Here is a 55,240-nt window from a genome sequence, read left to right on the forward strand (position 1 = left end):
CCAGTGATCCGCGGCGGGGCTTCTCCGCCGCTACATTCCTGTCCGGGGCGGATGCCTCAACGGGTCCGAACCGGAAAACCGCCTAGAGCTAGAGGGTTTTGAACATGGCTAAAGTAATCGGCATCGACCTCGGGACCACCAACTCCTGCGTCGCGATCATGGACGGCTCGCAGCCCCGTGTGATCGAGAACTCGGAAGGCGCCCGCACCACCCCGTCGATCGTCGCCTTCACCGATGACGAGCGTCTGGTCGGCCAGCCCGCCAAGCGGCAGGCCGTCACCAACCCGTCCAACACCATCCACGCGGTCAAGCGCCTGATCGGTCGCCGCATGTCCGACGCCGCGGTCGAGAAGGACCGCAAGCTCGTCCCCTACAGCATCGTGGACGGCGGCAATGGCGACGCCTGGGTCGAGGTGAAGGGCGAGAAGTATTCGCCCTCGCAGATCTCCGCCTTCACCTTGCAGAAGATGAAGGAGACCGCCGAGTCCTATCTCGGCGAGGAGGTGACGCAGGCCGTCATCACGGTTCCCGCCTACTTCAACGACGCCCAGCGTCAGGCCACCAAGGACGCCGGCAAGATCGCCGGTCTCGAGGTGCTGCGCATCATCAACGAGCCGACCGCCGCGGCGCTGGCCTACGGTCTCGACAAGAAGGACTCGAAGACCATCGCCGTCTATGACCTCGGCGGCGGCACCTTCGACGTGACCATCCTCGAGATCGACGACGGCCTGTTCGAGGTGAAGTCGACCAACGGCGACACCTTCCTCGGTGGCGAAGACTTCGACATGCGCATCGTGAACTACCTCGCCGAGGAGTTCAAAAAGGAGCATGGCGTCGACCTGACCCAGGACAAGATGGCGCTGCAGCGTCTCAAGGAGGCGGCCGAAAAGGCCAAGATCGAGCTCTCCTCGAGCCAGCAGACCGAGATCAACCAGCCCTTCATCTCGATGGACGGCAAGACCGGCACGCCGCTGCACATGGTCATGAAGCTGACCCGCGCCAAGCTGGAAAGCCTCGTGGGCGACCTGATCAAGGCTTCGATGAAGCCCTGCCAGGCGGCGCTCAAGGATGCCGGCATCTCGACCTCCGAGATCGACGAGGTGGTTCTCGTCGGCGGCATGACCCGCATGCCCAAGGTGATCGAGGAAGTGACCAAGTTCTTTGGCAAGGAGCCGCACAAGGGCGTCAACCCCGACGAGGTCGTGGCGCTGGGCGCGGCGATCCAGGCCGGCGTGCTGCAGGGCGACGTCAAGGACGTGGTGCTGCTCGACGTGACGCCGCTGTCGCTTGGCATCGAGACGCTGGGTGGCGTGTTCACCCGTCTGATTGACCGCAACACCACCATCCCGACCAAGAAGAGCCAGATCTTCTCGACCGCCGAGGACAACCAGAACGCGGTGACGATCCGGGTCTTCCAGGGTGAGCGCGAGATGGCGGCCGACAACAAGATGCTCGGCCAGTTCAACCTCGAGAACATCCCGCCCGCCCCGCGCGGCATGCCGCAGATCGAGGTGACCTTCGACATCGACGCCAACGGCATCGTCTCGGTGTCGGCCAAGGACAAGGGCACCGGCAAGGAGCAGAAGATCACCATCCAGGCCTCGGGCGGTCTCACCGACGAGGACATCGAGAAGATGGTCCGCGAGGCCGAGGAGAACGCCGACGCCGACAAGAAGCGGCGCGACCTCGTCGAGGCCAAGAACCAGGCCGAGAGCCTCATCCACTCGACCGAGAAGTCGATGGAAGAGCACGCCGACAAGGTCGATCCCTCGACCATCGAGGCGATCGAGCTGGCGCTGGCCGCGCTCAAGGACGAGCTCGAGGGTGACAACCCCGACAAGATCCGTGCCGGCATCCAGAACGTCTCCGAAGCGGCGATGAAGCTGGGCGAGGCGATCTACAAGGCCAGCCAGGAAGAAGCCGGCGAGGAGGAGCCCGCCGAGGCGGACACCAAGTCGCGGGACGCTGATGACGACGGCATCGTCGACGCCGACTTCGAGGATCTGGACGACGACAAGCGGGGCCGCTGAGCGGTCCCCGAGCTCCCAGTCCGAGGGGCCGGCCCGGGACCGGGTCGGCCCTTTCCCGTTCGATAGATGGATGATCCCATGGCAAAACGCGACTACTACGAAACGCTCGGGGTCTCGAAGGGCGCGTCCGCCGACGAGATCAAGAAGGCCTATCGCCGCAAGGCCAAGGAGCTGCATCCCGACCGCAATTCCGACAACCCCAATGCCGAGGAGCAGTTCAAGGCCGCCAACGAGGCCTATGACGTTCTCAAGGATGCCGACAAGAAGGCCGCCTATGACCGCTACGGTCACGCCGCCTTCGAAGGCGGCATGGGCGGGCGGCCCGGCGGCGGGGCAGGCGGCTTCAGGGGCCAGGGCGATTTCGCCTCGGCCTTCTCGGACGTGTTCGACGACCTGTTCGGCGACTTCATGGGCCAGCGCGGTGGCGCCGGCCAAGGCCGCTCGCGCGCCGCGCGCGGCAACGATCTGCGCTACAACCTGCGCATCAATCTCGAGGACGCCTTCTCCGGTCTGCAGAAGACCGTGACCGTGCCGACCTCGGTCACCTGCGGCAAATGCCACGGCTCCGGCGCCTCCGACGGCTCCGAGCCCGCCACCTGCCCGACCTGTTCGGGCATGGGCAAGGTGCGCGCCCAGCAGGGCTTCTTCACCGTCGAGCGGACCTGCCCGACCTGCAACGGCATCGGCCAGATCATCAAGGATCCCTGCCGTGCCTGCCAGGGCGCCGGACGGGTCGAGAAGGAGAAGTCGCTCTCGGTCAACATCCCGGCGGGCGTCGAGACCGGCACCCGCATTCGCCTCGCCGGCGAGGGCGAGGCCGGGCTTAGGGGTGGGCCTTCGGGCGACCTCTACATCTTCATCGACGTGGCCGAGCACCAGCTGTTCAAGCGCGACGGCACCGATCTCTACTGCCGGGTGCCGGTCTCTATGGCAGCGGCGGCGCTCGGTGGCGACATTGAGGTGCCGACCATCGATGGCGGCAAGAGCCGGGTAAAGATCCCTGAGGGCAGCCAGTCGGGCCGGCAGATGCGCCTGCGCGGTAAGGGCATGCCCGCCCTGCGCGGCGGCCAGCGCGGCGACATGTTCATCGAGCTCGCCGTCGAGACGCCGGTCAACCTGACCGCGCGCCAGCGCGAGCTGCTACGCGAGTTCGACGAGCTCGGCGAGAAGAACAACCCGCAAAGCTCGAACTTCTTCTCGGCGGTGAAGGGGTTCTGGGACTCGATGAAGGGCTGAGGTTAAGCTCGCGTTAACCATGCCCGCGAGACAGTCGCGGGCATGGTGCCGTCATTCGCCGAACGCCCGCTGCCCTTCGACTCCGACGAGGTGGCCGAGGTAGCGCCCCTGCCCGAGGGCCGCGTGCCGTCCTACATGGCCGATCACCGCCGCCGCCTGCGCGAGAGGTTCCTCGCCGGCGGGGCCGAGGCCATGCCCGACTACGAGCTCCTGGAACTGCTGCTCTTTCTCGCCGTGCCGCGGCAGGACATGAAGCCGCTCGCCCGGCGGCTGATCGACGCCTTCGGCGATCTCAACCGGGTGCTCGCCGCGCCAATCCCCCGCCTGTCCGAGATCGAGGGGGCGGGGCCGGCGGTGGTCGGCGCGCTCAAGGTTGTCGAGGCGGTGGCGCATCGCATGGCGCGGGCGCGGGTCATCGCGCGCCCGGTTCTGTCGGGTTGGGAGCCGCTGCTCGACTATTGCCGCACGGTGATGGCGCATCGCGACACCGAGATGTTCCGCGTGCTGTTCCTCGACCGGCGCAACGTGCTGATCGCCGACGAGGCGCAGGCGCGCGGCACGGTCGACCACGTCCCGGTCTATCCGCGCGAGGTGGTGAAGCGGGCGCTGGAGCTCAACGCCTCGGCGCTGATCCTCGTGCACAATCACCCTTCCGGCGACCCCACCCCCTCCGAGGCCGACATCGCCATGACCGCGCGGATCGAGGCGGCGGCGGCGGCGCTCGACATCATGCTGCACGACCATCTGGTCATCGGCAAATCACGCGAGACCAGCTTTCGCGCCGAAGGGCTGATCTAGCGCAGCGGCGCCACCCAGAGTTCGACCCGGCGATTGATCCCGCGCCCAGTCTCGCTGTCGTCGCAGCCCATGGGAAGCGCCTCGCCGAAGGCCGCGACCTCCAGCTCCACCCCCGGCGGCAGCGTGCCCCCCAGCAGCGACAGCACCGCGGCGCGCACCGCCTCGGCCCGCTCGAGCGACAGGTCGTGATTGGCGATCGGCCCGCCCTGCCCGTCCGAGAACCCGGCGAGCAGCAGCGACTCGCCGTTGTGGCGACCGTCCCGGATCGACTGCGCCAGCTGCACGACGCGCGAGCGCGACACCGCGTCGAGCGCGGTCTCCCCCGTCTCGAAGCGGAAGGTCGTCGACAGCCGCTCTCGCGGACGCAGCACCCGCAACATGCGCTGCAGCTCCTCGAGCCCGGTATCCTCTCCCGCCGACAGCACGGCGCCGGCAATCCGGTCCCCCTGCGCGGTGATCGAAATGGGGATCGGCGCGAGACCCGTTACCCCGGCTCGGCGCAGCACCAGCTGGGCCTCGGCAGTGGCGATCCAGCCCAGGAATGCCTCGGCCGCGTCCGGCAGGCGCCGCATCGGACGGTAGAGCACCAGCGGCAGGGTCAGCGGGTAATCCCCCGTGGCAACCGTTTCGGCCCGCGCCGCGCCGCGCAGCCCGCACGGCCCGGTCAGGGCGAGCGGCTGGGTCGCGCCGGTCCGGCCGAAGGGCAGCATGCCGATCGCCCCCGGATCGGCCGCGACCGCCTCGGCGAGCGCCTCCGCGTCCGGGTGCCGGATCACCGCCTCCGACAGCGTCCTGCCCGCGCGCGCCAGCACCAAGGCCTCGAACCCCTGCGTCTGGCCGCTGGTCTCGGGTCCCAGATGCAGCGTCACCGGCCCCGCCTTCGCCTCGAGCCGCGACCAGTCGGTGATCTCTCCGGCAAAGAGCCGTGACAGCTGCGACAGCGACAGCGCCGCGATCCGCCGCCCCGGCGCCACCACCGGCACCAGCGCGTCGAGCCCGATCAGCTGCAGCCGTCCCGGCGCGTCGAGCCGGCCGAGCCCTGCGTCGCGCGCCAGCGTCAGCTCCCCGGCATCGAGCAGCCGCTCGGCCATGGCGAGATCGGCCTCGTCGGCGAGCAGGTCGGCAAAGCCATCCTCGGTGGAGGTGAGCCGGAACGACACCTGCAGCAGCGGCTTGCCGCCCTCGGGCGACACGAGGCTGTAATGCGCGTGGCTGGCGTCGCCCGGCGCGGTCTCGAGCACGAGGCCCCGCGCCCGCGCATATCCGTCGATCAGCGCCGGCAACACCAGATCACCCAGCCGGGCCGCGCCCGAGAGCCGCAGCGCGGGCACCCAGCTTTCCGGATCGGGACAAGCAGCGCCCGTGCAGTCCACCCCTGCCAGGGGCAGCGTCAATTCACCATGCTCGGAGGCGATCCGCAGAAACCGTCCGTCAAAACCCAAGAGGCTTCCGGTGATGGTCAGGGAGCCGCTGCGCGAGGTCAGCGTCACCTCGCGGTCGTCCGGCTGCGCGGCGAGGCCGGTGGCCGACATGCACAGCGCGGCCCATAGGGCCGCGCGACGCAGGATCGGGACGAGGGAAAGGGCAGCGGGGGCGTGACGCGTCATCTCGACGCGACTGTCATCCCCGGCTCCGGATTTTGCAAGACGAGAAGCTCGCCCACCGCGTCGCAGCCCGGCAGGATGAGTTCGATGCCGGTGCCGGCGGGTCCGCGATCACCGCTTTGCAGCAGCTCGGCCGCGACCGGGCGGCCGCAATTGGCCTCGGTCACCTCGATCTCGACGCTGACGGCGGCGCGCTCCCCGGTCGGGGCGCTGTAGATCTCGACCAGCCGCGGCAGCGGGGCCGCCGGATCGCCCAGCACGATCACCGCCGCGCCGCTGGCGCTGGCCGGCATGTCGCGGCTCAGATGGCCCTCGCCGCCATGTCGCGCGCCGGGCGCCAGGGCATGGAGCGACAGCCCCTCGCCGCCGTCCGACTGCAGCGCGACCCGTCGCCATTCGGCGAGGTCGGCGATATCCGCGGCGGCGACGGCCGACGCGCCGTTGGCCTCCGCCATGAACACCGCCCGCTTGGCGAGCGCCGGGAACAGCGTCTTGGCCCGGCCCTCGTCATCGGTGAGCAGCGTCACGGTCAGCCCTTGATGGCGCAGCGTCAGCCGCGCGTCGCGGGCGCAGGGCGCGGCAACCTGCAGCAGCGCCATGGCGCCCGGGCGTGGTTCGGCCGAAAGCGAGAGGCCGCAATCGCGCGCCACGCGCGGCGCCGCGATCCCGGCCAGCCGGGCCGGATCGCGCGGTGCTTGGGGGCGGTCGAAGACGATGTTCGGGACCGGCGGGGCCTCGACCCGGGCGGCGACCAGCACCGGCGCTTCGGGAAAGGTCTCGGGGAGGTCGACCGGCGTGGCTTGGGCGCGCGAAACGCCGTTCTCCATGAACTGGCCGATCGCGAAGGCAGCGGCGGCGCAACCGGCGGCGGTAGCGAGAAATCTCAAGACGGCCATGACCCGCTCCTCTGTTGGGACGGGTCGAGACTAGGCCGGCGACAAGGCCCCAGCGCGACCGCAAACCGGCCGCATGAGGGTGTCATCCGGGCATCTTTGCGGCAGATGCCCGGATCTGGTCGGGTCTCAGAGCTTGCCGTGGCAGTGCTTGAACTTCTCGCCCGAGCCGCAGGGGCAGGGTTCGTTGCGGGACGGATTGCCCCAGCTCGCCGGGTCGTTTTCGTCGAAATCCGCCGCCGACCGGGCGGGCGCGGCCTCGGCCCCTGCCCCGGCCATTTCCGGGGCTTCGCGCCGCGGTGCCGGCTGCGCCGGGGCACCAGTGGCCGCGCCGGCACCCGCCGCCGCTGCACCAGTACCGGCGGCAGCGGCACCTGCACCCGCCGCACCGCCCGTGGCCTGCGCCCGGGCCGCCTGCGCCTGCATTGCGCGCTGCAGCATCGCCTGCTGCTCTTCCTTGGTGATCGGACGGACCTGGGCCAGCTTCTCGGTGACCTCGGCCCGCAGCCCGTCGAGCAGACCCTCGAACAGCTGGAAGGCCTCGGTCTTGTACTCGTTGAGCGGGTCGCGCTGCGCATAGCCGCGGAAACCCACCACCGAGCGCAGATGCTCGAGCATCAGCAGGTGCTCGCGCCACTTGCCGTCGATGGTCTGCAGCAGCACCTGCTTCTCGATGCTGCGCATGGTCTCGGGGCCGAAGGCCTCGGCCTTCTCGGCCATCAGCTTGTCGGAGGCCTCTTCGAGCCGCTCGCGGATCACCGCGTCGTCGACCCCTTCCTCGTCGGCCCATTTCACCACCGGCACGTCGACGCCGAGCGTCTGGATCGCCTTGGCATAGAGCCCCTCGGCGTCCCACTGATCGGCATAGGCACGCTGCGGGATATGGGTGGCGACCATGTCCTCGATCACCTGGTGACGCATGTCGGCGACGATCTCGGAGAGATCCTTGGCCTCCATGATCTCGCGGCGCTGGGAGAAGATCACCTTGCGCTGCTCGTTCATCACGTCGTCATATTTCAGCAGCTGCTTGCGGATGTCGAAGTTGCGCCCCTCGACCTTGGCCTGCGCGCGCTCGAGCGACTTGTTCACCCAAGGGTGCACGATCGCCTCACCTTCCTTCATGCCCAGACCCGACAGCACCTTCTCGAGGCGCTCGGAGCCGAAGATCCGCATCAGGTCGTCTTCGAGCGACAGGAAGAAGGACGACCGCCCCGGGTCACCCTGCCGGCCCGAACGGCCGCGCAGCTGGTTGTCGATGCGCCGGCTCTCGTGCCGCTCGGTGGCGAGCACGAAGAGACCGCCGGCTTCCAGCACCGCCTTCTTCTCGTCGGCATGCTCGGCCTCGATCCGGGCGCGGATCTCGTCGGGATGCGCCTCCGGATCGGCGGCCAGCGCCTCGATCACCTTCAGCTCGACATTGCCGCCGAGCTGGATGTCGGTGCCGCGGCCGGCCATGTTGGTGGCGATGGTCACCGCGCCGAGCTTGCCGGCATCGGCGATGATCTGCGCCTCCTGCTCGTGCTGGCGGGCGTTGAGCACGTTGTGCTTGATGCCTTCCTTCTCGAGCAGCTTGGACAGGAATTCCGATTTCTCGATCGAAGTCGTGCCGACCAGGATCGGTTGGCGCTTTTCATGCGCCTCCTTGATCGCCTTGACCACGCCATCGAATTTCTCGCGGGCGGTGCGGTAGACCTGGTCGTGCTCGTCGATCCGCTGGATCGGGCGGTTGGTCGGCACCTCGACCACGCCGAGACGGTAGATCTCGTAGAATTCGTCGGCCTCGGTCAGCGCCGTGCCGGTCATGCCGGCCAGCTTGTCGTAGAGGCGGAAGTAGTTCTGGAAGGTCACCGAGGCCAGCGTCACGTTCTCGGGCTGGATGTCGAGATCTTCCTTGGCCTCGATCGCCTGGTGCAGACCGTCCGACAGCCGGCGACCATGCATCATCCGGCCGGTGAACTCGTCGATCAGCACGGCCTGGCCGTCGCGGATGATGTAGTCCTTGTCGCGCTGGAACAGCTTGTGCGCGCGCAGGCCCTGGTTGACGTGGTGCACGATGGTCGTGCTCTCGGGATCGTAGAGCGTCTGCCCCTCGGGCAGGATGCCGAGCGCCTGCAGCCGCGCCTCGAGGAACTCGTTGCCCTCGTCGGTATAGGTGACCGAGCGGGTCTTCTCGTCGAGGGTGTAGTGCTCCTCGGTCAGGTCGGGGATCACCCGGTCGATCTGGCGGTAGAGCTCGGAGCGGTCCTGGCTCGGGCCGGAGATGATTAGCGGCGTGCGCGCCTCGTCGATCAGGATCGAGTCGGTCTCATCGACGATCGCGAAGTTATGGCCGCGCTGGTTCATCTGCGACAGCTCGGACTTCATGTTGTCGCGCAGGTAGTCGAAGCCCAGCTCGTTGTTCGTCGCATAAGTGACGTCGGCGGCGTAGGCGCCCTTCTTCTCGGACTCGGGCTGCTGCGGATAGACCACGCCGGTGGTCAGGCCGAGCGCGCCGTAGACCTTGCTCATCCATTCGGCGTCGCGCTTGGCAAGGTAGTCGTTCACGGTGACGACGTGCACGCCCTTGCCCGACAGGCCGTTGAGATAGGCCGGGAAGGTCGCGACCAGGGTCTTGCCCTCGCCGGTCTTCATCTCGGCGATGTTGCCCTGATGCAGGAAGATCCCGCCCATCAGCTGCGTGTCGAAGGCCCGCAGGCCGAGCGCGCGGCGCGCCGCCTCGCGGCAGTTGGCGAAGGCCTCCGGCAGCAGGTGATCGAGGCTCTCGCCGTTTTCGATCCGCTCCTTGAACTCGGCGGTCTTGGCCTTGAGGCCCGCGTCGTCCAGCGCCTGGAACTCGGGCTCGAGCGCGTTGATCTTTTCGATCAGCGGTCGCGTGGACTTGATCTTGCGGTCGTTCGGCGTGCCGAAGACCTTCTTGGCCAGCGATCCGATACCCAGCATTGGCGATTGTCTCCTGCCGTCGTGACTTGATCTGCAAGGAGGTCGCTTGTCGCCCCCGCATGTGGGGCATAGATAGGGCGCAAGTGCCGCCCTTTGCCAGCCCATCCGGCGATGTAAGGAGCGGGAGACCGAGTGTCAACGTCGCGCCCGGGACGCGTTCCCCGCGCGGCTGAGGGAAGGAAACCGCATGATCCGCACGTTGCCCGCCGCCGCCCTGATGGCCGGCCTGTCCACCATGGCCGCCGCGCAGCAGGCCTCGGACGTCGTCGCCACCGTCAACGGCACCGAGATCACGCTGGGCGAAATGATCATCACCCGCAGCCAGCTGCCGCAGCAATACCAGCAGCTTCCGCCCGAGACCCTGTTCCAGGGCATCCTCGACCAGCTGGTGCAGCAGCAGGTGCTGGCCGACACGGTCGAAGGCGTCCCCGCCCGGGTCGAACTGGCCCTCGCCAACCAGCGCCGCTCGCTGCTCGCCGGCGAGGCGATCACCGAGATGATGGGCGAGGAGGTCTCCGACGAGGAGCTCCAGGCCGCCTATGACGAAGCCTTCGCCGACGCCGAGGCCACCAACGAGTACAACGCCAGCCACATCCTCGTGGAGACCGAGGAAGAGGCGCAGGCCGTGCTCGAGCGGCTCGAGGCGGGCGAGGAGTTCGCCGAGATCGCCAAGGAAGTCTCGACCGATCCCGGTTCGGGCGCGCAGGGCGGCAGCCTCGGCTGGTTCGCCGACGGCATGATGGTGCAGCCGTTCCAGGACGCCGTGGCCGCGCTCGAGAAGGGCGAGACCACCGAAACGCCGGTCGAGACGCAGTTCGGCTTCCACGTGATCCGGCTCGACGACACCCGCACCCAGGAGCCGCCGACGCTCGACGAGGTGCGCGAGGATCTCGCCAGCCAGATCCAGCAGCAGAAGATCGAGGCCCGGCTCGAGGAGCTCGAGGCCGAAGCCGAGGTCACCCGTCCCGAGGAGGGCGCCTTCGACCCCTCCGTGCTGACCAATCTCGACTTGCTCGAAGAGGGCAACTGATCATGGCCGGTCCGGTCTCGCCGCTGGCACCCGCCAGCTTCCCCGCCCTGCCCGAGATCGCGGGCGTGCGTTTCGCCTCCGTGGCCGCCGGCGTGCGATACGCGAACCGGACCGACGTGATGCTCGCGGAGCTGGCCGAGGGCTCGGCGGTGGCGGGGGTGTTCACGCGCTCCTCCACGCGCTCTGCCCCGGTCCGCGACTGCGAAGCGAAGATCGGCGCGGACACGTCCCGCGCCGCCTTCCTCGTCAATTCGGGAAACTCCAACGCCTTCACCGGTCAGGCCGGCGAACGCTCGGTGGCCGAGATCTGCACCGCCGTGGCCGCGGCCACCGGCATCGACGCCTCCCGGGTCTTCACCTCCTCCACCGGCGTGATCGGCGAGCCGCTGCCGCATGAGCGGATCGTGACGAAGCTCGACGCGCTGAACGCCGCGCTGGAGCCCGCGGGCATCGAAGGCGCGGCCCGCGCCATCATGACCACCGACACCTTTCCCAAGGGGGCGACCGAGACGGTCGAGATCGACGGGAAGAGCGTGAAGATCGCCGGCATCGCCAAGGGATCGGGCATGATCGCGCCCGACATGGCGACCATGCTGGTCTACATCTTCACCGACGCGAAATTCGAACAGCCGGCGCTGCAGGCCCTGCTGCGCCAGATCACCGACCGGACCTTCAACTGCATCACCGTCGACAGCGACACCTCGACCTCGGACACGCTGCTGATGGCCGCGACCGGTGCCTCGGGTGCGGATGCCACGGGCAATGCCGGCTTCGCCGAGGCGCTGGAGCGGGTGATGCTCGACCTCGCGCATCAGGTCGTCCGCGACGGCGAAGGCGCGACCAAGTTCGTCGAGATCCGCGTCTCCGGGGCTGCCTCCGACGCCGATGCCCGCAAGGTCGCCATGGCCACCGCCAACTCGCCGCTGGTCAAGACCGCGATCGCCGGCGAGGACCCCAACTGGGGCCGCGTCGTCATGGCGGTGGGCAAGTCCGGGGCCGAGGCCGATCGCGACCGGCTCTCGATCCGCTTCGGCGACATTCTCGTGGCCGAGAAGGGCTGGGTCAGCCCGTCCTACAGCGAGGAGAAGGCCGCTGCCTACATGAAGGGGCAGGAGATCGTGATCGACGTCGATCTCGGGCTGGGCCAGGGCACGGCCGTGGCCTGGACCTGCGACCTCACGCATCGCTACATCGAGATCAACGCCGACTACCGCTCGTGAAGATCGTCCTCGTCTCTGCCGTCGCGCTGATCGACGCCGATGGAAGGGTGCTGCTCGCGCAGCGCCCCGAGGGCAAGTCGATGGCCGGGCTGTGGGAGTTTCCCGGCGGCAAGGTCGAACCGGGCGAGACGCCGGAGGCGGCGCTGATCCGCGAGCTGCACGAGGAGCTCGGCATCGACACGCAGGAGAGCTGTCTCGCGCCCCTGACCTTTGCCAGCCACGCCTATGAGAGCTTTCACCTGCTGATGCCGCTTTTCGCCTGCCGCCGCTGGCAGGGCGTGGTCAGGGGGCGGGAGAATCAGGCGCTGGAATGGGTGCGGCCGAACCGGCTGCGCGAGTACCCGATGCCGCCCGCCGACCTCCCGTTGATTCCCGTCCTGCGGGACTGGCTCTGAGGATCGGTCGCCCGAACCCTGCGTCAGAACCCGCCGATTGGGGCCAAATGCGGTCAAAAATCCGTCACGCCGGTGTTTTTCGTAACGAAAACGCCTTATGATGGAACCAGTGCATCACCGCTGGAGTTGACCATGCTGCAAACAATCCTGATCGGAAGCTGCATCTCGGTGCAGGGCCTGCTCGTCAAGCAACTCGCCAATGGCCGCATGCTGGTGCGGGTCGGCGAGCGTCTCTACGAAGGCCGTCCTGCCAACGCGGCGCCGCAAGTCGCCTGATGGCCCCTTTCGCGTAACCTTTTTCCACGTAGCCCACGCGAAGGGGACGGCGCTGGCCGTCCCTTTTTTCGTGTGCCTCATCGGTGCGGCAGGCCCAGATCGCCGCGTGCCATGGCCGCCGTGATCGCGCGCAGATAGGCCTCGACCTCGCGGCCGGAGCGCAGGTGATGCCGGTTCTTGCCTTCGGGGATCTGGGCATAGAACCAGTTCAGCCGCCGCCGCATCGAGGCGCGCGTGCGCCAGACCCAGCGAAAGAACTCCCGGTCGAAGCGCTCCGGGCAGCCCGGCGGCATGTCGGGCCGGGTCCGACCCCAATGGCGCAGGGTGCGCCACAGCAGCCGGGGCAGCCGGATCCAGAGCGGCAGATCGAGCCAGATCACCGTGTCCGCGCGCGCCAGCCGCTCGCTCCAGGTGCTGGAATGGCCGCCCTCGAAGATCCATTCGGGCTTGGCGTGGATCTCGGCGCAGAGCCGGTCCTTTTCGTCCCGCGTGCGCTCGGTCCAGCCCGGCGCCCAATGCACCCAGTCGATATGCTCCACGGGCAGGTGGGTGATCGCCCCCATCCGACGCGCCAGCGTCGACTTTCCGGAACCCGGCTGGCCGATGATCATCACGCGCCGCATGGCCAATGGATCGCCGGCCCCTCCCCGGTCGTCAAGCACGACCTTGGACGCAAAAGGGGCGGCCCGAAGGCCGCCCCCTGCAATCTCGTTTCGGCGAGTGATCAGAGCGTGCGCTCGACCGACTCCCGCTCGAAGATCTCGATGACATCGCCGGGGCGGATGTCCTCGTAGTTCTCGAAGGCCATGCCGCATTCCTGGCCCGACTGGACCTCTGCGACCTCGTCCTTGAAGCGCTTGAGCGTCTTCAGCGTGCCCTCGTGGATCACCACGTTGTCGCGCAGCAGGCGGACACCGGCGGAGCGGCGTGCCACGCCCTCGGTGACGAGGCAGCCCGCGACCTTGCCCACGTTGGAGACCTTGAAGACCTCCTTGATGTTGGCATAGCCGATGAACTTCTCGCGGATCTCGTTCGACAGAAGGCCCGAGGCCGCCTGCTTCACGTCGTCCACGAGGTCGTAGATCACGCTGTAGTAGCGGATCTCGACGCCCTTCTGGTTCGCGGCCTGACGCGCGGGCGCGTTGGCCCGGACGTTGAAGCCGAAGACCGGCGCACCCGAAGCTTCGGCGAGGCCGATGTCGCTCTCGGTGATCGCGCCGACGCCCGAATGCAGCACCCGGACCCGGACCTCGTCGTTGCCGATCTTCTCCATCGCCTGGACGATGGCCTCGGCCGAACCCTGCACGTCGGACTTCACCACAATCGGCAGCTCGGAGACGTTCTTGTCTTCCTTGGCCTTCGCCATGAGCTGTTCCAGCGTGGTCGCGGCACCGGCGGCGGCGCGCTTCTCCTTGGCGGCGTTGGCACGGTATTCCGCGATCTCGCGAGCCTGCGCCTCGGTCTCGACGACGTTGAGCACGTCGCCCGCCTCGGGCGTGCCATTGAGACCCAGCACCTCGACGGGGACCGAGGGACCGGCCTCCTCGACGCGATCGCCCTTGTCGTCCACGAGCGCGCGGACCTTGCCCCACTGCTCGCCCACGACGAAGATGTCGCCGCGCTTGAGCGTGCCGTTCTGAACGAGGACGGTCGCGACCGGGCCACGGCCCACGTCGAGCTGCGCCTCGATCACGGCGCCCTGCGCCGGACGGTTCGGGTTGGCCTTCAGTTCGAGGATCTCGGACTGCAGCGCAATCGCCTCGAGCAGCTCGTCGAGACCCTTGCCGGTGATGGCCGAAACCTCGACGTCCTGCACGTCGCCCGACATCTTCTCGACGATCACCTCGTGCTGGAGCAGCGAGGTGCGCACCTTGTCGGGGTTGGCGTCGTGCTTGTCGACCTTGTTGATCGCCACGATCATCGGCACCTTGGCGGCCTTGGCGTGGTTGATCGCCTCGACCGTCTGCGGCATCACGGCGTCATCCGCCGCAACCACCAGCACCACGATGTCCGTCACCTGCGCGCCACGGGCCCGCATCGAGGTGAAGGCCGCGTGGCCGGGCGTGTCGAGGAAGGTCAGGCGCGTGCCGTTGGCGGCGTCGACCTGGTAGGCACCGATATGCTGGGTGATGCCACCGGCCTCGCCCGAGACGACCTTGGTCTTGCGGATCGCGTCGAGCAGCGAAGTCTTGCCGTGGTCGACGTGACCCATGACGGTGATGATCGGCGCGCGGTCCTTGAGATCCGCGGGCTTGTCCTCGACCTGCTCGATCACCTGCTCCACGTCGGCGTCCGAGACGCGCTGCACGCGGTGGCCAAACTCCTCGATGATCAGCTCGGCGGTGTCGGCGTCGATCGACTGGTTCTGGGTCGCCATGATGCCGTTGTTCATCAGCGACTTGACCACGTCGGCGACGCGCTCGGCCATGCGGTTGGCCAGCTCCCCCACGGTGATCACCTCGGGCAGCTGCACGTCGCGCGTCACCTTCTCGCGCTCGACATGACCGCCCATCGCCTTCTGGCGGGCACGCTCCTGCTTGCGCTTCATCTGCGCCATGGAGCGCTGACGGCCACCTTCGCCCGAAAGCGCCTGGTTCAGCGTCAGCTTGCCCGAGCGACGGTTGTCGCCCTTGCCGGCCGGCTTGGCCTTCTTGTCGGCGCGGGCATCGCGGTCGCGATCGCCGGTCTTGCGCGGGCCGGAACCGGGGCGCGGGCCGCCGGCGGCTTCGCCGGGCACCGGCTGCTGCGCGGGTTGTTGCTGCTGCGGCGCCGGCTGGGCGGCACGACGCGCGGCCTCCTCGGCCTCGCGCTTGGCACGCTCCTCGGCCTCGGCCTTGGCCTTGAGCGCCTCTTCGCGCTCGCGGTCCTCGCGTTCCTTGGCCTCGATCTCGGCGCGGCGACGCTCGCGCTCCTCGGCGCGGGCAGCCTCTTCGGCGGCGCGCTTCTCGGCCTCTTCGGCCTCGCGGGCACGGGCCAGCGCCAGAGCGCGCATCCGGCGCTCGAGTTCGGCCTCACTGATTCCGGCAGGCCGCTTCGAGGGATCGCCCTTCACGCCGCCGGCCGCCGAAGCGCCGGAGGCGGCACCGGGCTTGGGCACCACGACGCGCTTGCGTTTCGTCTCGACCACGACGTTCTTGGTCCGGCCATGACTAAAGCTCTGCTTGACGTTCCCCGGACGGGACCCGCGCAGACCAAGAGGTTTCTTGCCGTCGGTATCGCTCATCAGATTTACATATCCTTCCCGGAGGCCGTATCGCCGCCGTTGCTCTCTCGTAGACCGCGCAGTTTCGCGGCCTCCTCTACAACACGATCGCTGAGTCCGCCAGCGGCGAGCGCGCCGTGTATCACACTTTGACGGCCAAAGGCCAAACCCAGCTCGTTCGAGGTCAGGCAGCCGTAATATCGCGCCCCCGTGGGGGTCCATAGCTTGGTCTTGCCGCGCACGGATCCGTCCGAGGCCTGCAGCAGTACCCGCACCTGGTCGTTGGCGAGGGCCGATTTCACCTTTTCGAAGCCCGCGATGGCGAGCCCCGCCTTGCGCGCCAGCGCGATCAGATCGATCACCCGCCGCGCCTGCTGACGCTCCACCTCGGAGGCCAGCCCGTCCGGCACCGTGACCGGCGCCTTGGCGGCGCGGGCGAACTGCCCGCGCTTCGCCTTCTCTATCACCTCCCGTTCGGAGGTGACGTAAAGGCCCCGTCCCGGCAGCTTGCCGAGAATGTCGGGCACCACCTGGCCGTCGGGGCCGATCACGAAGCGGATCAGCCCGGATTTCGGCTGCACGTCACCGGTGACGATGCATTTCCGTTCCGGCCCGTCGGCCCGCTCCGCCTTCATTCCACCACGACCCATCTATGCCTCAGGCCTCTTCTTCGTTCTCGGCTTCGGCCCGGGCGGCCTCGTCGGCGGCCAGTTCCTCGGGGTCGACCCAGCCCAGCGCGACACGCGCCGTCATCACCAGCTCCTGCGCCTCCTCGAGGCTGACATCGAAGGGCTCGAGCACGCCGTCATCCTTGATGCGCTCGCCGTTCTGCACGGTCCAGCCGCCGGCCAGTTCCCAGTCGGCACAGGTGGCGAAATCCTCGAGCGTCTTGACGCCGTCCTTGGCCAGCGCCTCGACCATCTGCGGGCTCAGCCCCGGGAAGCCGATCAGGCTCTCCTCGGCACCCAGTTCACGGGCGCGCTCCAGCGCCGCCTTGTTCTGCGCGTCGAGGTAGTCGCGGGCACGCGCCTGAAGCTCGCCGGCGGTGTCCTCGTCGACACCGTCGATCACCAGAAGCTCGTCCTGATCGACATATGCGACCTCTTCGAGATTTGTGAACCCCTCGGAGACGAGAAGTTGCGCGAAGAACTCGTCGAGATCGAGCGTGTCCATGAACAGCTTGGTGCGGGTCTCGAACTCGGCCTGACGGCGCTTGCTCTCCTGCTCTTCGGTCAGGATGTCGATGTCGAGACCGGTGAGCTGGCTGGCCAGACGCACGTTCTGGCCGCGCCGGCCGATGGCGAGCGAGAGCTGCTCCTCGGGGACGACGACCTCGATGCGCTCGGCTTCCTCGTCGAACACCACCTTCGACACCTCGGCCGGCTGCAGCGCGTTGACGAGGAAGGTCGGCATGTCCTCGTTCCACGGGATGATGTCGATCTTCTCGCCCTGAAGCTCGCCGACCACGGCCTGCACGCGCGAGCCGCGCATGCCGACGCAGGCGCCGACCGGGTCGATCGAGTTGTCGTAGGAGATCACGGCGATCTTGGCGCGGCTCCCTGGGTCGCGGGCCACGGCCTTGATCTCGATGATGCCCTCGTAGATCTCGGGCACTTCCATCTTGAACAGTTCGGCCATGAACTCCGGCGCGGTGCGCGACAGGAAGATCTGCGGGCCGCGAACCTCGCGGCGCACGTCCTTGACATAGCAGCGGATCCGGTCGCCGGGGCGATAGGCCTCGCGGCCGATCTTCTCGTTGCGACGCAGCACGGCTTCGCCGGCGCCGGGAAGTTCGACGACGATGTTGCCGTATTCCTCGCGCTTGACGGTGGCGTTGATGATCGTGCCGGCGCGGTCCTTGAACTCTTCGTACTGGCGATCGCGCTCGGCTTCGCGGACCTTCTGCAGGATCACCTGCTTGGCCGATTGCGCGGCGATGCGGCCCAGCTCGACCGGCGGCACCTCTTCCTCGTAGACATCGCCGATCTTGGGATCGTCGAGATACTGCTTGGCCTGATCGACGGTCAGCTCCGCCTGGTAGTTCTCCAGCTCGTCATCGGCGACCACGGTGCGCACGCGGGTAAAGCGGGCGCGGCCGGTCTTGCGGTCGATATTGACCCGAATGTCCATCTCGGCGCCGTAGCGGCTCTTGGCAGCGCGGGCGAGGCTCTCCTCCATCGCCTCGACGACGAGGCCCGGGTCGATCATCTTCTCGCGCGCCACCGCCTCGGCGGTCTGCAGAAGCTCCAGCTGGTTTGCGGACGTGATGGCCATCAGTCGTTCTCCTCATCACCATCAATGATGGTTTCAACATCGTCGAATTGGGTCTCGTCGATCTGCCCCGCATCCTTGCGCGAGCGCAGCACCTCGCGAATGAGCTCGTCGGTCAGCACCAGCTTGGCGTCCGACAGCCATTCGAATTTCAGCCCGATCGTGCCTTCCTCGATCTCGATCAGCACCTCGTCGCCCTCGATGCCGGCCAGCTCGCCCTTGAAGCGGCGGCGGCCGTCGATCAGCTCCTCGGTCTCGATCTTGGCCTCGAAACCCTGCCACTGGTCGAAATCCTTGAGCCGGGTCAGGGGCCGGTCGATACCGGGCGAGGAAACCTCGAGCGTGTAGGCGTCGAGAATCGGGTCCTCGACGTCGAGCACCGCCGAGACGGCGGTCGAGATCCGGCCGCAATCGTCGACCTCGATCGTGCCGTCGGGCTTCTGCGCCATGATCTGCAGCGTCGTGGACTTGCCCGACATCAGACGCACGCGCACCAGCTCGAAGCCCATGTCGGTGATGACGGGCTCGATGATCTCCTGGACGCGGCGGTCGATCGCGGCCTTGGCGATGAGGTCGGACATGGGGTCCTCCAAGCACAAAAAAACGGGCCAGCGGCCCGTCGATCTTTCCCGGTGGAGCGCCGATCTCGCGACCGACGCACCGCTGTTGAAGGGGGATATAGGCGGCAGCGCCCGAGTCTGCAAGGCCGGTGTTCGCGGCCCCTTTTCAGTCGGCCGGAAAGAAGGCCTCGGGTGTGCGCGCCGCCGGCAGCGCGCGCATCCGCTCGAGCCAGCCCGCCATCACCGGGCTGGGGGTGACGCCGGCCTCCGTCAGCCACTGCGCGTAGCCCCAGACCGCGCAGTCGCCGATCCCCGGCGCCGCGCCGTGCAGGAAGTCGGCCCCGCCCAGCATCCGGTCGAAGCGCGCCCGGTCGACGGCGAAGCGTCCCTCCAGCCAGTCGACCACCGCAGGGTCGAAATGCGCCCCGCCCAGCCGCCGCGCCTCCTTGAGCTGCGGCAGGCACATGCCGATGCGGTTCGCCTCCCACAAGATCACCTCGCGGCCGCGCCGGAGCCCGGCCGGGCTCTCGCCGCCGAGGCAGCGGAAGCGGGTCGCGAGCTCGATCAGGATCGCGCCGGACTGGGCATGCGCCACGCCGTCGATCATCAGCACCGGCACCTCGGCGGCAGAGCTTGCGGCGAGAAAGGCCGCCGGGCGGGTGTCGGGCGGGGCCCAGATGTCGATGCGGGTGGCGCGCCAGGGCAGACCGGCGAGGGTCAGCGCCAACGCCACCTTGCAGGCATGGCCCGAGTCCGGGTGGCCATAGAGTTCGAGATCCGTCATGCCCTGTCCTCCGGTACTGGACCGAGCCTCCACCCGCCGCGCGGCGGGGTCAATCGCGGCGCATGAAAAAACGCGCCGCGAAGGCGGCGCGTTTCTTGGGTGGGTCCGGGGTCGGACCGGCGCCGGTCAGGCGTTGGCACCGATGAACCAGGCGTCCTTGTCGAGCGTGCGGCTCACCTCGGTGAACAGGTCGGCGGTGTCCTCGTCGCCGGCATCGCCCGCCTCTTCCATCGCCTTGCGGACCTCGCCGCCGACGAACATGTAGCGCGACTTCAGCTCCTCGACGTGCTTCTTGATGTCGCTGACCTCGACCGGGTAGGCGTCCATCTGCGACTTCTCGGCGGCGACCTCGAGGGTACCGCGGGCGAAGCCGCCGAGGATCACGGCGCGTTCGGCCATCAGGTCGGCGCCCTCGCGCAGCCGGTCGGCGGCCTGGTCGAGCAGCTCGTGCACCCCGATGAAGCCCGGCCCCTTGAGGTTCCAGTGCGCCTGCTTCACCGCCAGCGTCAGGGCGAGCATGTTGACAAGGTTCTTGTTCAGCAGGTCCACCATCTGGGTACGGACGTCCTGGGTCAGCTCTCCAGCGAAATTCTCGGGCATCGTAGTCCTCGTTCCTGACGAAAGATCATGTGTCACGCAGCCAACGCCGCCGCCGGGTGTCGGTTCCTGCGCGGCCCCCCGCACGCCGGGCAGAGCGCCGTCACCTTGCTACGGGGAAAGAGCTGTCATGGTTGCGGGATTTCCGCCTATCCTCGGCCATGCGCGTTCGACCCGAAGAACCAGAAGACGTGGATGCGGTCCGCGAGCTGACCCGCGAGGCCTTCGCGCCGATGCGCTTCAGCGACGGCACGGAGGCGGAGGCGCTGGACATGCTGCGCCGCGATGGCGATCTGACCCTGTCTCTGGTCGCGGTCGAGGCCGGCGAGATCGTCGGGCATGTCGCGTTCTCCCCCGCCAAAGTCGGGTCCGAGCGCGAGGGCTGGTTCGGGATCGGACCGGTCTCCGTGCGGCCGCGCCGGCAGCGGAGCGGCATAGGATCGAGCCTGATCAGGCAAGGCTTGGAAAAGATCGAGACGGCCGGTGCGCGGGGCTGCGTGCTGACGGGCAGCGCGCTCTATTACGGACGCTTCGGCTTTGTCGCGGACGGGGCGGTCACCTATCGCGATACCCCGGCGCGCAACGTCATGTGGCTGGCCTTCAGAGGCGGCCCGCCCGAGGGTGAGGTGCGGTTCAGCGCAGGGCTCGAGGCGTAGGTTTCGATTCCGGTTACGGCCTGGGAGCAGGCGCGCGGCGCGCCGCCCCCTCCCCGGGGACGGCGCGCCAGCGGTGCGATGGCGTCAGGCCATCCACCACCGTTCGCAGATGCGGTTGCTGTCGAGATCGAAGACGTTGCCCACCACGTCGGGATGGCCGAGCTTGGTGTTGTAGCCGTCGACGAAGTTCGCATACATCGGGATCGCCGTCGCGCCCTCCTTGGAGCACAGGCGTTGCATCTCGTGATACATCTCGCGGCGCTTGTCGCTGTCGAGCTCGGCGCGCGCGTCCTTCAGCAGGGTCTGGAAGCGCTGGTCGTCCCAATGGGTGTCGTTCCACGCCGCTCCGCTCTCGTAGCCCAGCGTGAACATCCAGTCCTCGGTGACCCGACCCGACCAGTAGGAGGCGCACCAGGGCTTCTTGATCCAGACGTTGGACCAGTAGCCATCGGCCGGCTCCTGCACGACGTTGATGTCGATGCCGCAATCCTTGGCGCTGGCCTGATACAGCAGGCCCGCGTCGATCGCCCCGGAGAAGGCGGCCTCGGAGACCGAGAGGTCGATGCTCAGCCCGTCGAGACCGGCTTCCTTCAGGAGCGATTTCGACTTCTCGGGGTCGTACTCGTTCTGCTCGAGATCGGCGAAGTAATACTGGTTCGCCGGGCCGATCGGGTGGTCGTTGGCGACCGCGCCGTGGCCGAGCAGGATCTTCTCGACCATCTCCTCGCGCCGCACCGCGTGCTTGAGCGCCTGCCGGACCTTGAGGTTGTCCATCGGCGAGAGGTCGGTGAGCATCGGGAAGGTGTAGTGCTGGTTGCCCGTCACCTCGTTGAGCGCGAGCTGCGGGTTGGCCTTCAGGAGCGGCTCGACCTGGAACTCGACATTGTTCACGGCGTCGACCTGACCCGTCATCAGCGCCGTCATCCGCGCCGAGCCGTCATTGATCGCGATCACCTCGATCTGGTCGAACCAGCCTGCCTTGCCGTCCTTGTAATGGCCGTCGACGCGGGAGAGCAGCGTGCGCACGCCCGGATCGAAGCTCTCGACCTTGTAGAGACCGGTGCCGATGCCCTTGGCGATCGCTTCCTCGACGTTCTGATGCGGGTACATCAGCAGGTGGTAATCCGACATCAGGAACGGGAAGTCGGCATTGCCAGCCTCGAGCGTGAACTGCACCTGATGCTCGCCGAGCTTCTTCATCTCGGTGATCGGCGCGACGATCGGGCGCGCGGCGGATTTCGCATCCTCGTCGAGATGCAGTTTCAGCGAGGCGATCACGTCGTCGGCGGTGAAGGGCTGGCCGTTGTGGAAGGTCACGCCCTGCCGCAGGTCGAAGGTCCAGGTCTTGGCGTCGGGCGTCGATTCCCAGCTCTCGGCCAGCTCGCCCACCAGCTCGCCATTGGCGGCGATCTCGGTCAGGCAGTCGAACACCGCGCCATGGGCGGTGACGATCATGTAGGTGTCGGAATGGGTGCGCCCGTCCCAGCTGTCGGAGGTGTTGGCGCCAGCAAGCCCGAGCTTGAGCGTGCCCCCGCGCGACTGCGCGCGCAGCGGCAGGCCGGTGACGGACAGAAGGCCCGCGGCAGCGCCGGACCGGAGCAATCCTCGGCGGCTGATCTGTGGCAGCATGTGGTTCTCCCTCTTGTTTTTCTTCGGCCTTCTCGGACCGATTCGCTTACATCCTATCAGTGGCCGCCTCGCCGAGCCCCTCAACTCCGCGTTCGGCCAGCAGCCGGTCGAGCCAGTCGGGGTCCATCTCGGGCACCGAAGAGAGCAGCAGGTCGGTGTAGGGGTGGTGCGGCGGCGTGAACATCGCGGTCTTCGCGCCCTGCTCGATCACCCGGCCCGACTGCATCACCACCACCTCGTCGGCGATCGCCTTCACCGTGGCGAGGTCGTGGGTGATGAACATGTAGCTCAACCCCAGCTCGTCCTGCAGCCGTGCCAAGAGCCGCAGGATGCCCTCGGCCACGATCTGGTCGAGCGCGCTGGTGACCTCGTCGCAGATGATTAGCCGCGGCTCGGCGGCGAGCGCGCGGGCGATGCCGACGCGCTGCTTCTGCCCGCCCGACAGCTCGCCCGGAAGCCGGTCGCGGAAGGTGGCGGGATCGAGCTCGATCTGTTCCATCAGCTCGTCGACGCGGGCGCGCAGGGCGCGCCCCCGGAGCCCGCGATAGAACCGCACCGGCCGGCCGATGATCTGCGCCACGCTCTGGCGCGGGTTCAGCGCCGTGTCGGCCATCTGGTAGATCATCTGGATCTGCCGCAGCTGGTCCTTGCCGCGCTGCCGGTAGCCGGCGGGCAGCGCCTCGCCCTCGAAGCGCACCGTGCCGGAACGGGGCGGCAGCAACCCGGTGATCACTCGCGCGGTCGTCGACTTGCCTGATCCGCTCTCGCCCACCACGGCGACGGTGCGCCCGGGATGGATATCGAAGGAGATCTCCTCGAGCACGGTCTGCCGGCCATAGGCGGCGGTGACGCCCTCGACCGAGAGGATCGGCGTGTCGCCGGACGCAGGGGCGGGCTTCTCGGGCCGGTGAAAGCCGCGCACCGCCCAGAGCGACTTGGTGTATTCCTCGCGGGGATGGGTGAGCATCTCCCGCGTCGGCGCGGTCTCGACCTCGCGGCCGGAGAGCAGCACCTTGATGCGGTCGGCCATCTGGGCCACCACCGCAAGGTCGTGGGTGATGTAGATCGCCGAGGTGCCGAACTGGTCGACGATGTCGCGGATCGCCGCCAGAACCTCGATCTGCGTCGTCACGTCGAGCGCGGTGGTCGGCTCGTCGAAGATGATCAGGTCGGGGCGGCAGGACATCGCCATCGCGGTCATCATCCGCTGCAGCTGGCCGCCCGAGACCTGGTGCGGGTAGCGAAATCCGATCCGGTCGGGATCGGGCAGGCGCAGCTTCTCGTAGAGTTCGACCGCGTCGGCGACGCTCTCCCCCCGGTCGCGGATGCCGTGCCGCACCGGCGCCTCGACATGCTGGTCGATCAGCTTGTGGGCGGGGTTGAAGCTCGCCGCCGCCGATTGCGCGACATAGGCGATGCGGCGCCCCATCAGGCTGCGTTTCTGCTCGGTCGACGCGCGGAGCAGGTCCATCCCGTCGAACCGCACCGAACCGCCGGAGATCCGCACCCCGTCGCGCGCATAGCCCATCGCGGCGAGACCGAGCGTCGACTTGCCCGCCCCGGATTCGCCGATCAGCCCCAGCACCTCGCCCCGGCCCAGCGTCAGGTCGACCCCCTCGACGATCGGGTGCCACTCCTCGTCCGAGCGCCCCTCGATCCACAGGTCGCGGATTTCCAGCAGCGGCGTCACGATTTCAGCCCCGAGGCGCGGTGCAGCATCCAGTCGACGACGAAGTTCACCCCCACCGTCAGCAGCGCGATCGCCAGCGCCGGCAGCAGCGGCGCCAGCGCCACCATCGGCGCGAAGGCCGCGAAATTGATGAACTGCGCGAGGTCGCGGACCATGGTGCCCCAATCGGCCAGCGGCGGCTGGATGCCGACCCCGAGGAAGGACAGCGAGGCGATGGTCAGGAACACGAAGCAGAACCTGAGCCCGAACTCCGCGAGCAGCGGCGCCATGGCATTGGGCAGGATCTCGCGGAACACCAGATGGCCCATGCCTTCGCCGCGCAGCTTCGCCGCCTCGACGTAATCCATCACCACGATGCCGATGCCGACCGAGCGGGCCAGCCGGAACACCCGGGTCGAATCGATCACCGCGATGATCACCACCATGTAGAAAGTGAGCCAGCCGCGCGCCCCCTCGGCCCAGACGCTGGCGATGGTCAGGAGCAGCAGCGCGAAGATGAGCGAGGGGATCGCCATCAGCACGTCGACGCCGCGGCTCAGAAGCTGGTCGAGCCAGCCGCCTACCACCGCTGCCAGAAGCCCCAGCGCGCCGCCGAGGAAGAAGGCCAGCAGCGTCGTCGCGAAGGCGAGGCCGACCGTGTTCTGAGCGCCGTAGATCAGGCGCGAGAGGATGTCGCGGCCGATCCGGTCGGTGCCGAGCGGAAAGGCCGGGTCGCCGCCCATCGCCGGATCGCCGCCGGGCACCACGTTGGCTGCGCCCAGCACCGCCTCCTGCCCATGCGGCGCGATCCAGCCCGCAAAGATCGCGACGACGGCGTAGATGATGATCACCAGAATACCGAAGGCCGCCGTCAGCGGCATCTTGCGGAACTGCTTTCTCAACCGCTCGGGCCCGAGATGGCGGCCGAGCAGGCGGAAGACGAAGGCCGCCACGGCAGAGATCGCAAAGCCGATCAGTGCCCAGCGGAAATAGACCGCGCCGGGCCGGGTCCAGAGCCAGGCCGCCCCGAGCAGTGCCGCGAGCGCCAGCGCCCAGCCGAAGGCCTCGGCAAGCGACATGTCGCGGAACCGCCGCCGCCCGCTCAGCCGTCCCAGTGCCCGCCCGGCCCAACCCAGGCCCAAGAGCGCCGCCAGCACGGCCACGATCCAGAACCAGACGGTCATTTCGGGTGCCTCAGCCGCGGGTTCGAGACGATCGACAGGATGTCGGCGGTGAGGTTCAGCAGGATGTAGGCCGCGGCGAAGATCAGGCAGCAGGCCTGCACCACCGGAATGTCACGCAGCTTCACGCTGTCGACGAAGAGCTGGCCGATGCCGGGATAGACGAAGACCACCTCGACCACGACGACGCCGGTGACCAGATAGGCGAGGTTGAGCGCGACCACGTTGACGATCGGCGCCAGCGCATTGGGCAGCGCGTGGCGCCAGATCACCCGGAAGGGGCGCATCCCCTTGAGGCGTGCCATCTCGATATAGGGCTGCGCCATCAGGTTGAGGATCGCGGCGCGGGTCATGCGCATCATGTGCGCCGTCACCACCAGCGTCAGTGTCAGCGCCGGCAGCAGCGTCCGTTCCAGCCGCTCGCCGAAGCTCATGCCGGGAAAGATGTTGGACAGCGACGGCAGCACCGGGTTCACCACCGCCAGAAGCAGGATCAGGATGTAGGCGAGAAAGAATTCCGGGCTCGAGATCGAGGACAGCGTGGCGATGTTGGCGCCCTTGTCGAAGGCGGTGTCGCGCCACAGCGCCGCGAGGATGCCCAGCCCCACCGCCAGCGGCACGGCGATCACGGCGGTGACCCCGGCGAGGAACATGGTGTTGGCGAAACGCGGCGCGATCTGCGCCAGCACCGTGGCCGAGGGATCGACCCGTCCGGTGAAGCTGGCGAAGTTGGCCTGCGCGAAGCTCACCCCCAGATCACCGCGCGCCGCGTCCCGCAGCCAGGCGACGTAGCGGATCGGCAGCGGCTGATCGAGACCGAGCTGGGTGCGGATCGCCGCCACCGCCTCTGGCGTGGCCGATTGGCCCAGCACGGCTTGCGCGAAATCGCCCGGAAGCAGGTTCACCGCGCCGAAGATCACCATCGAGACGATCAACAGCGTTAGCAGGCCGAAGCCCAGACGCTGCAACACGATCCTGATCACGCTCCCCAAACCGCCCGAGACCCCCCTGTGGCCCGAACGGGCCAGCACGGTGCATTTCCGCACCCTCTTGATTGCCTTTAGGTTAGCGATGTGGGGGTAGCTGTAAAGCCTTGCGGCCTTGACCTCACGTCGCGCGGCCGAAGACCGGCCCCTCATTGCCGCGGCCCAGCGCATCGGTGGCGCGCACCAGTTCGGCGGCGATGCCCGGCTCGGACAGGGCGTGGCCGGCGCGCGGGATCATCCTGAGCCGCGCCGCGGGCCAGAGCGCCGCCAGTCGGTGCGCCCCGGCGGGCGGGCAGATCATGTCATAGCGCCCTTGCACGATCAGGCCCGGGATCCGCGCGATCCGGTCCATCCGATCGAGGATCCCCTGCCCCGGCATGAGGAAGCCGCGATTGTGAAAGTAATGGTTCTCGAGCCGGGCGAAGGCGCGGGCATATTCGGCCGGGCCATCGCCCAGCGGCCCGTCATTGTCGATCGAGGCCAGCGCGTTCTCCCAGCCAGCCCAGAGCCGGGCGTGGCGCAGCTCCACCCCGCCATCGCCTGAGAACAGCCGCCGGTGATAGGCGGCGATCATGTCGCCACGCTCCTCTACGGGGATCGGCGCGACGAAGCGCTCCCACAGCTCGGGCCAGAACTGGCCGGCGCCGCCGCCATAGAACCATTGCAGCTCGGCCTCGGTCATCAGGAACACGCCGCGCAGCATCAGCGCCGCGGCGCGTTCGGGGTGGGTCTGGGCATAGACCAGCGCCAGCGTCGCTCCCCAGCTGCCGCCGAACAGCGCCCAGCGCCCGATCCCGAGCAGCTCGCGAATCCGCTCCATGTCCGCGACCAGGTGCCATGTGGTGTTGGCCTCGACGCTGGCATGCGGCCGCGAGCGGCCGCAGCCGCGCTGGTCGAACAGCACGATCCGCCAGATCTCGGGGTCGAAGTAGCGCCGCATCGCCGGGCTGCACCCGCCCCCCGGCCCGCCATGCACCACCACCACCGGCCGGCCCGTCGGGTTGCCGCATTGCTCGACATAGACCCGGTGCCCATCGCCCATGTCGACCATGCGCTGATCGAACGGCTCGATGGGAGGATAGAGATGCGCGAGCGCGCGGCGGTGACCTGAGACCTTGTCCATGCCCGACCTATATAGGCACAAGCGCGGAGCCGTCACCCGCCCACGACCAGGAAGGACAAGATCATGCCGCAGCCCGAGACCGCCCGCTCCAGCATCGACCCCGCCGAGGTCGCCAAGTTCGAGGCGATGGCCGCCGAATGGTGGGACGAGGGCGGCAAGTTCAAGCCGCTGCACATGCTCAACCCCTGCCGGCTAGGCTACATCACCGACCAGATCGCGGCCCAGTTCGACCGCGACCTCTCGGCGAAGAAACCCTTCGAGGGCTTGCGCATCCTCGACATCGGCTGCGGCGGCGGCCTCCTGTGCGAGCCGATGGCGCGGCTGGGGGCGACGGTGGTCGGCGCCGACGCCGCGGAGCGCAACATCCCGGTGGCGCGGCTGCATGCCGAGCAATCGGGTCTCGAGATCGATTACCGCCACACCACCGCCGAGGCGATGGCCGAAGCAGGCGAGCAGTTCGACGTAGTGCTCAACATGGAGGTGGTCGAGCATGTCGCCTCGCCGGTCGACTACCTCACCGCCTGCCACGACCTGCTAAAGCCCGGCGGGCTGCATATCTGCTCGACCCTCAACCGCAACGCCAAGAGCTTCGGCATGGCAATCATCGGCGCCGAATGGGTGATGCGCTGGCTGCCCAAGGGCACGCATGACTGGAACAAGTTCATCACCCCCGACGAGCTCTACGAACTGCTGCGGCGCGCCGGGCTGACGCCGGTGGACCGGCGCGGCATGGTGTTCAACCCGATCAGCTGGAGCTGGTCGCTGTCGGAGCGTGACCTGTCGGTGAACTACGTCACCGCCAGCCTGCGGCCCGAGCGGGTGACCCTCTGACGCCGAAATCCCGAAAGACCGCGGGGCCTATTCGACATCCGACAGCCGAAGCCGCAGCTCGCGCAGCACCGGCAGCGCGGCGCGAGCGCGCTCGGCCCCGACCCGCTCGACCACCTCGGCGACGATCGGCGTGATCGCGGCGACGGCGGCGTTGCGCGCCTCGAGCCCGGCCGGGCTGATCGCCACCATCTTGCGGCGCGCATCGTCCCAGTCGGGGCGGATATGCACCCAGCCCGCCCATTCGAGCTTGCCCAGCGTGTTGGTCATCGCGCCGCGCGTCAGGTGAAAGGTCTTGGCCAGCTGCGCCGGCGTCCGCTCGGTGCCCGAAAAGGCGAGATGGTTCAGCACCGAGAAATGCGACAGCTCCATGCCCTTGGGCAGCACCCGCGACATGGTGTTGCGCGCCAGTTGGTCGACGGCGAGGATCTCGCTGAACAGCGTGATGGCGAGATTGTCGACGGGCTGGTTCATTCGGGGCCATCATAGGGGCGGTCATGCGCGAGCGAGGGCACGCGCCGTCTCGCTTGTGCCACTTCGGCCATGTCCAAATCAACGATCGCGACGCCGGGTGCCGTTCCGGAATCCGCAATCACCGCGCCCCAGGGGTCGACGGCGAGGCTGTGACCCCAAGTCTCACGCGCCCGCCCTTCGTGTGCCGCGTGGCGCCCGGTCTGCGCCGCGGCAAGCACGTAGCAGCCGGTCTCGATGGCCCGCGCCCGCAGCAGCGTCTCCCAATGGGCGGCACCGGTGACGGGGGAAAATGCGCTGGGCACCAGCATGATCTCGGCCCCCGCCTGGGCGAGGCGGCGGTAGAGATGCGGAAACCGGACGTCGTAGCAGATGCTGAGCCCGATCCGCCCCAGCGGGGTCTCGGCCAGCACGGCGCGGTCACCGGGACGGTAGCCCGCCGATTCGCGATAGGTCTCGGTCGCGCTCACCTCGACGTCGAACATGTGGATCTTGTCGTAGCGCGCGGCGATGCCGCCACCCGGTTCGATCAGAAAGGAGCGGTTGGCGAAGCGGCCATCCGGGTCTTCGGTCTTCACCGCGATCGAGCCGAGCGACAGCCAGATACCCGCCCGCGCCGCCTCGTCGCGCATCGCGGCCAGCATCGGGTCCTCGGCCTCGCGCCGAAGCACCTCGATCTGCCGCGACCGGCTGGCCGAGACGCAGTTGGAAACCTCCGGCGTGCAGACCAGCTCCGCGTCCTGCGCCACCGCTTCCCGGACCATCCCGCGCAGCGTCTCGACGTTCTGCGCGGGATCGTCCGAGGCGGTGAGCTGCAGGAGCGCGGCGCGGGTCACTTGCCGAGCATCGGGTCGAGCCCGCCGCGACGATCCAGAAGCGCCATGTCGTCATAGCCGCCGACATGGGTGCCGCCGATGAAGATCTGCGGCACGGTGCGACCGCCATTGGCGCGCTGCATCATCTCGGCCCGACGCTCGGGCTGGGCCACCACGTTGATCTCGGTATAGCTGACGCCCTTCTGGGCCAGCAGGCGTTTGGCGGCGTGGCAGTAGCCGCAGGTCGGCGAGGTGTAGATCTCGATCTGGGGGGTCGTCTCGGCCATTCGGGTTCTCCGGAAAACAAAGGGGTTTCCCATGATCTAGGCATCCGGAGCGGCGCGGGCCAGTGCGATCACGCGGATCTCGCTTGCCGCCGCGCTCCGCGCCGCCCGCGCGCAGGCCGAAAGCGTCGCCCCGGAGGTCAGCACGTCGTCGACGATCAGCACCGGGCGCCCCGCCATCCGCGCGCCCCGGCGCGGATGCGGCACGATCGCGCCATCGAGCGTCGCGCGGCGGGTTTCGGCATCGCCCGCGAGGCTCGTGGTCGCACGGCGCCGCCACAGCGCGTCGGGACAACTCGCGAGGCCCAGCCGCCACGCGATCCGTGCCGCCAGCAGCGCCGACTGGTTGTACCGCCGGGTCCAGAGCCTTCCGCGATGCAGCGGCACCGGCACCACCAACGTATCCGGTCCGACCAGATCCACCGCCGCCCCCGCCATCCAGTCGCCCAGCGGCCGGGCGAGATCGGTGCGGTCGCCATGCTTGAGCGCCAGGGCCAGCCTTCGGCCGCCTCCCGCATAGCGCAGCACCGCGCGCCCGGCCGTCCATGGCGGCGGCGCGGCGAGGCAGGCGTCGCAGCGCAGCCCCGGCTCGACTTCGCCCGGCAGCGGCCGGGCGCAGAGCGTGCACAGCGTGTCACCCAGGAAAGGCGTGTCGCGCCAGCAGGCGCCGCACAGCGCGAAATCCGCCTCGGTCATTTCGCCGCAGGACAGGCAGGCGGGCGGGTAGATCGCCCTCAGCACGCTTTGCATTCCCATGTTCAGTCTCTATTTCGACCCCATGTCCACTACCCAGCGCCCCGCCCTGTTCGACCGCCCCGCCCTCGAAAGCCGCCGCGCCCGCGCGCGTCGCGCCCCGGCGCTGTTCCTGCAGGAGGCGGCGGCGGATGACGTCGAGGATAGGCTCGCCGAGGTTAACCGCAGCTTTCACGACCCGGCGGTGGTCACCCCCTGGCCCGAATTATGGGCCGCGCGGATGCCGGCGGCGCGGATCGTGCCCGACACGCCGACGCTCGATCTGGCCCCCGGCGCGCATGACCTGGTGGTCCACGCGCTGGCGCTGCACTGGGCCGAGGACCCGGTCGGACAACTGATCCAATGCGCCCGTGCGCTGCAGCCCGACGGGTTGCTGATCGTCACGCTGTTCGGCGGCGACACCTTGGGCGAGTTGCGCGCCGTGCTCACCGCCGCCGAAACCGCCGTCAGCGGCGGGCTGTCGCCCCGGGTCGCGCCGATGGGCGAGATCCGCGATCTCGGCGCGCTGCTGCAGCGTGCCGGGCTGGCACTGCCGGTGGCCGACGCCACGCCCTACGACGTCAGCTACGAGACCCCGTTCCACCTGATGCGCGATCTGCGCGCCATGGGCGAGACCAACGCCATGGCCGGTCGGCTTCGCCGCTTTACGCGACGGGCCGTGCTGGCCGAGGCCGCACGGCTTCTCGCCGAAAGCGCGGGCCGCCCCGACGGGCGGATCGGTGCGCGCTTCGAGGTCATCACCCTGACCGGCTGGGCGCCCTCGGCCGACCAGCCGCAACCGTTGCGCCCGGGATCGGCCAGCCACAGCCTCGAAGAGGCGCTCAGACGCGCCCGCGACGAAAACGCCGATTGACCGGGTCGCCCAACGGCTACTTTTCTGTGCAAACATGCCTAACCAAACGCAGCCCTGAGGACAGATGATGCTCGACGCGACCCGCCCGACCCACGCCCCCGCCGAGCATCCGGCGCTGCCGACATCCCGCGTCGGCATTCTCGTCGCGAATCTCGGCACGCCCGACGGCACCGATTACCGCTCGATGCGGCGCTACCTGTCGGAGTTCCTCTCCGACCGCCGGGTGGTCGATACCAACCCCATGATCTGGCAACCGATCCTGCAGGGCATCATCCTGTCGACCCGACCCCAGAAATCCGGCGCGGCCTATCGCTCGATCTGGAACGAGGAGATGAACGAAAGCCCGCTCCGGACCATCACCCGCGCCCAGACCGAGGCGCTGCGCCAGCGTTTCGCCGCGCAGCACGGCAATGCGGTGCAGGTTGAGTTCTGCATGCGCTACGGCAATCCCTCGACCGCCTCGGTGGTGCGCAAGATGGTGGAGAACGGCTGCCGCAAGATCCTGTTCTTTCCGCTCTACCCGCAATATGCGGGCGCCACCTCGGCGACTGCCAATGACGCGTTCTTCAAGGCGCTGGGCCGCGAGAAATGGCAGCCGACGGCGCGGGTGGTCGATCCCTATTTCGACCGGCCCGATTACATCCAGGCGCTCGCCAACTCGGTGCGTCGCGCCCATCCCGACCCCGAGAACCGCCCCGAGGTGCTGGTCTGCTCCTATCACGGGCTGCCCAAGCGCTACCTGCTCGAAGGCGACCCGTATCACTGCCAGTGCCAGAAGACGACGCGGCTGCTGCGCGAGGCGCTGGGCTGGGAGAACACGCGGGTGGTCACCACCTTCCAGTCGGTCTTCGGCCGCGAGGAATGGCTCAAGCCCTATACCGTCGAGGAGGTGGCCCGGCTGGCCAAGGACGAGGGCGTGCGCAAGCTGTCGATCTGCGCCCCGGCCTTCTCGGCCGACTGCATCGAGACGCTCGAGGAGATCAACGAGGAGATCCGCGAGAGCTTCGAGCATGCCGGTGGCGAGACCTTCACCTACATCCCCTGCCTCAACGACCATGCCGAGCATGTCGACATGCTGGAGCGGGTGATCCGCGAGAACCTGTCGGGCTGGCTCTGACACGAAAAAGGGGGCCGGGAGGCCCCCTTTTGTCGATCGATGCGGCGCGATCTCAGATCAGCATGACCTGCGTGCCGAGGGTCGAGAGCGAGAAAAGCTCGGCGATGTGCTCGTTGTAGAGACCGATGCAGCCATTCGACGACCGGCGGCCGATCTTGCGCGTGTCGTGGGTGCCGTGGATCCGGTAATACTGCCAGGTCAGCCACATCGCATGGGTGCCGAGCGGGCTGTCGGGACCGGCAGGGATGTATTCCGGCCATTCCGGGTTGCGCTGGCGCATCTCGGGCGTCGGGCGCCAGTCGGGGCCCTCGACCTTCTTGATGATCTCGGTCCGGCCCAGACGGGTCAAGTCGGGGGTCAGCGGCACCGAGGTCGGGTAGAGCTTGTAGACGCTCTGATCCTCGCTCCAGAAATGCAGCGCGCGGCTCTGGGTGTCGCACAGGATCGCGCCGTTGCGCAGATCCGCGAAGTAGGGCCGCCAGTCGAGCGTGCGGAAGCTCGAGACGTTGCGGCTCACCGAGCACGAGATGTCGCTCTCGATCTCGGTCGAGCCGGACAGCGCCAGCGCCGGGCTGGCGAGCGCGGCCGCGCCGAAGGCGGCAGAGGCGGCGACGAAGTGACGGCGGTTCAACGCTTTCGGGGCGTGGCCCATGCGAATCTCCAAAAGGGAATGTCGTGACGCCTCAGCACTAGATCGCGATCTCGTGAGGCGCAATTCACTCAAACGTCACCGCGGCGAAGCCCCGCCGATCCCGTTTGATCTGTCGCTCCACTGCCGCTAATCAGGCGCGGTTCGGACCCGAAAGGTGACACATGCAGCGACGCGCGCTGATTCTCGGTTTTCTCTTAACTGGCCTCACGGCCTGCGCCCGCGCGCCCCAGGGCCGGATCGGTCCGGACGGGCTGCCGTTGCCGCAGGTCTACCGCATCACGCCCGAGGACGAGGCGCAGATCCCGTACCGGATGCTCGACGGCGTCAACACGCTGCGCCGGGCGCGCGGGCTGTCCCAGCTGACGCTCGACGCGCAGCTCAACGCCGCGGCCGCGACCCATTCGCGCGACATGAGCATCCAGAACCGGCCCTGGCATTTCGGCTCCGACGGCTCCTCGCCGGTCGACCGGCTGCGGCGCGTGGGCTACATGGGGCGGCTCATCGGCGAGACGATCTCCGAGACCTACGAGACCGAGCTCGAGACGCTGGCCGCCTGGATGGAAGAGGCCGCGACCCGCGACGTCATCCTCGATCCGGCTGCCCAGCGCATGGGTCTTGCCTGGTTCCAGGAGCCCGCGGGCAAGATCTGGTGGACCATGGTGCTCGCGGCCTGACGGTATTGCATATCAGGCACGAAAAAGGGGCGCCGCGGCGCCCCTTCGCATGTCCGGGTCATGGTGCCGGTGACCGGCTCAGGCCTTGACGAAGACCGGGGTGTAGTCGCCCACCATCGCGTAGATCTCCTCGACCTCCTCATTGGTCACGGCGATGCAGCCGGCGGTCCAATCCTTCTTGCCGAGCACGTCCGACGGCGTGCCGTGGATGAAGATGTCGCCACCGGGCCGCTTGCCATGCGCCTCGGCGAAGGCACGGTCGCGGTCGTTCGGATAGGAGATGCCGACCGACAGGTGATAGGAGCTGTTCGGGTTGCGCCGATCGATGATGTAGGTTCCCTCGGGCGTCTTGCCGTCGCCCTCGAACTGCTTGTGGCCCACCGGCGTGAAGCCGAGTTGGAAGGGGTAGGATTTCAGGGCCTTGTTGCCATGCAGCAGGTACATCTTGCGCTGCTGCTTGAAGGCCATGATCGAGGTGACCTTGGGGCCGTTGTAGCTCAGGAGCTGGCGCCCTGAGCACGCCGCCAGAAGCGCCGGTGCGGCGAGGAGAAACTTGCGTCTGTCGATGGTCATACTGCCCACTGTCCCGGTCTGTGCCGTTTGGCGCGAAGCTAGCGGATTTGGGAAATGCCGCCTAGGGGCGAGCATCGGGCAGCATGATTAGCTTCGGGTGAATCGTGTCGCCAACTCCACATGCGGGGACCAGCGGAATTGGTCGACCACAGTGATCGGCCCCACCTCATACCCTTGATTAATAAGCGTTTTTGCGTCCCGTGCGAAGCTTGCCGGGTTACAGGACACCATCGCGATCACGCCGATTTGAGAGGCGGCCAGTTCGGCGATCTGGGCCTGTGCCCCGGCACGCGGCGGGTCGATCACGGCGGCGTCGAATCGCCCCAGCTCATCGGCAAGCAGCGGTCGCCGGAACAGGTCGCGCGCCTCCGTGGTCACCCGCTTGAGGCCCGGCACACCCCGCCAGCCCCGATCGAGCGCGGCGAGCATCGCGGCCTCGCCCTCGACGGCGTGAACCTCGGCCGTCTCGGCCAGCGGCAGGGTGAAGGTGCCGCAGCCGGCGAAGAGATCGACGATCCGCGCCGCGTCGCCGACGGCTTCGCGCACCGTGTCGCGCAGCGCCGCCTCGCCATGCGCCGTGGCCTGCAGGAAGGCGCCGGGCGGCGGCACGACGCGGGCCCGGCCCATCTGCTGCACCGGCGGCTCCAGCTCGGCCACGATCTCGTCGCCCCAGACTAGCCGCGACAGACCGGCCTCGCGGGCGATCTCCGGCAGCGTGATCCGCAGCTCCTCGGTCAGCGGCTTGTCGGTGTCGATATGCAGATCCGGCCCGGCCGTGCTGTCGGTGACGGTCAGGCCCGCCTCGCCCTTGCGCGAGGCCGCGAGCGCGGCGATCCGCTCCAGCGCCGGGATCAACGCGGTGAGCGCCGGCAGCATCAGCCGGCAGCCCGGCACCTCGACCACCGTGTCCGAGGCGCGGGCGTGAAACCCGACCAGCGCCCCCTTCTTGGTGCGCCGACCGGCGAGGCGGGCGCGGCGGCGGCTGTCGGGCGGAGAGGTCAGCACGCGGGCGATCTCGCCCTCGATGCCCTGCGCCCGCAGCGCGGCGCGCACGATGCCCGCCTTCCATTCCGCCACGAATCCGTCGGAGGCGTGCTGCATCGCGCAACCGCCGCAGGCCTTGAAGTGGCGGCAGGGCGGGGAGACGCGCTCCGGCGACGGGGTGACGATCTTCGCCCCTTCCCCGGTTAGCGTCACCACCTCGCCCGGCAGAACGCGTGGCACCAGCGTGCCGTCCGCCAGCCGTCCCATGCCGTGATGCGTCACCGTCTCGATCGTCACCTCGCCGCGGGGGGCGGGATCGGGCTGCGGGGTCTTCGGCGGCAGGGTCTCGGTCATGGCGTCCTCTTCTATTCGGCGGCCTCCTGCCCGAGGAACCCGCCCGATTGGCGGGCCCAGTAACGCGCATAGACCCCGCCGCGTTCGAGCAGGGCGTCATGGGTGCCTTCCTCGACGATGCGGCCGCCCTCCATGACCACGATCCGGTCCATCCGCGCAATGGTCGAAAGCCGGTGCGCGATGGCGATCACCGTCTTGCCGGCCATCGCCTGCTCCAGCGCGGTCTGGATCTGCGCCTCGACCTCCGAGTCGAGCGCCGAGGTCGCCTCGTCGAGCACCAGGATCGGGGCGTCCTTGAGCAGGGCCCGGGCGATGGCGATCCGCTGGCGCTGGCCGCCCGACAGCTTGACGCCCCGCTCGCCCAGATGGGCGTCGTAGCCGCGCCGCCCCTTGGGATCGGCGAGATCGGCGATGAAGCCATGCGCCTCGGCACGCCGGGCCGCGCGTTCCACCGCCTCCTGCCCGGCATCGGGGTGGCCGTAGCGGATGTTGTCGCGGGCCGAGCGATTGAACATCGCCGTGTCCTGCGTGACCATGCCGATCCGGCGGCGCAGGCTCTCCTGCGTGACATGGGCGATGTCCTGCCTGTCGATCAGGATGCGGCCCTGTTCCACATCGTAGAGCCTGAGCAGCGCTGCCACCAAGGTCGACTTGCCCGCCCCCGAGGCGCCGACCACACCGATCTTCTCGCCGGGGCGGATGTCGAGCGTGACGCCCCGCAGCCCGCCCGCACCGCCGCCATAGGTGAAGCGGACATCCTCGAAGCGCACCGCGCCCGCGCGCACGTCGAGCGCGGCCGCGCCAGTGCGGTCGGTCAGCCCATGCGCGGGCGACAGGGTATGGATCGCGTCCTCGATCTCGCCCAGGTTGGAATAGATCGTCATCAGCGTGAAGCTGACCCAGCCGGTCATCTGCGCCAGCCGGAGCGAAACCGCCCCCGCCGCGGCGATGTCGCCGGCGCTGGCCGCGCCGCGGCTCCAGAACCACAGGGTCGCCCCGGTGACGAGGACCGGCAGCACCCCGGCCAGCGCCATCAGCCAGAACCGGAAGCCCGCCGAGACCTTGCCGAAGCCCAGGCTGCGCTCGCGGAACTGGTGCATCGCGTCGATCGCGGCGCGGTCTTCGTGGTCGGAATGTCCGAAGAGCTTGACCGTCTTGATGTTGGTGATGGTGTCGACCACCTGCCCCGTCACCATGGCCCGCGCCGCCGCCCGCGCCGTCGAGGTGGCGCGGATCTTCGGCATGTAGAGCCTGATCAGGGCGATGTAGCCGACCAGCCAGAGCGCCAGCAGCGCCGCCGTCAGCGTGTCGATGGTCAGCAACAGCAGCACCGAGCCGACCAGCGAGGCCAGCGCGAAGAACACGGTCTGGATCGTGTCGACGGTGAGATCGGTGGTGGCCCGCGCCGCCTGCATCTGCTTTTGCGCGATGCGCCCGGCGAAGTCGTTGTCGAAGAAGCTGACCGCCTGGCCCAGCGTGTGCCGGTGCAGCCGCGACAGGACCAGCGTGTAGATCGAGGGCGACAGCACCACGCTCTGCAGCAGGCCCGACACGCCCAGCACCACCGGGCGCAGCAGCACGAAGAAGGCCGCCACCCCCAGCAACAGGGCCGCGTTGCCGGCGAAGAAGCCCTCTGCCTCTCCGGCCAGTGCGGCGTCGATCACCCAGCCCAGGATCAGCGCCGAGAGCACCTCGAGCACCCCGGCCGCGACCGAGACCAGCGCGCTCACCCCGGTGACGAGGAAGCTGCCCGACAGCGCCCAGCGCAGGAAGCGCAGCAACGTGCCCGGCGGCGGCCCCTCGGCGGCCCGGAACGGAGCGATCAAATTCTTCATTCCGCCGCCTCGGCCGCGTCGAGCCCGAGAAAGCCGCCGGACTGCCGGGCCCAGAAGCGCGCATAGATGCCGCCGCGCGCCAGCAGCTCGTCATGGGTGCCGTCCTCGACGACCCGGCCATCTTCCATCACCAGCACCCTATCCATCCGGGCGATGGTCGAGAGCCTATGCGCGATGGCGATCACGGTCTTGCCCTCCATCATCTCGTAGAGGGTCTTCTGGATCGCTGCCTCGACCTCCGAATCCAGCGCCGAGGTGGCCTCGTCGAGCACCAGGATCGGCGCGTCCTTGAGGATCACCCGCGCCAGTGCGATGCGCTGCCGCTGCCCGCCCGAAAGCTTGACGCCGCGCTCGCCGACCTGAGCGTCGTAGCCTTGCCGTCCCTCGCCATCGACGAGGCTTTCGATGAAGTCATGCGCCTCGGCCTGCCTCGCGGCGGCGATCATCTCGGCCTCGCTGGCGCCGGGACGGCCATAGAGGATGTTGTCGCGCACCGAGCGGTGCAGCAGCGCGCTGTCCTGCTGCACCATGCCGATGGCCTGGCGCAGGCTGTCCTGCGTCACGGCGGAGATATCCTGCCCGTCGATCTCGATCCGCCCCTGCTCCGCGTCGTAGAACCGCAGCAGCAGCTTCACCAGCGTCGACTTGCCGGCGCCCGAGGCCCCGACCAGTCCGACCTTCTGCCCGGCCGGGATCACCAGATCGAGCGGCCCGACCCCGCCCGCATCCTGCCCGTAGCGATGGTTGAGCCCGGTCAGCGCGATCTCGCCGCGCGTGACCGTCAGCTGGCCGGCGCGCGCATCGTCGGTGAGCGTGATCGGCTGGGCGATGGTGCGCATGCCCTCGGAGACAACGCCGAGGTTCTGGAAGAAGTTGGTCACCGCCCACATGATCCAGCCGGTCATCGCGTTGAGCCGCAGGCACAGCGCCGTGGCCGCGGCGACGACACCGACGCTGGCAAAGCCGCCGGCCCAGAGCCAGATGCCCCAGCCGACCACGCCGACGATCAGCAGGCCGTTCAGCACCGACAGCGCCACGTCCATGATCGTGTAGAGCCGCATCTCCCGCTGGAAGGTGGCACGGGCCTCCTCGATCACCTGCCTGGCGCCCTCGATCTCGCGGTCGTGGTGGGCGAACATCTTGACCGAGTGGATGTTGGTATAGGTGTCGACCACCCGGCCGGTCACCGCGCTGCGGGCGTTGGAGGAGGCCTCCGAAGCCGGGCCGATCCGGCGCACGGTCCAGCGCATCAGCGCCGCATAGAGCGCGAACCAGCCCAAGAGCGGCAGCAACAGACGCGGATCGGCGTCCCACAGCAGCACCGCCGCACCGACGACATAGGCCAGCGCGAAGGTAATCGCGTCGAAGATCTGGAACACCACCTCGCCGGCGGCGGGCGGCGTCTGCATGATCCGGTTCGCGATCCGGCCGGCGAAGTCGTTCTCGAACCAGCCGACCGACTGGCGCAGCACGTGGCGATGCGCGCGCCAACGCAGCTGCGTGCCGAAATTGGGCAGGATCGCATTGTTCAGAAGCAGCACATGCGCCGCCTGCAGCGCCGGGCGCAGCAGCAGGATGAAGGCGGCCACCGCCAAAAGCTCGGTCCCGTGCCGGGCCAGCACCTCGCCGGCTTCGCCGCTGCCGAGCATGTCGACCAGGCGGCCCATGTAGGACAGCAGCCAGATCTCCACCACCGCGACCACGACCGACAGGATCCCCGTGACCCAGAACACCCGCGCGAAGGGGCGCGCGTAATCCCTGAGGAACGGCCAGAGCCGGGTCGGCGGACGGTCGGTCTGCTCGTAGGGACCGTAAGGGTCCACGAGGTTTTCAAAGAAACGGAACATGGATGTCTCGACTACGTGTCACCGGCATATAATCCGGATCAGCCGAAAGGGAAACGCGTGCCCCTCGAGACGCAAGCAACCTAAGGGAGAAGTTCGGCCCGTTCCAACGCGAAGCCCGAGGCGATCCAGCGGGCCTCGATCTCGCGCAGCTTCTCTCCCAGCGCCGGGCCGGTGTAATCCGGCATCAAGTCGGCGGGCTTCACCGGCAGCGCCGCGCCCGCCCCGGCCTCCATGGTTTCCCGTGAAACGGGGTCGATCTCGCGGCCCGACAGCGCGGCGTTCATCGCCAGCACGTCGAGTCCCCGCTCCCGGCCCAGCCGGTAGCCCAGTTCGCCCGGACCCCAGCCCGCGCCCAGCGCCTCCTGCAGGGATTGCAGCGTGCGCGCCTGTGCCCGGCTGAGCCGCAGCCGCTCCGCCGCCGCTTCGCCACCCACAAGCGCCAGCCGGCGGATCGGATCCGGCGCGAGCCCGGCCTCCTCCTCGACATGCACCAGCACCGAGAGCGGATCCGAGGCACCGCCCGGTAGCACTCGCATCAGCACGCCGGAGATCGCCATCGACGCGACCGCGGGCGCCGGGTCGGGCGCCGCCATCAGCCGCAGCATCTCGCCGCCTACCCGCTCGCGCGAGAGGCCGGAAATGCCCTCGGCAAGCTCGGCGCAGGCGGCGAGGCCGTCGGGGTCGATGCCCCCCTGCGGGTCGCCGTACCAGGCATGAAAGCGGAAGAAGCGCAGGATCCGCAGGTAATCCTCGCGAATCCGGTCATGCGCGTCGCCGATGAAGCGCAGCCGCCGCGCCGCGAGATCGGCAAGCCCCGATCCCAGCGGGTCGGCCACATGGCCGCGCGCATCGGCATAAAGCGCGTTCATGGTGAAATCGCGCCGGGCGGCGTCCTCGGCGATATCGTCGGAGAAGGCCACGGTGGCGCGGCGCCCGTCGGTTTCCACGTCGCGGCGAAAGGTCGTGACCTCGATCGGCGTGCCATGCGCGACCACGGTGATCGTGCCGTGCTCGATCCCGGTCGGCACCGGCTTGAGCCCCGCCGCGCGGGCCAGCTCCACCACCCGTTCGGGCCGCGCATCGGTGGTCAGGTCGATATCCGAGACCGGCGCCCCGATCAGCGCGTTGCGCACGCAGCCGCCGACGAACCAGGCGGCGTGACCGCCCGCCTCCAGCATCTCCGTGACGGCGCGGGCCGCCTCGCTCGACAGCCACTCCGCCTCGATCCGCTTGCTCATCGGTTCATCCTTTCGGCCAGGCTGCGCAGCATGCGCGCGGTGGCCCCCCAGATGTAATAGGGGCCCCAAGGCACGACATAGTAGTGCCGCCGCCGCCCCTGCCAACGCCGCCCCTCGATCCGGAAGCGCGTCGGGTCGGTCACATGCGCCAAAGGCACGCAAAACGCCTCGGCCACCTCGCCCGCCTCGGGCACCGGCGCGAACGGGCCGCGCAGCAACCCCACCACCGGCGTCACCGAAAACCCCGTGACCGTCTCGTGTGCGGGCAGCGTGCCGAGGATCTCGACCCGATCCGGGTCGAGGCCGATCTCCTCATGCGCCTCGCGCAGCGCGGCCCCGACCGGGCCGTCATCGCCCCGATCGACCTTGCCGCCCGGAAAGGCGATCTGGCCGGGATGATGCCGCAGCCGGGCCGACCGCTTGGTCAGCCACAGCCGTGGCCCGTCACCGTCGCCGCCGAGATGCGCCGCGACCAGCACCCCGGCCTGCCGCAATGTCCGCCCGGTGGGCTGGGGCAGGCCGGGGTCAATGTCGTAATCCGACGAGGCGTCGCCCCGTCGGGCCAGCGCGGCCCGGAGCCGCGCCTCGATGTTGAGGTCAGCCCCGTCCACCGGCGGCCTTGCCGGCGGTCGCGCCGCTCTCATCGGCAGGCTTGGCGTCCGGCCCCTCGGTCGCCTCGAAGCCGAGCGTCTGGGGCGCGAACTCGTAATGCGCGCCGCAGAACTGGCAATCGGCGGTGACGATGCCTTCCTCGGTCGTCATGTGCGCGATGTCCTTGGCCGAATAGATCGACAGGCTCTGACGCACCTTGGCCTCCGAGCAGGTGCAGCCGAACTGCACCGGCTGCGGGTCGAAGACGCGCGGCTCTTCCTCGTGGAACAGCCGCAGCAACAGGTCCGTAGGCGCCACGCTCGGCCCGATCAACTCCATCTCCTCGACCGTATCGAGCAGGATGTTGGCGCGGCTCCAGTTCTCACCCTCGTTCTCGTCGAGGATGTCGGTCGCCTCGAGCAGCCCCTCCTCGCCCGAGCCGCCCTCGGCCTTCGCGGCGAAGGGCGAGGCCTTGGGCATCTTCTGCAGCATCACGCCGCCGGCGCGCCAGCTCTCGTCGCGGCCCGGCTCGGTCGACCGGCCGAAGCTGAGCGAGAACCGGGTCGGCAGCTGCTCGGACTGCGCGAAATAGGTCTCGGCGCAGGCGGCCAGCGACTCGCCGGTGATCGGGGTGATCCCCTGATAGGGCGTGTTGCCTTGGCCCTGGTCGATCAGGATCGCGAAATACCCCTTGCCGATCAGCGAATAGGGCTCGGCGGTCTCGCCGAGCCGGCTTTCGTCGAAGCTGGCCCAGGCCCGGATGCGAGCGGGCGCGCCCTCATGCTCGGGGGCATAGTAGTCGGTCGCGATCAGACGGGCCGGCCCGTCGCCGCGCACCTGCAGCGACAGCTTCCAGCGCAGCTTCACGGTCTGGCCGATCAGGGCGGTCAGCAGCGCCATCTCGGCGACCAGCGCCTCGATCTGCTTGGGGTAGTCGTGCTGCTCGAGCACCTTGTCGAGCACGCCGTCGAGACGCGCCACGCGGCCGCGGATGTCCGAACGGTCGAGCTGGAAGGGCAGGACGGTATCGTCCCAGGCAATGCGGGCGCCGAGGCTCATGGGGTTTCCTTGCGTGTCGGGGATGGGCATACCGCGACCATATAGGAAGCTTGTCGGGAGACAAAAAGGGATGATCCGGCGCCATGGCGAACAGGTGCGGCGCGGCCAGAGCTACCGCCACCGCCCCGGAGTCTACGCGATTCTCGAACGCGGCGGCGACCTGCTGCTCACCTGCAAGATCGACGACCCGGCGGATATCCAGCTGCCCGGCGGCGGCATCGATCCCGGCGAAAGCCCGCTGCAGGCGCTGCACCGCGAGGTGTTCGAGGAGACCGGCTGGCGGATCGGCGCGCCGCGCCGGCTCGGCGCCTTCCGCCGCTTCGTCTGGATGCCCGATTACGGCATCTGGGGCGAGAAGCTATGCCATATCTATACCGCCCGCCCGGTGCGGCCCCATGGCCCGCCTTCCGAGCCGGGCCACCGCGCCTTGTGGATGTCGCTGGCCGAGGCTGCGCCGCGGCTGGGCAATGCGGGCGACCGCGCCTTTGCGCATGCCTTCGCCGAAGGGCGGCTGCCGCGCTCGCGCCCGCGAGGCGCGCTTGCCCCAAGGGCCGAAAGCCTTTAACGCACGCCCCTGAACGCCCATACGGAGAATTGCCCATGGCCGCCCAGCCCGCCCCGAAGAAGGTCGTCCTCGCCTATTCCGGCGGTCTCGACACCTCGATCATCCTGAAATGGCTGCAGACCGAATATGGCTGCGAGGTGGTGACCTTCACCGCCGATCTGGGCCAGGGTGAGGAGCTGGAGCCCGCGCGCAAGAAGGCCGAGATGATGGGCGCCACCTCGATCCACATCGAGGATCTGCGCGAGGAGTTCGTGCGCGACTTCGTCTTCCCGATGTTCCGCGCCAACGCGCTCTATGAAGGGCTCTACCTGCTCGGCACCTCGATCGCCCGGCCGCTGATCTCCAAGCGCCTCGTCGAGATCGCCGAGGCCGAGGGCGCCGACGCCGTGGCCCATGGCGCCACCGGCAAGGGCAACGACCAGGTCCGCTTCGAGCTGGCCGCCTACGCGCTCAACCCCGAGATCAAGGTCATCGCGCCGTGGCGCGAGTGGGACCTGACCTCGCGCACCAAGCTGATCGAGTTCGCCGAACAGCACCAGATCCCGATCGCCAAGGACAAGCGCGGCGAGGCGCCGTTCTCGGTTGACGCCAACCTCCTGCACACCTCCTCCGAGGGCAAGGTTCTGGAAGACCCGGCGCAGGACGCGCCCGACTACGTCTACCAGCGCACGGTGAACCCCGAGGACGCGCCGGACCAGCCCGAGATCGTCGAGATCGGTTTCGAGAAGGGCGACGCCGTGTCGATCAACGGCGAGGCGATGAGCCCGGCCACGATCCTCACCAAGCTCAATGAGCTGGGCGGCAAGCACGGCATCGGCCGTCTCGACCTCGTCGAGAACCGCTTCGTCGGCATGAAGTCGCGCGGCATCTACGAGACGCCGGGCGGCACGATCCTTCTGGAAGCCCATCGCGGCATCGAGCAAATCACGCTCGATTCCGGCGCGGGTCACCTCAAGGATTCGATCATGCCGCGCTACGCCGAGCTGATCTACAACGGCTTCTGGTTCTCGCCCGAGCGCGAGATGCTGCAGGCGCTGATCGACAAGAGTCAGGAGCACGTCACCGGCACCGTCCGGCTGAAGCTTTACAAGGGTGCCGCCCGCACCATCGCCCGCTGGTCCGATCACAGCCTCTACTCCGAGGCGCATGTGACCTTCGAAGAGGACGCCGGCGCCTACGACCAGGTCGACGCCAAGGGCTTCATCCAGCTCAACGCGCTGCGTCTCAAGTTGCTGGCCGCTCGCAACCGCCGGGTGAAGTGACGACCTCGGCGCCGGGCCTTCGGGTTCGGCGCCGCCCCCTCCTGCAGCTTCGGTCACGGCCGGATCACGCAGCCTTGTCTTGCTCCCTTTTCCGCGTGGCGCACAATTGCGTGAGGAGAGAGGGAGATGACCCCATGCCCCGTATGCCTTTCGCCATTGCCGCCATCGTCGCGCTTCTCGCGCCCGTGGCGCAGGCCCAATCGACCGAGACGATCACCGTCGCGGGCGGCTGTTTCTGGTGCGTCGAGGCCGATTTCGAGAAGGTCGGCGGCGTGATCGAGGCGGTGTCCGGCTTTGCCGGCGGCGCCACGGCCAACCCCACCTACGAACAGGTGACCGGCGGCGGGACCGGCCATTACGAGGCGGTCGAGATCACCTACGACCCCTCCAAGGTCACCGCCCGGCAGCTCTACGACCTGTTCTTCCGCTCGATCGACCCGACCGATGCCGGCGGGCAGTTCTGCGACCGAGGCCCCTCCTACCGCACCGCGATCTTCGCCGATGCCGGTGACCGCCAGGCGGCCGAGGCCGCCAAGCAGGCCGCGCAGCAGGCACTGGGCCGCCAGATCGTCACACCGATCCTCGGCGCCGCACGCTTCTACCCGGCGGATGCCTATCATCAGGATTACTACAAATCCTCGGAGCGGCTTTCGGTAAGCTCGGTCGGGCTCTTCGTGCCCAAGTCCGAAGCCTACAAGCGCTATCGCGGGGGCTGCGGCCGCGACGCGCGGGTGAGGGAGCTGTGGGGCGCGCAGGCCCCGTTCGCGAATTGAGGCTTTAAAGCGCGGCGAGCAGGCTCTGATGACGTGCGACGAAGGCCGCGCGGGTCTCGCGCGGCGGCCGCAGCCGGATCTCGAACCGCGTCGCGAGATCGCGGTCGAGCCGCCCGAACAGCCGATCGGCCTCGGCCTCCGAGAACCCCGCGATCCGCACCGCTTCCAGCCAGGCCGAGATCTTGTCGGCGCGCTTGATCCGGCGCTTGAGTTCGAGCGGCAGGCTGGCGGGCAGGCCGAAACGCAGGTGGATCGCCGCGGTGAGCCGCGCGTCGAGCGCGCCGTAGCCCGGCCCCACCGCCGCCTTCACCGGCGAGATCATGTCACCGATCACGTATTCGGGCGCGTCGTGCAGCAGCGCCGCCAGACGGTCACGCGCCCCGGCGGCGGGATGGCAGTGCCCGAAGATCTCCTCGACCAGCAGCGAATGCTCGGCCACCGAATAGGCGTGGTCGCCCCGGGTCTGTCCGTTCCAGCGCGCGACGAAGGCCAACCCGTGGGCGATGTCGTCGATCTCGACATCCATCGGCGTCGGGTCGAGCAGGTCGAGCCTGCGCCCCGACAGCATCCGCTGCCACGCCCGTGCCTTCGCCATGCCGTTCCCCCTTTGACCCCGCCCGGCCCTAGCATGTCGCGGCGCGGCGCCGCAATTGTCAGCCCCTTTACGTAGTGTTAACTGGCTTGTCAGTTCCCCGAACTCGCCCAGAGGAGGCTCCGATGGCTCAGGATCACATCGTCAAGGACATCGCGCTGGCCGACTGGGGTCGCAAGGAGATCGAGATCGCCGAGACCGAGATGCCGGGCCTGATGGCGCTGCGCGAGGAATACGGCGCCGCGAAACCGCTGACCGGCGCCCGGATCACCGGCTCGCTGCACATGACGATCCAGACCGCCGTGCTGATCGAGACGCTGGTGGCGCTCGGCGCCGATGTCCGCTGGGCCTCGTGCAACATCTTCTCGACCCAAGACCACGCGGCGGCGGCAATCGCGGCGCAGGACATCCCCGTCTTCGCGGTGAAGGGCCAGAGCCTCGAGGAGCATTGGGATTATCTCGACCGGTCCTTCCAGTTCGAGGAAGGCGCCAACATGATCCTCGACGATGGCGGCGACGCCACGCTCTACGTGCTGCTGGGCGCGCGGGCCGAGGCGGGCGAGGACGTGCTCGGCGTCCCGACCTCCGAGGAAGAGGAAGTGGTCTTCGCCCAGATCCGCAAGCGGATGGAGCTCAGCCCCGGCTGGTTCACCCGGACCCGCGAGGCGATCCGCGGCGTCTCCGAGGAGACCACCACCGGCGTCCACCGGCTCTACGAGCTGCACAGGAAGGGCCGTCTGCCCTTCCCGGCGATCAACGTCAACGACAGCGTCACCAAGTCCAAGTTCGACAACAAGTATGGCTGCAAGGAGAGCCTCGTCGACGGCATCCGCCGCGCCACCGATACGATGATGGCCGGCAAGGTCGCCGTGGTCTGCGGCTATGGCGATGTCGGCAAGGGCTCGGCCGCGAGCCTGCGCGGCGCCGGGGCGCGGGTGAAGGTCACCGAGGTCGACCCGATCTGCGCGCTGCAGGCGGCGATGGACGGCTTCGAGGTGACACTGCTCGAGGACGAGGTCGCCACAGCCGACATCTTCGTCACCACCACCGGCAACCGCGACGTGATCCGCATCGAGCATATGCGCGAGATGAAGAACATGGCGATCGTCGGCAATATCGGCCATTTCGACAACGAGATTCAGGTCGCGAGCCTGCGCAACCACAAATGGACCCGGATCAAGGACCAGGTGGACATGATCGAGATGCCCTCGGGCAACAGGATCATCCTGCTCTCCGAGGGCCGGCTCCTGAACCTCGGCAACGCCACCGGGCACCCGTCCTTCGTGATGTCGGCTTCCTTCACCAACCAGGTGCTGGCGCAGATCGAGCTCTGGACCCGCGCCGAGGCCTATGCGCCCGGCGTGCACATCCTGCCCAAGGCGCTCGACGAGAAGGTCGCGCGGCTGCATCTGGGCCGGATCGGCGCCAAGCTGACCGAGCTGCGCAAGGAGCAGGCCGACTATATCGGCGTGACGGTCGACGGGCCGTTCAAGCCCGAGCATTACCGCTACTGACCGGCCTCGGGCCGCCCGCCGGCCCGCCCCTCACGCCATCACGAGCAGCGCGGCGTAGAGCGCCGCGCCCAGCGCGAAGGCCCAGAGTCGGCTCTCACGCTCCTCGGGCAGCTCTTCCTTGATGACGTTGAGCACGACCGAGCCGGCCAGGAAGCCGAAACCGCCGCCGATCCAGGCCTCGGGGATCTCGAACACGAGGCTCGCAAGCCAGCCCGCCAGCACCGCTGCTGCGAGCAGCCAGCGCCCTTCATGCAGGTATTGCCGCCCGTGATGGGCATAGAGCGCGCGGTCGTTGACCACGAAATGCAGCCCCAGCGCCACGGCATAGAGCATCATGCCGCCGAAGCCCTCCTCGCGCAGCTGCTCCTCGAGCAGGTATCCGACGAGGAAGTTGTAGACCCCGAAGCCACCCAGATGCAGCCAGAAGGCCCCGGCGGGCGACTCCGTGCCGTCCCGGTTGCCGGCCCGCCGCCGCGCCATGCGTTCCAGCGCGTAGAACACCACCAGACCGGTCAGCGCCAGCAGCCAGACCCCCATCCCGGCGAGGCCCCCATGCCCCGCCTCTTCGCCCGCGACCATCTCGCCGAACTCGGACATCTCGGGCAGCAGGTGGACGAAGACATAGGCCACCGACACCCCGCCCGCCGCCGAGAGCCAGATGCTGCGCGGCGTGCGGTCGAGGAACACCAGCTTGGGGCTGAACAGATGCACCGAGGCGAAGATCAGGGCCACGATCGCAGCGCCGATCTGGGCAGTGAATGTCATGCGGCAGCCTCCCGTGATACAGGGGGTCAACCGCAACGGAACTTGACGGTTCCTTGAGGAAATCGCGTGGTTTCGCACCGAGTTAGAGGCATGGAATTCTTGCCTCGAATCGCCCTCGGGCCTATGCCTTCCGGTGTCGGCCAGGAGGGCCAGACCCCAGTTTCAGTGATCCGCCGGGTGGGAGTCCGCGGGTGAGAACGGGGGTGCTGGCCAGCGTGCCGCCCCCCGTATACCCGTCCTCAGAACAGCCCGAGCACGAGGCCCATCGCCGCGCAGCCCAGCGCCGCGTAGCCGCCATCGATCACCGCCAGCGACCATGGCCGATCGGAATAGCCGGTGTTGAGCGTGATCCACGGCGCGATGAACAGCGCCCCGATGCCGAGACCGCCGATCAGCCCGCCGATCCCGGTATCAATCCCCGCCAGCCCGAAGAAATAGCGCATCGCCGTGGCGATGATCAGCATCGCGACGAAGGAGACGAGATAGGGCGTCGGCGAGCCGCTGTTGAGCGGCTTGCCATCCTCGCCGAGCTTGACGCCGGAGGCCGCCATCCAGGGCTTGGCCAGCGCCATGTACCAGGCCGCGCCGAGCGCGAAGGATGCCAGCGCCGCCAGCAGGATCGAGAGTAACGTCATCCGTGGTCCCTCCGGTTTTGCCCAGAATGCCCCGGATGGCGGCCCCGCGCTATGCCTCGGCCAGCGATCCCGCCAGTTCGTGGATCACGCGCCACTCATCCTCGGAAACCGGCTGCACGGAAAGTCGCGAGTTGTTGACCAGTACCATCTCCGCCAGCCGCGGCTCGGCCTTGATCTCGTCGAGCCGCACCGCGCGCCCAAGGGGATAGAGCGCGCGGATGTCAACGCATTCCCAGCGCGGATCGTCGGTCGAGCTGTCGGGATGCACCATGGCGCAAACCTCGACCACGCCCACGGCCTCCTTGCCGATGTTTGAATGGTAGAACAGCCCGCGATCGCCGATCTGCATCTCGCGCATGAAGTTGCGGGCCTGGTAATTGCGGATCCCGTCCCATTCCTCGCCCTGATCGCCCTTGGCGACCTGGTCGTCCCAGGACCAGACATTGGGCTCGGACTTGAACAGCCAGTAGCGCATCAGCCGATCACCTTCTTCCAGGCGCGGATCTCGACGCTCTCAAACAGGCCGGCGCGGGCATAGGGGTCGTTCTCGGCCCAGGCCTCGGCTGCGGCCCGGTCCTCGACCTCGAGGATCACCAGCGAGCCGTCCATGTTGCCCTCGGCGTCGAGGAACGGCCCGGCCATGGCCACCACGCCGGTGGATTCGATGTATTCGAGATGCGCCTCGCGGGTGTCGCGGCGGATCTGCAGCGCACCGGGCTTGTCGCGGGTGATGACGGCGAAGCTCATTCGCTTTCCTCCTTGAGCGGTCTGTTGATCAGCGCGTCGAGCGCCTGATGGGGGGTGAGGTCATGCGCGACCATGCGCGCGGTCACGGCCGAGATCGGCAGGTCCAGGCCACGCGCGGCGGCCAGGTCGGTGACCGCCCGCGCGGTGGCCGCCCCCTCTACCGTGGTGCCGGTGTCGAAGCTCTCGCCCCGGCCCAGCGCCAGCCCGTAGCGGTAGTTGCGCGACAGCTCGGACGAGCAGGTCAGCACCAGATCGCCGAAACCGGACAGCCCCATCAGCGTCTCGGGCCGTGCCCCGAGCGAGGCGGCGAGGCGCTGCATCTCGGCAAAGCCGCGGGTCATCAGAGCGGCGCGCGCGCTGTCGCCGAACCCCGCACCGATGCAGGCACCGCAGGCGATGGCGATGACGTTCTTGAGTGCGCCGCCAAGCTCCGCCCCGATGACATCCGCGGTGCGATAGAGCCTGAGGCCGGGCGTCGACAGCGCCGCCTGCAGCGCCGCGCCGCAACCCTCGTCAGCGCAGGCCAGCGTCAACGCGGTCGGCAGGCCGCGCGCGATGTCGGCGGCAAAGCTCGGCCCGGTCAGCAGCGCCGGGGTGGCGCTGGGCACCGCCTCGGCGATGATCGCTGTCTGGCCGGTGAGGCGCGTAAGGTCGATGCCCTTGGCGCAGGCCACCAGCACCTTGCCCGCCAGCGCCTCGGCATGGGCGGTGACGAAGCCGCGCGTCGCCTGCGCCGGCAGCGCCAGCAGGATCGTGTCACAAGGCAGGAGCGCATCGAGATCCGAGACAATGTCGATGCTCGCCGGCAGATCGATCTCGGGCAGCCGTTCGACCCGGCGGTTCTCGCGCGCCTTTTCCACCGCCGCTGCGTCGCGCGCCCAGAGCGTTACCTCGCGGCCCGTCCGTGCCAGCGCCACCGCCAGCGCCGCGCCGAACGCCCCCGCTCCCGCGATCCCGATCCTCATGCCTTGGCCCCCTTCCTGCCCGATCCGATCATCGGTGCCGCGCCCGCATCGAGCGGCCAGCGCGGCCGCGCCGCGAGGTCCAGCCCGTCGGTCGCGCCCGCGGCCAGCCGCCCCAGCCCGGCAAAGGCGATCATCGCCGCGTTGTCGGTACACAGGCCAAGCGGCGGCGCCGAGAACGCCACGCCGCGTTCGGCGCAGAGCCCCTGCAACGCCGCACGGATCGGCCCGTTCGCGGCGACGCCCCCCGCCACGGCAAAGGCCGGGCGCCCCGGCGCGCGGTCGAGATAGATCTCGAGCGCGCGCCGCGTCTTCTCGTGCAGGATCTCGACCACCGCCTTTTGAAAAGCCGCCGCCAGATCGGCGCGCGCGGCGCGGGTCAGGCCGCCCCGCCCGGCCATTTCGGCGTCGCGGGCCCGCAGCAGCGCCGTCTTGAGCCCGGAGAAGGACATGTCGCAGCCCGGCCGGTCGAGCAGCGGGCGCGGCAGCGGAATCCGCCCCGCATCGCCATGCCACGCCTCGGCCTCGACCGCCGGGCCGCCGGGCTGCGGCAGGCCTAGAAGCCGCGCGGTCTTGTCGAAGGCCTCGCCGGGGGCGTCGTCGATCGTGCCGCCGAGACGACGGAATGCATCTTCGCCCTCGACCACGAGGAACTGGCAATGCCCGCCCGAGACCAGCAGCATCAGGTAGGGAAATGCGAGCCCGTCGGTCAGACGCGGCGTCAGCGCGTGCCCCGCAAGGTGGTTGACGCCGATCAGCGGCAGCCCGGTGGCCGCCGCCAGCCCCTTGGCCAGCATCACCCCGGACAGCACGCCGCCGATCAGGCCCGGCCCGGCGGTCACCGCGATGCCGTCGACCTGGGGCAGCGAAAGACCGGCCTCCTCCAGCGCCGCCTCGACGCAGTGATCGAGCACCTCGGCATGGGCGCGGGCCGCGATCTCGGGCACGACGCCGCCGAAATCGGCATGCAGATCCGCCTGGCCGCGCACCACCGAGGCCAGCACTTCGGCCCGGTCCGGCCCGCCGCGCACCACCGCCGCCGCGCTGTCGTCGCAGCTCGATTCAATGCCGAGAATGGTGAGTGTGGCCATGTCCGCCCCGCTTGCGCCTGCGCCTGTCGCAGCTAGCATCCCCCGGGGGTCCGAACAATGCCGCGAAGGGGGGACGATGCCGGAACCGATCCTGCTGCTCACCCGCCCCGAGGCGGCGGCGCGGCGCTTTCTGGCCGAACTGGAAGTCGCGGCGGGGCGGCACTTGGTGGCCGTGATCGCGCCCCTGCTGCGCATCGACGAGGTGACGCCGCCACCGCCCGACACGACGCCCGCCATGCTGATCCTGACCTCGGAGCGCGGTGCGGCCGGGGCGGTGCGGATGGGGCTGATGGGCCTGCCCGCATGGTGCGTCGGGCCCCGCACCGCGCAGGCGGCGCAGGCGGCGGGGCTGCACCCGCGCGAGGGGGGCGGCGACGCCGAGGCGCTGATCGCCGCGATCCTCGACGCGCCCGACGCCGGGCCGCTCCTGCATCTGCGCGGCGACCACCAGCGCGGCGACGTCGCGGAGCGGCTGCGCCGCGCCGGGCGCGACTGCGCCGAAGCGGTGGTCTATGCGCAATCAGCGCAGCCCCTGCCCGCCGCGGGCCAAGCGGCGCTGGTGGGGCGTGCGCCGGTGGTGGCGCCGGTCTTCTCGCCGCGCAGCGCAGCGCTGCTCGCGGCGCAGCTGCCATCCATTGCACCGCTCCACGCGGTGGCGATCAGCCCTGCCGCGGCCGCGCCGCTCGCCGGCCGTGTCGAGGGGGTGACACTGGCGGCACGGCCGGACGGCCCGGCGATGATCGACGCAACCCTTGCCGCCCATGCGGCGTTCGGTTCCACGACCCGCCGCTCGGGGGGCGCTTGAGGCGCGCGACGGGCCGGGCTAGGGTCGGCAAATGCAGCCGCGGCAGGGAAAATCTGCCGCGCACGGGGACGGAAGGGACAGGTTTTGGCACGTAGGACGACAGGCACCCCCGGCGGAAGGGATGGCGCGAAAAAGCCCCAGACCCCGGCATCTCCCCCCCGCGAGGCGGCGCAGCCGCGTCCCGACGACAAGATGACCACCCCCTCCGACGCGCCGAAGACACCGGAGTCGAACGCGGCTCCGACCGAGACCAGCCCCGTCACCCCGGAAACCGGATCGCGTGCGACCACGGCCGGTACCGATGCGAAGGCCGAGTCCGGCAAGACCGCCGAAACCGGCACAGCGGCCTCGACCGCCGCCGGCAAGGACGCTTCGGAAGAGGCGCCGAAATCGGCGAAGCGCGGCGCCAGCGCCGGGGTCGATCTCGGCACCACGGCCCGCCCCGCACCGGCCTCCGCCGCCGGCGCGATGCCGGCCGTGACCCGCGCGCCCCGTGCGGACGCCGATGCCAAGCCGGAGGCGAAGCCCGCCTCCTCGACCGCTTCGACCGCTTCGACCGCTTCGACGACGCCCCCCTCCACCGCGCCTGCCGCAAGCGGCGGATCCGGCGCGACCGGCCGTGGCTTCGGCGCCGGAATGCTGGGCGGGTTGATCGCCGCGGCGCTGGGTCTCGGCATCGGCTGGATCTGGTTCGACAACAGCGACCGCACCGCCGCGCTCGAAACCCGGCTGGGTGCGCTCGAGGGCGAGATCGCCCCGCTTTCCAACGGGATCGAAGGGCTACGGGCCGAGACCGAAACCAACCTGTCCGATCTCGGCTCGCGTCTCGACGCCGGCCAGGCCGAGCTATCCGAACGGCTCGATACCCTCGAAACCCGCCTGACCGAGGCCGAGGCCTCCGCCGGTCCCGACGGCACCTTGGCGCGCGAGGCCGTCGCGCGCTGGCAGGCCGAGGTCGATGCGCTGCGCGCCGATCTGGAGCGGCAGGCGCAGGAGATCGCCCGCATGGCCGAAGAGGCCGCGCAGGAAGTGGCCAGCGTCGGCCGCACCGCCGAGGAGATCGAGGCCGAGGCCGCGGCGGTCGCCGCCCGCGTCCGGGCCCGTGCCACCCTGGCCGAGATCGAGGCCGCGCTCGAGACCGGCGAGCCCTACACCGCCCTGCTCGAGGAGCTTCAGGCAACCTCGCCCGCCGAGATCCCCGAGGCACTCGCCGCGCCGGCCGAGGAAGGCGTGGCCAGCCGCTCCGAGCTGATCGAAGCCTTCCCCGAGCCGGCCCGGCTCTCGCTCGCGACCGCGCGGCGCGAAGGGCTGTCCGGCGAGGAGGGCGGCCGCGTCGCCGGTTTCTTCCGCGACACGCTGCAGCTCCGCTCCACCGCGCCGCAGGAGGGCACGACCACCGATGCCGTGCTGTCGCGCGCCGAGGCCGCGCTGCGCGACGGTCGTCTCGACGAGGCGATCGCCGAGATCGAGGCCCTGCCCGACCCGGTGCAAGAGCCGCTGGCCGAATGGCTCGCACCGGCCCGGACCCGCGCCGAGGCGCTCGCCGCCGCCGACACCCTGTCGCAATCCCTGACCGAGAATTGAGGCGCCGCACATGCTCCTGTCCCTGATCAAGATCCTGGTCTTCGTCGCCGTCGTCGCCGGTCTCACCTGGGGTGCCGCGCGGCTCACCGACGTGGCCGGCGGGGCCGAGATCGCCATGGCCGGCTACGAGGTCACGCTCGGCCCGTTGCAGCTGGTGCTCGCCATCGCGCTGCTGGCCCTGCTCGGCTGGCTGCTGTTCAAGGCGCTCGGCTTCCTGCTGGCGCTGCTGCGCTTCATCAACGGCGACGACACCGCCGTCAGCCGTTGGTTCTCACGCTCGCGCGAGCGGCGCGGCTACAAGGCGCTGGCCGACGGCATGATCGCGCTGGCCTCCGGCGAGGGCGAGACCGCGATGGCCAAGGGCCGCCGGGCCGAGCGCTACCTGCGCCGTCCCGACCTGACCTCGATCCTCGTGGCGCAGGGCGCCGAGCTGGCCGGCGACCGCCGCACAGCCGAGGGCGCTTATCGCGAGCTGGTGCAGATCGACCGCACCCGCTTCGTCGGCATCCGCGGCCTGATGCGGCAGCGCCTCGCCGAGGGCGACACCGACACCGCGATGAAGCTCGCCAAGAAGGCCTTCGAGCTCAAGCCGCGCCACACCGAGACGCAGGACACGCTGCTGCGGCTGCAGGCCGAGGCGCATGACTGGACCGGGGCGCGCGCCACGCTCGACGCCAAGCGCCGCTCGGGCAGCCTGCCCCGCAACGTCGCCAAGCGCCGCGACGCGGTTCTCGCGCTGTCGGAAGCCCGCGACGTGATGGATGAGAGCCTGAGCATCGAGGCGCGCGAGAAGGCGATCGAGGCCAACCGGCTCTCGCCCGACCTGATCCCGGCGGCCGTGATGGCGGCCCGCAGCTATCTTGCGGTCGGCAACAGCCGCTACGCGACGCGGGTGATCCGCAAGGCCTGGGAGGCCGAGCCCCATCCCGATCTGGCGCAGGTCTTTGCCGAGATCGCCCCCGAGGAGAACCCGCAGGCTCGGCTGGACCGCTTCTCGGTGCTGATCCAGTCGCGCCCCGACCACCCTGAGACGCGGATGCTCGAGGCGGAGCTGATGATCGCGGCCGAGCGCTTCAACGAGGCGCGGCGCGCCCTGGGCGATCTGGTCGAGACCGACCCCACTGCCCGGGTGCTGACGCTGATGGCGGCGATCGAACGCGGCCGCGGTGCCGACGACGCGGTGGTGCGCGGCTGGCTGGCACGGGCGCTGACCGCGCCCCGCGGCCCGCAATGGGTCTGCGAGAACTGCCACCACCTGCACCCGCATTGGGACCCCGTCTGCTCGAACTGCCATGCCTTCGACACGCTGGCTTGGACCCGTCCGGAAGAGGGCGAGCCGAACCTGCCGCGCGGCACCGAGATGCTGCCGCTGATCGTCGGCGGTGCCGGGCGCACCAATGGCGAAGGCACGGTCCCGGCGGTGCGCGAGGCTGGATCCACCGCCTCGCCCCTGCCCGCCCAGACCGCGACGCCGGCCTCGTCCGGCCCCGAAGAGGCCGAGATCGTCGCCCCCGAGACGGCCGCGACCACGCCCGAGAAAACAGAGGGAGAGGCCCTCGCGGAAGAGCGAAAATAGCCCTTTTCCCCCCGGCGCGCGGGTGCTAAGAGGCGCCCGGGCGCCGCTGTAGCTCAGCTGGTAGAGCACGTCATTCGTAATGATGGGGTCGGGGGTTCGAGTCCCTTCAGCGGCACCACCTCAAAGCACGAAACCCCGAGAACCTGACCGGTTCTCGGGGTTTCGCTTTTTGGTGGACCCGCTTTCGTGGCGACCGCTCGACCGCCCCCTGTGAGAGACTTCGGAACGCGACACGCTGGAATGCATCGGTTCATGGAGAGGCCCGCGACGCGGTCGGCAAGCTGTCTCCAGCCCGCCGCCGCACTGCGGATCGTCGATCAGAAGTCGAGATGCTCGACGTTGAGGGCGTTCTGCTGGATGA

Annotated in this window: 54 protein-coding genes and 1 tRNA gene (1 of these 55 running past the window's edge); 20 read left to right on the top strand and 35 right to left on the bottom strand. The window is 69.0% G+C overall.

Annotated elements, in window-relative coordinates:
* Positions 1-104: 104 nt before the first annotated feature.
* From dnaK to radC, 3 genes are all read left to right on the top strand, one after another.
* Positions 105-2,030 (top strand): molecular chaperone DnaK, encoded by a 1,926-nt coding sequence (dnaK, locus tag T8T21_RS10870; protein WP_183470398.1) that lies wholly within the window; start codon positions 105-107, stop codon positions 2,028-2,030.
* 78 nt (positions 2,031-2,108) lie between these two features.
* Positions 2,109-3,266, top strand: a complete 1,158-nt coding sequence (dnaJ, locus tag T8T21_RS10875; protein ID WP_183470397.1) for a molecular chaperone DnaJ — start codon at positions 2,109-2,111, stop codon at positions 3,264-3,266.
* 42 nt (positions 3,267-3,308) lie between these two features.
* On the top strand, positions 3,309-4,064 hold the full coding sequence (gene radC / locus T8T21_RS10880) for a RadC family protein (protein WP_322335604.1): 756 nt from the start codon (positions 3,309-3,311) through the stop codon (positions 4,062-4,064).
* Here the strand turns inward: radC and T8T21_RS10885 are convergent.
* From T8T21_RS10885 to secA, 3 genes are all read right to left on the bottom strand, one after another.
* Positions 4,061-5,671 carry a substrate-binding domain-containing protein gene (locus T8T21_RS10885; RefSeq protein WP_322335605.1) on the bottom strand — a complete coding sequence of 537 codons (1,611 nt, stop codon included), beginning with the start codon at positions 5,669-5,671 and terminating at the stop codon, positions 4,061-4,063. The genes radC and T8T21_RS10885 overlap by 4 nt on opposite strands.
* A complete protein-coding gene (locus T8T21_RS10890) occupies positions 5,668-6,564 on the bottom strand; it encodes a hypothetical protein (RefSeq protein WP_322335606.1) in 897 nt (298 codons plus the stop codon). Before T8T21_RS10890 ends, T8T21_RS10885 begins: the two co-directional genes overlap by 4 nt.
* Before the next feature lie 126 nt (positions 6,565-6,690).
* A complete protein-coding gene (secA, locus tag T8T21_RS10895) occupies positions 6,691-9,501 on the bottom strand; it encodes a preprotein translocase subunit SecA (protein ID WP_322335607.1) in 2,811 nt (936 codons plus the stop codon).
* Between the two features lie 187 nt (positions 9,502-9,688).
* On the opposite strand from secA, the gene T8T21_RS10900 reads away from it, so the two are divergent.
* The 4 genes from T8T21_RS10900 to T8T21_RS10915 all read left to right on the top strand — a co-directional run bounded on the left by T8T21_RS10900 (position 9,689) and on the right by T8T21_RS10915 (position 12,422).
* Positions 9,689-10,531, top strand: coding sequence for a peptidylprolyl isomerase (locus T8T21_RS10900; RefSeq protein WP_183470389.1), 843 nt, complete (start codon positions 9,689-9,691; stop codon positions 10,529-10,531).
* Positions 10,532-10,533: 2 nt separating this feature from the next.
* On the top strand, positions 10,534-11,751 hold the full coding sequence (gene argJ / locus T8T21_RS10905; protein ID WP_322335608.1) for a bifunctional glutamate N-acetyltransferase/amino-acid acetyltransferase ArgJ: 1,218 nt from the start codon (positions 10,534-10,536) through the stop codon (positions 11,749-11,751).
* Complete coding sequence (locus tag T8T21_RS10910) at positions 11,748-12,146, top strand: (deoxy)nucleoside triphosphate pyrophosphohydrolase (protein WP_183470385.1); 399 nt, start codon at positions 11,748-11,750, stop codon at positions 12,144-12,146. The genes argJ and T8T21_RS10910 overlap by 4 nt, the downstream gene beginning before the upstream one ends.
* Before the next feature lie 132 nt (positions 12,147-12,278).
* A complete protein-coding gene (locus T8T21_RS10915; RefSeq protein WP_183470383.1) occupies positions 12,279-12,422 on the top strand; it encodes a hypothetical protein in 144 nt (47 codons plus the stop codon).
* A 77-nt stretch (positions 12,423-12,499) separates the two neighbouring features.
* Here the strand turns inward: T8T21_RS10915 and T8T21_RS10920 are convergent, their stop codons facing one another.
* From T8T21_RS10920 to dps, 7 genes are all read right to left on the bottom strand, one after another.
* Positions 12,500-13,045: a P-loop NTPase family protein gene (locus tag T8T21_RS10920; protein WP_322335609.1), complete on the bottom strand. Its 546-nt coding sequence runs from the start codon at positions 13,043-13,045 to the stop codon at positions 12,500-12,502.
* A 101-nt stretch (positions 13,046-13,146) separates the two neighbouring features.
* On the bottom strand, positions 13,147-15,645 hold the full coding sequence (gene infB / locus T8T21_RS10925) for a translation initiation factor IF-2 (RefSeq protein ID WP_183470379.1): 2,499 nt from the start codon (positions 15,643-15,645) through the stop codon (positions 13,147-13,149).
* A 5-nt stretch (positions 15,646-15,650) separates the two neighbouring features.
* Positions 15,651-16,274, bottom strand: coding sequence for an RNA-binding protein (locus tag T8T21_RS10930; RefSeq protein ID WP_322335610.1), 624 nt, complete (start codon positions 16,272-16,274; stop codon positions 15,651-15,653).
* Positions 16,275-16,281: 7 nt separating this feature from the next.
* On the bottom strand, positions 16,282-17,898 hold the full coding sequence (nusA, locus tag T8T21_RS10935) for a transcription termination factor NusA (RefSeq protein WP_322335611.1): 1,617 nt from the start codon (positions 17,896-17,898) through the stop codon (positions 16,282-16,284).
* The gene (gene rimP / locus T8T21_RS10940) at positions 17,898-18,476 is read right to left on the bottom strand and encodes a ribosome maturation factor RimP (RefSeq protein ID WP_183470373.1); all 579 of its coding nucleotides are present in this window, start codon (positions 18,474-18,476) and stop codon (positions 17,898-17,900) included. The genes nusA and rimP overlap by 1 nt, the downstream gene beginning before the upstream one ends.
* Before the next feature lie 145 nt (positions 18,477-18,621).
* The gene (locus T8T21_RS10945; RefSeq protein ID WP_322335612.1) at positions 18,622-19,239 is read right to left on the bottom strand and encodes a glutathione S-transferase family protein; all 618 of its coding nucleotides are present in this window, start codon (positions 19,237-19,239) and stop codon (positions 18,622-18,624) included.
* Between the two features lie 126 nt (positions 19,240-19,365).
* Positions 19,366-19,839, bottom strand: a complete 474-nt coding sequence (gene dps, locus T8T21_RS10950; RefSeq protein ID WP_183470369.1) for a DNA starvation/stationary phase protection protein Dps — start codon at positions 19,837-19,839, stop codon at positions 19,366-19,368.
* A 158-nt stretch (positions 19,840-19,997) separates the two neighbouring features.
* Here dps and T8T21_RS10955 point away from each other — a divergent pair, with 158 nt between their 5' ends.
* The gene (locus tag T8T21_RS10955; RefSeq protein ID WP_322335613.1) at positions 19,998-20,492 is read left to right on the top strand and encodes a GNAT family N-acetyltransferase; all 495 of its coding nucleotides are present in this window, start codon (positions 19,998-20,000) and stop codon (positions 20,490-20,492) included.
* Between the two features lie 84 nt (positions 20,493-20,576).
* Here T8T21_RS10955 and T8T21_RS10960 read toward each other — a convergent pair whose 3' ends face one another.
* The 5 genes from T8T21_RS10960 to pip form a co-directional block, all read right to left on the bottom strand.
* Positions 20,577-22,121, bottom strand: a complete 1,545-nt coding sequence (locus T8T21_RS10960; protein ID WP_322335614.1) for an ABC transporter substrate-binding protein — start codon at positions 22,119-22,121, stop codon at positions 20,577-20,579.
* A 46-nt stretch (positions 22,122-22,167) separates the two neighbouring features.
* Positions 22,168-23,811, bottom strand: a complete 1,644-nt coding sequence (locus tag T8T21_RS10965) for an ABC transporter ATP-binding protein (protein WP_322335615.1) — start codon at positions 23,809-23,811, stop codon at positions 22,168-22,170.
* Positions 23,808-24,974 carry an ABC transporter permease gene (locus T8T21_RS10970; protein ID WP_322335616.1) on the bottom strand — a complete coding sequence of 389 codons (1,167 nt, stop codon included), beginning with the start codon at positions 24,972-24,974 and terminating at the stop codon, positions 23,808-23,810. The genes T8T21_RS10965 and T8T21_RS10970 overlap by 4 nt, the downstream gene beginning before the upstream one ends.
* Positions 24,971-25,963: an ABC transporter permease gene (locus T8T21_RS10975; protein ID WP_183470720.1), complete on the bottom strand. Its 993-nt coding sequence runs from the start codon at positions 25,961-25,963 to the stop codon at positions 24,971-24,973. Before T8T21_RS10975 ends, T8T21_RS10970 begins: the two co-directional genes overlap by 4 nt.
* Positions 25,964-26,078: 115 nt before the next feature.
* Entirely contained in the window at positions 26,079-27,080 is a 1,002-nt protein-coding gene (pip, locus tag T8T21_RS10980) for a prolyl aminopeptidase (protein ID WP_183470360.1), read from the bottom strand.
* Positions 27,081-27,143: 63 nt separating this feature from the next.
* Between pip and ubiG the strand changes: the two genes are divergently transcribed.
* Positions 27,144-27,911, top strand: coding sequence for a bifunctional 2-polyprenyl-6-hydroxyphenol methylase/3-demethylubiquinol 3-O-methyltransferase UbiG (gene ubiG / locus T8T21_RS10985; protein ID WP_322335617.1), 768 nt, complete (start codon positions 27,144-27,146; stop codon positions 27,909-27,911).
* Between the two features lie 27 nt (positions 27,912-27,938).
* On the opposite strand, the gene T8T21_RS10990 is transcribed toward ubiG, so the two are convergent.
* The 4 genes from T8T21_RS10990 to T8T21_RS11005 are packed head-to-tail and all read right to left on the bottom strand — an operon-like array spanning position 27,939 to position 30,234.
* The gene (locus tag T8T21_RS10990) at positions 27,939-28,382 is read right to left on the bottom strand and encodes a MarR family winged helix-turn-helix transcriptional regulator (protein WP_183470358.1); all 444 of its coding nucleotides are present in this window, start codon (positions 28,380-28,382) and stop codon (positions 27,939-27,941) included.
* Positions 28,379-29,215, bottom strand: coding sequence for a carbon-nitrogen hydrolase family protein (locus tag T8T21_RS10995; RefSeq protein WP_322335618.1), 837 nt, complete (start codon positions 29,213-29,215; stop codon positions 28,379-28,381). Before T8T21_RS10995 ends, T8T21_RS10990 begins: the two co-directional genes overlap by 4 nt.
* Positions 29,212-29,481 carry a glutaredoxin 3 gene (grxC, locus tag T8T21_RS11000; RefSeq protein ID WP_183470355.1) on the bottom strand — a complete coding sequence of 90 codons (270 nt, stop codon included), beginning with the start codon at positions 29,479-29,481 and terminating at the stop codon, positions 29,212-29,214. Before grxC ends, T8T21_RS10995 begins: the two co-directional genes overlap by 4 nt.
* Before the next feature lie 36 nt (positions 29,482-29,517).
* The gene (locus T8T21_RS11005; RefSeq protein ID WP_322335619.1) at positions 29,518-30,234 is read right to left on the bottom strand and encodes a ComF family protein; all 717 of its coding nucleotides are present in this window, start codon (positions 30,232-30,234) and stop codon (positions 29,518-29,520) included.
* 22 nt (positions 30,235-30,256) lie between these two features.
* On the opposite strand from T8T21_RS11005, the gene T8T21_RS11010 reads away from it, so the two are divergent.
* Positions 30,257-31,084, top strand: a complete 828-nt coding sequence (locus tag T8T21_RS11010; protein ID WP_322335620.1) for a methyltransferase domain-containing protein — start codon at positions 30,257-30,259, stop codon at positions 31,082-31,084.
* Positions 31,085-31,148: 64 nt separating this feature from the next.
* Positions 31,149-32,201, top strand: a complete 1,053-nt coding sequence (gene hemH, locus T8T21_RS11015) for a ferrochelatase (protein WP_407660044.1) — start codon at positions 31,149-31,151, stop codon at positions 32,199-32,201.
* A gap of 52 nt (positions 32,202-32,253) precedes the next feature.
* On the opposite strand, the gene T8T21_RS11020 is transcribed toward hemH, so the two are convergent.
* Entirely contained in the window at positions 32,254-32,853 is a 600-nt protein-coding gene (locus T8T21_RS11020; RefSeq protein ID WP_322335622.1) for a L,D-transpeptidase, read from the bottom strand.
* Between the two features lie 161 nt (positions 32,854-33,014).
* Between T8T21_RS11020 and dalA the strand changes: the two genes are divergently transcribed.
* On the top strand, positions 33,015-33,527 hold the full coding sequence (dalA, locus tag T8T21_RS11025; RefSeq protein ID WP_183470347.1) for a divisome-associated lipoprotein DalA: 513 nt from the start codon (positions 33,015-33,017) through the stop codon (positions 33,525-33,527).
* A gap of 78 nt (positions 33,528-33,605) precedes the next feature.
* Here dalA and T8T21_RS11030 read toward each other — a convergent pair whose 3' ends face one another.
* From T8T21_RS11030 to hslO, 7 genes are all read right to left on the bottom strand, one after another.
* On the bottom strand, positions 33,606-34,100 hold the full coding sequence (locus T8T21_RS11030) for a L,D-transpeptidase family protein (RefSeq protein ID WP_183470345.1): 495 nt from the start codon (positions 34,098-34,100) through the stop codon (positions 33,606-33,608).
* A gap of 87 nt (positions 34,101-34,187) precedes the next feature.
* Entirely contained in the window at positions 34,188-35,438 is a 1,251-nt protein-coding gene (locus T8T21_RS11035) for a class I SAM-dependent RNA methyltransferase (protein ID WP_322335623.1), read from the bottom strand.
* 11 nt (positions 35,439-35,449) lie between these two features.
* A complete protein-coding gene (locus T8T21_RS11040; protein ID WP_322335624.1) occupies positions 35,450-37,273 on the bottom strand; it encodes an ABC transporter ATP-binding protein in 1,824 nt (607 codons plus the stop codon).
* Positions 37,270-39,120 carry an ABC transporter ATP-binding protein gene (locus tag T8T21_RS11045; protein ID WP_322335625.1) on the bottom strand — a complete coding sequence of 617 codons (1,851 nt, stop codon included), beginning with the start codon at positions 39,118-39,120 and terminating at the stop codon, positions 37,270-37,272. The genes T8T21_RS11040 and T8T21_RS11045 overlap by 4 nt, the downstream gene beginning before the upstream one ends.
* 80 nt (positions 39,121-39,200) lie before the next feature.
* Positions 39,201-40,358, bottom strand: coding sequence for a CCA tRNA nucleotidyltransferase (locus T8T21_RS11050; protein ID WP_322335626.1), 1,158 nt, complete (start codon positions 40,356-40,358; stop codon positions 39,201-39,203).
* On the bottom strand, positions 40,355-40,969 hold the full coding sequence (locus tag T8T21_RS11055; RefSeq protein ID WP_322335627.1) for a CoA pyrophosphatase: 615 nt from the start codon (positions 40,967-40,969) through the stop codon (positions 40,355-40,357). Before T8T21_RS11055 ends, T8T21_RS11050 begins: the two co-directional genes overlap by 4 nt.
* On the bottom strand, positions 40,956-42,008 hold the full coding sequence (gene hslO, locus T8T21_RS11060) for an Hsp33 family molecular chaperone HslO (RefSeq protein WP_322335628.1): 1,053 nt from the start codon (positions 42,006-42,008) through the stop codon (positions 40,956-40,958). Before hslO ends, T8T21_RS11055 begins: the two co-directional genes overlap by 14 nt.
* 70 nt (positions 42,009-42,078) lie before the next feature.
* Here hslO and T8T21_RS11065 point away from each other — a divergent pair, with 70 nt between their 5' ends.
* The 3 genes from T8T21_RS11065 to msrA all read left to right on the top strand — a co-directional run bounded on the left by T8T21_RS11065 (position 42,079) and on the right by msrA (position 44,608).
* Positions 42,079-42,573 (top strand): NUDIX hydrolase, encoded by a 495-nt coding sequence (locus tag T8T21_RS11065; protein WP_322335629.1) that lies wholly within the window; start codon positions 42,079-42,081, stop codon positions 42,571-42,573.
* A gap of 35 nt (positions 42,574-42,608) precedes the next feature.
* Positions 42,609-43,835, top strand: coding sequence for an argininosuccinate synthase (locus T8T21_RS11070; protein WP_322335630.1), 1,227 nt, complete (start codon positions 42,609-42,611; stop codon positions 43,833-43,835).
* 134 nt (positions 43,836-43,969) lie between these two features.
* Positions 43,970-44,608 (top strand): peptide-methionine (S)-S-oxide reductase MsrA, encoded by a 639-nt coding sequence (gene msrA, locus T8T21_RS11075; protein WP_183470329.1) that lies wholly within the window; start codon positions 43,970-43,972, stop codon positions 44,606-44,608.
* 4 nt (positions 44,609-44,612) lie between these two features.
* Here the strand turns inward: msrA and T8T21_RS11080 are convergent, their stop codons facing one another.
* On the bottom strand, positions 44,613-45,203 hold the full coding sequence (locus tag T8T21_RS11080) for an HD family hydrolase (RefSeq protein WP_322335631.1): 591 nt from the start codon (positions 45,201-45,203) through the stop codon (positions 44,613-44,615).
* Between the two features lie 122 nt (positions 45,204-45,325).
* Between T8T21_RS11080 and ahcY the strand changes: the two genes are divergently transcribed.
* On the top strand, positions 45,326-46,714 hold the full coding sequence (ahcY, locus tag T8T21_RS11085) for an adenosylhomocysteinase (RefSeq protein WP_183470327.1): 1,389 nt from the start codon (positions 45,326-45,328) through the stop codon (positions 46,712-46,714).
* 30 nt (positions 46,715-46,744) lie between these two features.
* Here the strand turns inward: ahcY and T8T21_RS11090 are convergent, their stop codons facing one another.
* From T8T21_RS11090 to tsaD, 6 genes are all read right to left on the bottom strand, one after another.
* Entirely contained in the window at positions 46,745-47,479 is a 735-nt protein-coding gene (locus T8T21_RS11090) for a hypothetical protein (RefSeq protein WP_322335632.1), read from the bottom strand.
* Between the two features lie 239 nt (positions 47,480-47,718).
* A complete protein-coding gene (locus T8T21_RS11095) occupies positions 47,719-48,114 on the bottom strand; it encodes a DUF1761 domain-containing protein (protein ID WP_183470325.1) in 396 nt (131 codons plus the stop codon).
* Positions 48,115-48,163: 49 nt separating this feature from the next.
* Positions 48,164-48,589 (bottom strand): EVE domain-containing protein, encoded by a 426-nt coding sequence (locus T8T21_RS11100; protein WP_322335633.1) that lies wholly within the window; start codon positions 48,587-48,589, stop codon positions 48,164-48,166.
* Entirely contained in the window at positions 48,589-48,861 is a 273-nt protein-coding gene (locus tag T8T21_RS11105) for a YciI family protein (protein ID WP_183470321.1), read from the bottom strand. Before T8T21_RS11105 ends, T8T21_RS11100 begins: the two co-directional genes overlap by 1 nt.
* Positions 48,858-49,826, bottom strand: a complete 969-nt coding sequence (locus T8T21_RS11110) for an NAD(P)H-dependent glycerol-3-phosphate dehydrogenase (RefSeq protein WP_322335634.1) — start codon at positions 49,824-49,826, stop codon at positions 48,858-48,860. The genes T8T21_RS11105 and T8T21_RS11110 overlap by 4 nt, the downstream gene beginning before the upstream one ends.
* Entirely contained in the window at positions 49,823-50,914 is a 1,092-nt protein-coding gene (tsaD, locus tag T8T21_RS11115; RefSeq protein ID WP_322335635.1) for a tRNA (adenosine(37)-N6)-threonylcarbamoyltransferase complex transferase subunit TsaD, read from the bottom strand. The genes T8T21_RS11110 and tsaD overlap by 4 nt, the downstream gene beginning before the upstream one ends.
* Before the next feature lie 76 nt (positions 50,915-50,990).
* Here tsaD and T8T21_RS11120 point away from each other — a divergent pair, with 76 nt between their 5' ends.
* The 4 genes from T8T21_RS11120 to T8T21_RS11135 all read left to right on the top strand — a co-directional run bounded on the left by T8T21_RS11120 (position 50,991) and on the right by T8T21_RS11135 (position 54,997).
* A complete protein-coding gene (locus T8T21_RS11120; protein WP_322335636.1) occupies positions 50,991-51,719 on the top strand; it encodes a uroporphyrinogen-III synthase in 729 nt (242 codons plus the stop codon).
* Between the two features lie 192 nt (positions 51,720-51,911).
* Positions 51,912-53,303, top strand: a complete 1,392-nt coding sequence (locus T8T21_RS11125) for a hypothetical protein (protein WP_322335637.1) — start codon at positions 51,912-51,914, stop codon at positions 53,301-53,303.
* Between the two features lie 10 nt (positions 53,304-53,313).
* Positions 53,314-54,879 carry a heme biosynthesis protein HemY gene (locus tag T8T21_RS11130; RefSeq protein WP_322335638.1) on the top strand — a complete coding sequence of 522 codons (1,566 nt, stop codon included), beginning with the start codon at positions 53,314-53,316 and terminating at the stop codon, positions 54,877-54,879.
* 42 nt (positions 54,880-54,921) lie between these two features.
* Positions 54,922-54,997 (top strand) — tRNA-Thr (locus T8T21_RS11135).
* 199 nt (positions 54,998-55,196) lie between these two features.
* Here T8T21_RS11135 and gyrB read toward each other — a convergent pair.
* Positions 55,197-55,240, bottom strand: the final stretch of a protein-coding gene (gene gyrB, locus T8T21_RS11140) for a DNA topoisomerase (ATP-hydrolyzing) subunit B (RefSeq protein ID WP_183470310.1). It continues 2,371 nt past the right edge of the window; 44 of the gene's 2,415 nt are visible here — the last part of the coding sequence; its start codon lies off the right edge, out of view — the gene reads right to left on this strand; its stop codon occupies positions 55,197-55,199.

The sequence above is a fragment of the Limimaricola variabilis genome (assembly GCF_034371605.1).
Lineage (GTDB): Bacteria > Pseudomonadota > Alphaproteobacteria > Rhodobacterales > Rhodobacteraceae > Limimaricola > Limimaricola variabilis.

Excerpts from the sequence above, each read along its gene's own strand:
- dnaK (WP_183470398.1), top strand. The coding sequence starts at position 105 with ATGGCTAAAGTAATCGGCATCGACCTCGGGACCACCAACTCCTGCGTC.
- dnaJ (WP_183470397.1), top strand. The coding sequence starts at position 2,109 with ATGGCAAAACGCGACTACTACGAAACGCTCGGGGTCTCGAAGGGCGCG.
- radC (WP_322335604.1), top strand. The coding sequence starts at position 3,309 with ATGGTGCCGTCATTCGCCGAACGCCCGCTGCCCTTCGACTCCGACGAG.
- T8T21_RS10885 (WP_322335605.1), bottom strand. The coding sequence starts at position 5,671 with ATGACGCGTCACGCCCCCGCTGCCCTTTCCCTCGTCCCGATCCTGCGT.
- T8T21_RS10890 (WP_322335606.1), bottom strand. The coding sequence starts at position 6,564 with ATGGCCGTCTTGAGATTTCTCGCTACCGCCGCCGGTTGCGCCGCCGCT.
- secA (WP_322335607.1), bottom strand. The coding sequence starts at position 9,501 with ATGCTGGGTATCGGATCGCTGGCCAAGAAGGTCTTCGGCACGCCGAAC.
- T8T21_RS10900 (WP_183470389.1), top strand. The coding sequence starts at position 9,689 with ATGATCCGCACGTTGCCCGCCGCCGCCCTGATGGCCGGCCTGTCCACC.
- argJ (WP_322335608.1), top strand. The coding sequence starts at position 10,534 with ATGGCCGGTCCGGTCTCGCCGCTGGCACCCGCCAGCTTCCCCGCCCTG.
- T8T21_RS10915 (WP_183470383.1), top strand. The coding sequence starts at position 12,279 with ATGCTGCAAACAATCCTGATCGGAAGCTGCATCTCGGTGCAGGGCCTG.
- T8T21_RS10920 (WP_322335609.1), bottom strand. The coding sequence starts at position 13,045 with ATGCGGCGCGTGATGATCATCGGCCAGCCGGGTTCCGGAAAGTCGACG.
- infB (WP_183470379.1), bottom strand. The coding sequence starts at position 15,645 with ATGAGCGATACCGACGGCAAGAAACCTCTTGGTCTGCGCGGGTCCCGT.
- T8T21_RS10930 (WP_322335610.1), bottom strand. The coding sequence starts at position 16,274 with ATGGGTCGTGGTGGAATGAAGGCGGAGCGGGCCGACGGGCCGGAACGG.
- nusA (WP_322335611.1), bottom strand. The coding sequence starts at position 17,898 with ATGGCCATCACGTCCGCAAACCAGCTGGAGCTTCTGCAGACCGCCGAG.
- rimP (WP_183470373.1), bottom strand. The coding sequence starts at position 18,476 with ATGTCCGACCTCATCGCCAAGGCCGCGATCGACCGCCGCGTCCAGGAG.
- T8T21_RS10945 (WP_322335612.1), bottom strand. The coding sequence starts at position 19,239 with ATGACGGATCTCGAACTCTATGGCCACCCGGACTCGGGCCATGCCTGC.
- dps (WP_183470369.1), bottom strand. The coding sequence starts at position 19,839 with ATGCCCGAGAATTTCGCTGGAGAGCTGACCCAGGACGTCCGTACCCAG.
- T8T21_RS10955 (WP_322335613.1), top strand. The coding sequence starts at position 19,998 with ATGCGCGTTCGACCCGAAGAACCAGAAGACGTGGATGCGGTCCGCGAG.
- T8T21_RS10960 (WP_322335614.1), bottom strand. The coding sequence starts at position 22,121 with ATGCTGCCACAGATCAGCCGCCGAGGATTGCTCCGGTCCGGCGCTGCC.
- T8T21_RS10970 (WP_322335616.1), bottom strand. The coding sequence starts at position 24,974 with ATGACCGTCTGGTTCTGGATCGTGGCCGTGCTGGCGGCGCTCTTGGGC.
- pip (WP_183470360.1), bottom strand. The coding sequence starts at position 27,080 with ATGGACAAGGTCTCAGGTCACCGCCGCGCGCTCGCGCATCTCTATCCT.
- ubiG (WP_322335617.1), top strand. The coding sequence starts at position 27,144 with ATGCCGCAGCCCGAGACCGCCCGCTCCAGCATCGACCCCGCCGAGGTC.
- T8T21_RS10990 (WP_183470358.1), bottom strand. The coding sequence starts at position 28,382 with ATGAACCAGCCCGTCGACAATCTCGCCATCACGCTGTTCAGCGAGATC.
- grxC (WP_183470355.1), bottom strand. The coding sequence starts at position 29,481 with ATGGCCGAGACGACCCCCCAGATCGAGATCTACACCTCGCCGACCTGC.
- T8T21_RS11005 (WP_322335619.1), bottom strand. The coding sequence starts at position 30,234 with ATGGGAATGCAAAGCGTGCTGAGGGCGATCTACCCGCCCGCCTGCCTG.
- T8T21_RS11010 (WP_322335620.1), top strand. The coding sequence starts at position 30,257 with ATGTCCACTACCCAGCGCCCCGCCCTGTTCGACCGCCCCGCCCTCGAA.
- hemH (WP_407660044.1), top strand. The coding sequence starts at position 31,149 with ATGATGCTCGACGCGACCCGCCCGACCCACGCCCCCGCCGAGCATCCG.
- T8T21_RS11020 (WP_322335622.1), bottom strand. The coding sequence starts at position 32,853 with ATGGGCCACGCCCCGAAAGCGTTGAACCGCCGTCACTTCGTCGCCGCC.
- dalA (WP_183470347.1), top strand. The coding sequence starts at position 33,015 with ATGCAGCGACGCGCGCTGATTCTCGGTTTTCTCTTAACTGGCCTCACG.
- T8T21_RS11030 (WP_183470345.1), bottom strand. The coding sequence starts at position 34,100 with ATGACCATCGACAGACGCAAGTTTCTCCTCGCCGCACCGGCGCTTCTG.
- T8T21_RS11035 (WP_322335623.1), bottom strand. The coding sequence starts at position 35,438 with ATGACCGAGACCCTGCCGCCGAAGACCCCGCAGCCCGATCCCGCCCCC.
- T8T21_RS11040 (WP_322335624.1), bottom strand. The coding sequence starts at position 37,273 with ATGAAGAATTTGATCGCTCCGTTCCGGGCCGCCGAGGGGCCGCCGCCG.
- T8T21_RS11045 (WP_322335625.1), bottom strand. The coding sequence starts at position 39,120 with ATGTTCCGTTTCTTTGAAAACCTCGTGGACCCTTACGGTCCCTACGAG.
- T8T21_RS11050 (WP_322335626.1), bottom strand. The coding sequence starts at position 40,358 with ATGAGCAAGCGGATCGAGGCGGAGTGGCTGTCGAGCGAGGCGGCCCGC.
- hslO (WP_322335628.1), bottom strand. The coding sequence starts at position 42,008 with ATGAGCCTCGGCGCCCGCATTGCCTGGGACGATACCGTCCTGCCCTTC.
- T8T21_RS11065 (WP_322335629.1), top strand. The coding sequence starts at position 42,079 with ATGATCCGGCGCCATGGCGAACAGGTGCGGCGCGGCCAGAGCTACCGC.
- T8T21_RS11070 (WP_322335630.1), top strand. The coding sequence starts at position 42,609 with ATGGCCGCCCAGCCCGCCCCGAAGAAGGTCGTCCTCGCCTATTCCGGC.
- msrA (WP_183470329.1), top strand. The coding sequence starts at position 43,970 with ATGCCCCGTATGCCTTTCGCCATTGCCGCCATCGTCGCGCTTCTCGCG.
- T8T21_RS11080 (WP_322335631.1), bottom strand. The coding sequence starts at position 45,203 with ATGGCGAAGGCACGGGCGTGGCAGCGGATGCTGTCGGGGCGCAGGCTC.
- ahcY (WP_183470327.1), top strand. The coding sequence starts at position 45,326 with ATGGCTCAGGATCACATCGTCAAGGACATCGCGCTGGCCGACTGGGGT.
- T8T21_RS11090 (WP_322335632.1), bottom strand. The coding sequence starts at position 47,479 with ATGACATTCACTGCCCAGATCGGCGCTGCGATCGTGGCCCTGATCTTC.
- T8T21_RS11095 (WP_183470325.1), bottom strand. The coding sequence starts at position 48,114 with ATGACGTTACTCTCGATCCTGCTGGCGGCGCTGGCATCCTTCGCGCTC.
- T8T21_RS11100 (WP_322335633.1), bottom strand. The coding sequence starts at position 48,589 with ATGCGCTACTGGCTGTTCAAGTCCGAGCCCAATGTCTGGTCCTGGGAC.
- T8T21_RS11105 (WP_183470321.1), bottom strand. The coding sequence starts at position 48,861 with ATGAGCTTCGCCGTCATCACCCGCGACAAGCCCGGTGCGCTGCAGATC.
- T8T21_RS11110 (WP_322335634.1), bottom strand. The coding sequence starts at position 49,826 with ATGAGGATCGGGATCGCGGGAGCGGGGGCGTTCGGCGCGGCGCTGGCG.
- tsaD (WP_322335635.1), bottom strand. The coding sequence starts at position 50,914 with ATGGCCACACTCACCATTCTCGGCATTGAATCGAGCTGCGACGACAGC.
- T8T21_RS11120 (WP_322335636.1), top strand. The coding sequence starts at position 50,991 with ATGCCGGAACCGATCCTGCTGCTCACCCGCCCCGAGGCGGCGGCGCGG.
- T8T21_RS11125 (WP_322335637.1), top strand. The coding sequence starts at position 51,912 with ATGACCACCCCCTCCGACGCGCCGAAGACACCGGAGTCGAACGCGGCT.
- T8T21_RS11130 (WP_322335638.1), top strand. The coding sequence starts at position 53,314 with ATGCTCCTGTCCCTGATCAAGATCCTGGTCTTCGTCGCCGTCGTCGCC.